This window comes from Treponema sp. OMZ 857, assembly GCF_024181085.1.
Taxonomy (GTDB): domain Bacteria; phylum Spirochaetota; class Spirochaetia; order Treponematales; family Treponemataceae; genus Treponema.
In genome coordinates, this window is record NZ_CP051147.1 from 2,709,404 (window position 1) to 2,765,878 (window position 56,475).

Below are 56,475 nucleotides of genomic sequence, written 5' to 3' on the forward strand. Positions count from 1 at the left end.
CCGCTTGTTCCCGCAGTTCTTTCTCCCACACCGGGTCAAGGGCATCCAGCGCTTCCCGCAACAGTTGTTCATCGCGGAGCAGGATACCTTTTTCGGCAATGTATGACGGACGCGCCTGCGGAATAACCGACGTTTCCAGCGCCTCCGCACGGCGTAAATACCGCCGCGCCTTAAACGGTACCGATTGAAATGCCCGATAATAGAAGCTGTTTTTATACAACCCGTGCGTATTGCCGTCCGTATCCGCTATCGTGTATTCCTTTGCCAATTTCAAATTATGTATACTAAAAGCTGCTCGATAATATCGAATCAAAGCGGAATACTTTGTAAGATTTTTAGACCGGACAAAAAAATCCCTGGCGCTTTCAGGTACCCGCATCTTTTCTGCCGCATATTTTTTTTCATATAACGTCTGATAGAGTCCGTACAACTCAGTATAAAACTGCGCGGTACTCATCCCGAAGTTCGCAATCCACGAATAGTCGGTAACCCGCTCGATTTGTGTAATATAGCGTTCCGCTTGCTCCCAATGCCCCATCCGCAGATAGATTTTTGCAAGATTGATCAGCGGCAGCGGCGTATAATTATCTTTTGTCGATTGCGCATAATAGGCAATCGCACGGTCAAAATTATTTTTCCGCTCTTCAAGCTCTCCGAGAATCAAATATCCTGATGAGCGTGAAAAATAGTCGGAGGCATTGCGGGCGTCTTCTTCAGCTTGATCAAAATGATAGAATTCGGTTTCCAATATCGCCTTGTTGTAGGAATACACCGAGGCCGAGTACAGCGAATCGTTTTGCAGTGCGAGTTCAATGCCTTTCCGGTAATAGAGCGCCGCATTCCGATAGTCGAAAAGTTCGCCGTACAGATTTCCGAGCGCGTTTGCAATACAGCCGTCATCACCGTAGCTGCTGCGGGCATCGAGCATCGCTTTAATCCCCTCATCGGTTCGGTGTGTTTTAAAACAGAGCCATCCGTACGTTGACCATCCGAAAATATCGGTAGGATTATACGAAAGATATTCGTGCAAAAGACCGCGCGCCTCTTCTGCTTTATTCAATGCCGCTGCTGCGCTCGCTGCACCGTACAGGAGTTTGATGTTATACCGGTTGATACGCAGGCCTTCGGTAAAGCGGCGGTATGCCGGTTCGTACAGTCCGTTGCTAAAATACATATCGCCGAGCTTGAGCTGGAAAAGCTCATTCGTCGGGTATTGCGCGATACCTTCTTCGAGCAGCGCAGCAGCGGTATCCCAGTTTTCCGCTTGCACTGCCGCATCCGCTTTTTGCAGCAGCTCATCAGCGTTCGAGGTACTTGATGCAGGGAAAAGGTACAATGGTAATAGAAACAAAAACAACACGAGAATTATTCCATTGTGATAGGTATGCCTGTTGCGATGTTTATCGGTCTGCCGGTATTTTCGGTATTGCGCTTTCATCTGCTGTCCTTCCGACTTCGTTTCCAAGCGTTTTTTCTCTGCTTTTTCTCCGAGCGGTAGAGCTGCTTTGCAATCGCAACATCTTCGCCGGTACAGGAGGGGGCAAATTTTGCTTTTTGAGTGAGTGCGTAAAAAGCATCGCTCGGATGCTTATGGAGCCGTTTCAGCGTGAGAATGATTTTCCGGTTATTTCGTGAACATCTGATAATCAGATACGGATAGGCGCGGAACGCACCGTACAAGAGAATCACAACGAGTGTAGCAATGCAGAACAGTATTCCGCGGTGCATTTTGAAGAACTGCGAAACACGTTGAGCAACGGTTTGGGCTTCTGCTGCCGAAAGCGTTCCGCCATGCCTGATACGGAGCGCTGAGCGGTTTAATAGGATTTCGTCGAGGAGCTGCGTAAATTGATCGCCGCCAGCCTGAAAAGAAAAATCGAGCGATTCACCGTCTGCAAGCTGTTCGGTGGTCGGGTCTATATCCACCCAGCCGAGATAGGGAAAAAAAACTTCTACCCACGCATGAGCCATATTCGCTCGTACCGGATAATAATTGAGGATACCCGATTCAGGCTGTAGAAAAAAACCGGCGGCAAGACGCGCAGGAATGCCGAGGCTGCGGAGCATGAGGCAGTACGCAAAGGCGAAGTACGAGCAATAGCCTTTTTTCGATTCGGTTACAAAATACCGGAGCTGATCGCCATCGGGAGCCTGCCCGGGACGAAGCGAATACCGATACTCGCCCTCGCGGAAATACTCGAGCAAGGCGTAGACCTTATCATAGTAGAGCGCAAAGGGAGCTGTAATCGATTCCGCAATAGGAAAGAGCAGCGCCTTTGTGCCGGAATCTACGGACGTATAAAAACGCAAGGCTTCCGCCGAAAGCCCTTCTGCCGGATTTCCCGACGGAGGCTCCGCCGTAATAAGGTCGAGCGGCACACCGTGCAGCACCTCACTTTCCACCTTGTAAGCGCCTTTAAAGCTCACCGTGTCCCAAACCGTATACGGCGTTACCGACAGCGGATAATCGAGCGCGACAAGGGAATCGGGATCAAGGTTGACGGTAAATATTTCCTGACTGACCCGCTCGCGGCACAGGAAAGACTGATGCGGAAGTTCCGCCGGTTGCTGAGTAATCCGCAGTGGCTGCTCCGGTTCGCCGGGCGCCGACTTTTCGTAAAAACCTTTTTGCGGACTCCACCCGGACAGGTACATACGGCGGAACAAGTGTGAATCATATTCCTGATCAACATGCACCACCATCACCAGATTGGTGTTCATTTTTACCTCATCCTGCAACTGCAGAAACTGAGAAAAATCGAACTCGAAAAGCTTTTGTTCGAGCAGTCCGCCGTTATTGCCGACGGAGCCTTTATTAAATGTCCTGATGAGGAGCGCAAGCAAAACCGCTGTTAACCCGATAAATATGAGTGCAAAGGCTGCGAACCGTCTGCGTTTTAAAAAAGGAATGCAGAGCAAGGCTGTTTGAAGCAGCATGAAAACACCGGCAAAGCCAGCCGCAAAGATCGGATGGGAAAAGGCTGTCAGACGATAGTGCTGCTGCGGAAAAAACAGTAGGGAGAACACGAGAATAGCAACAAGCGGTTCATAGCGCCGCCACCGTTCGGTAGAAATGAACAGCGCCGTTGAGGTAACGCTGATGAAGGCGGTGAGCGCAAGTAAGCCGAATAGCAGCTTGATGCGCAAAAAGAGGGTATCCGCAATAAGCTGCGGTATCAGCGCGAGCAAGCCGAGGACACATGCAGGAATAAGCAGCGCTACGGAAAAGCCGATAATCACTGCCGCTTCCGCACGAATTCTCTTTCTATGCAGAAAGTGAATTACCGCCGTGCAGCAAAGCCCCCATACCGGCAACGCCGCTGCGGGCAGAATACCGGCAAGGTAGCGATGCGGCACCGAAAGGAGCAGCAGGAGTGAACAGATACGAAACACGGCGGCAGGTTTAGAGTAGTTCTGCATGGCAATTTCCTGCGGTAAAGATACGGAGTTCCCGTTCGGCAGCTTCCTGCACCTTTCGATAAAAAGCATCCTGCCGTGCGGAAGCGGCGGAAGAATACAGCAGCCGGTGTATCCCCCTCCGGCTAAGAACACGATGCGCTCGCTCATCGAGCGGCGTATGTTCTTCTGATACCGGCGGCACGGCAACGCAAAAAAATGTTTCGACGCCGCTTATACTTTCTGTATGCGGCGGGCGAAACGGCGCAGCGGCTGCATTTCGAGGGACACCTCCGGTCGGCATATAACAGTATAACAGTCCCCCGCCGTCCGGCACTGCATTAAAGATGTCCGCCGCGTCGGGAAGTGCTTCCGGTGAAGCACGGAGCGCCGGTATGGCTAGCAGATTTTGTATCTGCGCAGCAGCAGCGGACGCTTCTTCCGTTATTTCGTACCGCTGCAAGGACTGCTGCGGATAATCATATAATAGAAGAGAGCATTGGATACCGGCATTGAGCAGCTCTATAATCACGCCGGAAAGGCGGCCAATAAAGGCGTCAAACACGGAGGCTGTCAACGCCCGTTCTTTTTTTTTCATGCACACCGGTTCTTCTATATATATCGTTAAGCGCTTAACCGGCGGCGGTTCAAAAGCACCGAGCTTTATGGAAAGTGTATTGGTGTGTGCATAGAGCTTCCAGTGAATTTTCCGCGGATCGTCGCCGGGAAAATACGGACGGGATTCATAGAGTTCATTTGTGCGCTCTTGTGAGGGAAGGTCGTTTACGGCGCGGGAACGGAGATCGGGAAATATCGTTTTTTGCGGCGGAATCACCGGCTGTACTACAATGTAGGGTACGGACAGACAAGGCGGCTGCGTATATGCCGCGGCAAAAAAACCGGCAAAGTCCCGAATATTGAGATACTGCCGTTTATAAAAGTACCGTCCGCGGGTTAGATTTTCAGGATGATATTTTGTTTGTATTCCCTGCAAGGGAATGGAAAGACATGCGGCCGTCTCTGCGGTAGGATCAGATGATAGTGAAAACTCAATAGTATAAAAGGTTGCCGTTCCGGGAACACAGTGCGGGAAGGTCTTCGCAGATTCTGACTGCACGGTTTTGAAACGGGCGGGAATAACCGTAAAGCCGCCGCCGTCTGAGGCAAGGTCAGGCTCTTCCGATTTCCAACACAGGGCGGTAACCGCTACAGCAGCGGCAGCGAAACCGGCATAGAGCGTGAGTAACCCGCCGCATACAGTGCTTAAAAGCTCTCCGCGGAGCAAGCCGCTTATTAAGAGCAACGCACCCATCACGGTGTATACCGCTCCGTGCCTTGTAACCCGTATCCGCATCATGCCTTATTGTGCCTCAGCCGGTTTAGTCCAATCCGTTTGTTTGTCGGCAGTGCGGATAACCGCTTCGGTAATGCTGCTGATGAGTTCCGAAGCCGTGCCGTCGCCGGTTTTTATCAAACACCGGTGCGCAAGGACGAGGGAACTAAGCGTGCGGATATCTCCGTCCTCAACCCAATTGCGTCCGTTGACAAGCGCAAAGGTGCGGGCGAGGTACAGCAAATGCAAACCGGCGCGTGGCGATGTGCCGAGCTTAAACGCAGGATGGGCACGGGTCTCTTTTCCGATTCGAGCGATTATCTTTTCGAGTACGGGATGCACAAATACCTGCCGCTGTTCTTCCCGCGAAGCCGCGATATCCTGTATGGAAACAACCGGCGTAACCGGCTCCGGTTCTGCAGCGGGAAGGTGTGTTTGTTCATGCAGCAATTCGGTTTCCGCTTCTTCATCGGGGTAGCCGATTGACAGGCATATACTGAACCGGTCTAACTGAGCGGCGGGAAGCGGATAGGTACCTAAACTTTCCACAGGATTTTGCGTAGCCGCCGTAAAAAAATAAGGGCTTAACGGACGGGTTACCGTACCGGCGGTTACCTGCCGCTCGGCCATCGCTTCCAGCAAGGCGGACTGCACCTTCGGCGGGGTGCGGTTCAGCTCATCCGCAAGCAGGATGTCTGCGAACACCGGGCCTTCCATAAATTCAAAGGTATTCAGCCCTGCATTAAAGACTTCTACGCCGGTGATGTCGTAGGGCAAAAGGTCGGGGGTGCATTGGATACGCCTGAACCGCGCCGGCTGCCCGTCTTTTTCGATGAGCGCTGCAAATGTTTTTACCAATGTGGTTTTCCCGACGCCCGGAACATCCTCTAAAAGAACATGCCCGCCGGTCAGATATGCGGTAATAAAAAGACGGAGAACATCCTTCTTCCCTTTAATCGCTTTTTCCAGTGCGGAAAGAAGCCGTTCCGCCGTTTTTTCGGTATTCATAGCGGAGATTATAGCATAGTATGCGGAACACCTCAACTTTATAAAAAGGAGTACCGTCCTAGCCTATTCGTGGTGATGTTCCCCATGATGATTGCATTGAGCGTTCGGATCATCCTGTAATGTGCCTGCTAAAAAAGCTGCGACAGCTTCATCCGGGGAGCCGGTAATTCCCGCCAGCTGATGAATTCCGGCGTTGTCCAGCGCATCAATCGCACCCTGTCCGCGGTTTCCTAAGATGAGGGTTTCAATGCCAAGGCTTTTAAGATAGGTTGCCAAATCGTGATGCCCGAAACCGCCGTTATCGATTACTTCAGTTTTCGTTACTTTTCCGGCTTCAATTGTGTAAACCTTAAAATGCTCTGTTTTTCCAAAATGCTGGAAAATTGAATTCGTTAAAATATCATAAGTCGCTGCGATTTTCATATTGATTGAGTATACCATAATTCATGAGGGCTGTCTAAAGGTTCCTTAAAATTCGACAGCCGTAGCCTTTATCAAAAGGCGAGGATTGGCGAATTGCCACACTTTTGCAATGAAATGAAAAAGTGCAATCAATAGGCGATGTTTGCATTAGCAAACTCGCAGTGTTTTTCAGCCGCGCTATTTTAGCGGATGAAAATAAACGTTGGTATAACGGCTCAATATAATCTAAATCTAAGAGCGGCACTTATTACAAATTATTCATTAGCCACTTTCCAGTCTTTTATCGTTCTCGTCTTTTCATCAAAGGAACTTCCAATGAGCACTATTTTCTTCCCACTCGCCAGTACTTTGCGGCATAGTCTTTCTCTTTTATTTGCGCGATTGCATCTTTCGCCGTACCGTTGCTGCTCAGCTTAAACTCGAAGATGTAAACAGTATCCGCTGTCTGCACTACACAGTCTGCTCTTCCTGTCGCACAATGCACCTCCGTTTGTGCAAACTGTCCCATCAGCGCAAAGACGAGATAAACGGCAGTCTGGTAGTTTTGTTCCCGCAGCTTGCTCAAAAATGTACGTCCTTGTACATTTTTGGACTCTGTATCAGAATTTCAAAAAATACGCTAGATAGCTATCAGTACATACTTTAACAACTTATCAACACATCTCATCATTAAAGCAAATCTCTGACTGTAAGAAAGATTGTAAGAAAAACGAGCAAGCGCAGCAAGACCTTGTTACGGCAGGATTGTAGGCAGCTTGCTTGCTATATCCGAATTACCGGTATCGATCGGTACTTCGGCGGCTAAGTAAGCTATCGAGGTTGCTTACTTCGCCGTTTTACGGCGGAAAGCGCATAGGGCAACCTCGAAATAGCCTTATGCGCTTTTTTTATGCCTTGCAGAGGATTGAGCCTCCGCGCCCGGTGCAAAGTACGGAGCAAGGCTAGGAGCAAGCCGCCTACTCTCCGGTGTGGGTGAGCAAAAATCACGGCTTCCGTGTCGCCGTAAAAAGGCGACCAAAATAGGCTTGTGGAGTGTCCCTGACTTAGGACGGTTGAGGGGTTTTAGGAACCGCCCATCTTTTTACAGCGTACCGAAAACCGGCATCACTCTGTTTCGGCGAGGATGCACAAAGGGAATGGTACTACAGGGAAGGGGTGTTGAGACTGCATCTATATCGGCAACAGTCAAGATTATATCCTAGTCTTGAGTATTGCCTGTATAGAAAATGTTTAGCAGGTAGTGGGTAATCGTTATATCTGTTTACATTTTTTGTAATTCGTTATCTATCGCCTTGAGCTGTTCGCGGATAGCCGCTATGCGCGAATGATTATCCGGTTCTTCTCCGGTAACGAGATATTCAACAGAGACGCCAAGCGCAACCGCTATTTTATAGGATTGTTCCGCATCCGGCAGTCGGTCTTTTTGAATCCATTTACTAAAGGTATCAGCTCTTTCATTTATTTGTTTCGCTATTTTATCTTGTGTAGCATTTTGAGCTTTTAATAATTCTTTTACACGCATCCAAAAATCTAACATATATATAATATAGCAAAAAAAAGGCCGAATGTCATTATATATTTTATATCTTGTTAAAAAATATAAAAAAATCGACAAAAGGCCTAAAAATATATTGACAAAATCGACAAAAAAGCTATAATGTAATCATAGTTAAGGCGAAAAGACCTTGAAAACTTTCCAAATCACAGAGGAGAAGCGAATATGATAGCATTAGAGAAAATGGCGCTTAAGATTGCCAGACAACAAGAAAAAGACGCAAAAAAAGAGAATGAAAAGCGCGAACAGCTTGCAGCAGGTTTTGCCTTCGTTAAGCCGGTTTCAGCAAGTGCAAAAAAGATTATTCAGCAGCTAGAAGCGATGATGATAGACGGCTATGCAAAAATTGACAATGCAAACGACGTTTTTATGCCGGTTGTTGTTGAGCAGGTTGGAGCAAATCAAATATCAATCGCTCACTACTACGAGCAAAACGGCGACTTAATGGCAGATCCTGAAATCGTCTTTTTGAAAAAAGAATATTCATACGGTGTCGAATACTATCCTATCTACGAAAGAATGAGCGGTCTATGTTCAGATGTAGAGCTGGTGATATTCGAGAACCGCAAGCCGAAGATGATTAGCAATCTGCAAAAACAAACGGCGAGCTTTTGTACTACTTGGATGCGTACAATAACAATGCAGCAAGGCATAGGCAAGTAAACAGCAGCGACACCGCCGGAAAATCTCCGGCGGAAATGCAGCAAGCTATAACAGACCTAAAACACAGAGGAGCAAAAAACATGAAATACTTTACCAAAAAAATGACATTAGACGAAGTAAAAGCAGCATACCGGATGGCAGCAATGCGGCTTCATCCGGATAGAGGTGGCAGCACCGCGGCAATGCAGCAGCTGAATAGAGAATTTGAAGTTGCATTTGCGATAGCGCAAAAATTCGAGGAAGCGGATCCGACGTATACCAAGCGGCAGCCTAAAACAGCGGAAAACGCAGGCAGCTACCGGCGGCAATTTTACACCGTGAACGGCTGGCAAGGTGAGCGCTATGATCGCAATCTTACAACCAAAGACATAGCGCAGCTAATCCGTGAATACGTGAAAACTGCGTATCCGACCTACCGTTTTTCGATCACCTCAGACGTAAACAGCATCACAATCGCTTTAACTGAATATCCGGTAGAGCTGACTAACAGCGAACTGATGTTGAAATACTATCACACAAATTATCACCGAAGATGGTCGTATGTTCCGTCAAAAGGCAATATCGAAACCGTCAGCATGACACAATCGGACATTGAAGAATGGATTAGGTGCCAAGTAGAAATGGAATATTGTGAGCAAAAGTTTAGTAAATCCGACACGTGGCTTAATCCGGTTATATACGCAGTCTTGAAAGACGTTCAAGATTTTATGAACTCATATAATTACGATGATACCAACTCAATGGAGGATTATTTTGATAGAAATTTTTACGATTATGTCCAGATTGGAAAAGACGACAAACCTGCTAAGTTTGTAGAACGCACTGCGCGCAGCGGTTCTACAAAAAAAGAAAAAGAAGTCAAACGGCTTACCGCATAACAACAAATCAGACCGCCGGATATACTCCGGCGGAAACATAATTGAGGAGTATGAAGTATGAGAAAAGAAGGTATTGTATGGGTTTTATTAAAAAGCAAACCAGGCAAATGGTATAAAGCTATTTTTTATAAAAACGGCAAAAAGGATACGTTTGCTCGGTATGGCAGAGAAGTTACAGATGATGTGGTTGATTGGCATTTTTTGTCAGAAGCAGAGTTGCAAATGGATAACAATACTAAGCCTTTGTAAATATAAAACACGTTAGCGGCGAATAAGTCGGTAGTAAATTATAAGGAGACATAAACATGACAGCACGGCAAGGCGAATATTACAATCCTGATTTAAGTCTCACGGAAATAGCGGCAATAATACGCGCTGATTTAAAAAAGAAATTTCCTGCATACCGGTTTTCAGTCGACTCAAGAAAGAAACGAGAAATTACTATAAGCCTGCTTGAATATCCGGTAGAGCTTACCAATAAAACGCTTATCGCATCGTATTTTCTTATGATGGAAGATGACTTCTTGTTTTATGATGTTCGTCATGGAACGTTCCGCTATAAACGAGACATTACACCAACAGAAACAGAACGGCTTATTGATGATCTTTATCAGTACGCAGGCCTTTACGTACGCATCACAAAATATGATACGTGGCTTAATCCTGAAATACTCGATGTCCTCATGTCTATTCAAAAACAGCTGGACGCGTATAACCGAAAAGGTGAAGTTTATAGCGATGTACTATTTCACGATTGCATCAATATCGGCGAGGTCAATCCTAGAAGCCGAGATCAATATGCACAATTCGTACCGCGCACACCTACTGGCAGGCGTGTTTCACTTTGGAGGATTAACCAATGATCGCTATTCAAAATGAACAGCTGACAATCGGCTATGAAGCAGGATTGATAGAAACCACTTTATCTAACGGTTGGACTATAAAACAATGTTTTCAATGGTACGTCGATTATGACGGTGTGCAAGTAGAATACGATCCGGATGCGATGGAAGTAATCGGCGCAGAAGATATAGAAGAGTACAGCGCCGAACAACGTGCGGTATTGGCTGAATGCGAATGGGATATAACAGATTTAAAAACAGAAATCTACAGCAGTACATATTATCGTGAAGCAAAACAAGAATTTAAAGCAAGTCTCAATCCACACGCCTATTACGGTGTAAGTGAAAAAGATTTTTATTGATGTATGGGAGGGTGGCAGATGTGCGGAAAACGTCATGTAGAAATGACAAAAAAAGAGCTTGCCGAAGCTCGAAAAAATGCAATACAGAACATGATTTATTTCCGTAATGACAAGCCGCTCTATATCTTTTGGCGGAATGTATACAAATCTTACCACGATACAGCAGATCAATCACAATGAATATTTCAAATAAAAGGAGTGTAAACGCTATGAAGTTATATCTATCAGGTGCAATAAGCGCTAATCCAAATTACAAAAATGATTTTGAAAACGCACGCAAACGACTGAATGATACAGGGTTTGCAGTTGTATCGCCTACCATTTTCTGCAATGAAAGCATGAGCTACGATCAGGCAATACGGAAATGTTTACAGGTATTATCAACCTGCTATGCAGTGGCGGTAATCGAAACACCGTATCAATCTACAGGAAGTCAATTAGAACTTAGTATTGCAAGAGTTCTTTCTATGCAGGTTAAAACGGTTGAAGAATGGATTGAATACACCGAACGGCAAAAGCAAAAACGCGGTTTATGCCGCCGACGGGAGATGAGAGGATGAGCGGCAGTGAAATACTTTTTATCATCTTTGTCTGTCTTGGCGGCGGATATATTCTCGGGCGCGCTCATGCGTTTACAAAAACAGTTTTTAATAATGTTCATACTCAGAATAACAAACAAGAAATCGCTCTTGCCTATATCAAAAATCAAGAGTCGCAAATCGAACAATCAATAAAAAAAATCGATACCGTGCTTGCTGAAATTATTGAACAGATGGAAACAACAAAATAATAGCTATAAGCATAATGCACTTTAAGGAGGAATTAACATGGCAGTTATTGTAGCAGTAATGGGAGAAAGCGGGACGGGTAAATCAACCAGTTTACGCAATTTTCAAAAAGGAGAAGCATCGGTAATCAACGTATCAAAAAAGCCGCTTCCTTTCCGTAATACGTTATCGGTTTTTAAAACGGATAACTATCAAGAAGTTCAGGCGATGATTAAACGAGCACAGGCAAAAAGTGTTGTTATAGATGATGCGCAATATCTGATGGCTTTTGAGTATATGCACCGCGCAAAAGAAAAGGGATATGAAAAATTTACCGACATCGGCGCGAATTTTTTCAACCTTACACAAACAGCAACAGCACTCCCTGATGATAAGATTATTTATTTTCTTTTTCATATTGAACGGACAAAAGACGGGAATGAAAAATGTAAAACGATCGGACAACTGCTCGATGAGAAAATAACGCTTGAAGGGCTTTTTACCATCGTTTTAAAAACAGTCGTTCTATTAGACGGAAACAATCAGCGACAGTTCTGTTTTGCAACGGTCAATAACGGTAGTGATACGGTCAAAACGCCGATGGGAATGTTCGCAGAGCCACTTATTCCGAATGATTTAAAAGTGGTTGATACGGTTATCCGTGAATATTACGGAATGCCGGAGAATGTTTTTATACAGCATTCACATAATGAAGCGCCGCAAGAGAGCCCCCAAGGCAATCGGCAACAGACCGGTATACAGCAAGCACCCCCGCAAAACAGGAAACAGCAGTCGTCTATTTTAAGTTTTGCAAAATCGTATAAGGAGATGTAAGCGAATGAAGAAAAAAGATGTTTTTACTTTCGATGAGCGCTTCCATGTATACCGGCTAAACGGCGAAATCATTCCATCCGTTACAAAAATTATCTGCACTGTTGCAGGGAAAGATTTATCACACATCCCCCCTGAAATTTTAAAGAAGGCAGCGGAGCGCGGTACGGCAATTCATAAAGAAATTGAAACAGGTGTTATTCAATCCGTTGAAGCAAAATGGATTGAACAAAATATCGTCCGTGCATCCTCCAAATTTGAGCAGCAGTTTTATCATACTATTGATGATTTTACGTATGCCGGAACTGCTGATATTGTTGCAAGCGATACGCTTTTTGATATTAAAACACAGAAAGAAGCGGACTTCTTGAGCTGGACGCTCCAGCTTAACCTGTACAATCTCTTTTTCAAAAAGAAGTGTTTAAAGGTTTTGTATACACCGAATACCGGCAATTTTTCTGTTGTCGATATTCCGTTTTTATCAATGGAGCAGATACAAGAAGTCATTAGCACCTATTTACAAGGCGCTCAATTACGGGAGGATTTTATGAACTCAAAGGAAGGCAAAAAAGAACTTGTTGAAGTGCCACCGCTTGAGCTGACGCTTAAGGTTGTTGAACAGAATATCGGCACGCTCAACACCAATGCCGAACAGCTGTTAGAACTGGTAAAGAAACGACTTGCATACTATTCGATAGATCGATACAGCGTAGATAACATCGCTGCTGCAAAAAAGGACAAGGCGGAATTAAATAATGCTGCGAAGCTGCTCAATGCGGAGCGTATCCGTATTGAAAAAGAATTTATGAAGCCGATCGAAACATTCAAAACAACCGTTTTAGAAACAGTTAATCTCATAAATGAATGTTCTGCAAAAATTGACGGAATTGTGAAAGAAGTTGAACAAAAAGAAAAGGACAATAAGAAAGCAATCATTATCGAGTATTTTGAATCGCTTCATTTTTCACTTGTTGATTTTGATATGCTGTTTAGTCCGAAGTGGCTTAATAAAACAACAAAGCTCAAAGACATTCAAGACGAGATACGCGGGCGGATTGAAAAAATACAAGCTGATTTAAGCGTTCTTGATCGCATCGGAGAGGCGGAAGCGAAGCAATATTATTTATCAACGCTGAACCTCGATGCGGCTCTTGCAAAAGCGGATGAAATCAAAGCGAACAGGGAACGGCTTGCTGCTCTTGAAAAAGCTCAGGCAGAACAAAAAGAGCACGCATTGTCCGAAAAAGAGCGGCTCGATATGGAGGCGGCCGGAGAAGAAATCCCCTTGGCATACGATGCTTATTGTCCATCTTCGACATCTTTCTCCGATTCGGCACAGACAGAAACGGAGCCACAAGAAAGAGAAGAAAAGTTACAGGTTACTTTTATGGTAATTGGAACGGCAGATCAGTTAGTTGATCTTGAGGCATATATGAAAAAGGCACAGTTGCGCTATACATTTCAATAGGAGGATAGAAGTATGCTTAATGATTATCAAATAGATGAGAACTATTTTAACAACAATTTCAAAGCAGGTGAATGGGAATGTACTATATCCAAGGTAGAAGAGAAGGTGTCAAAGAAGAGTAATCCGATGATCGCTCTTTCGTTTACAATCGATGAGCAAGGGACGCTGTATTATTACATTGTCGATGATGTAAGTTCCGAAGAAGCATGGAGACGGCGTAATCAAAACTTGACTCGCTTTTTTGACTGTTTTTCAATCCAGCGTGGAGACTTTAATTATAGCTCATGGATTGGGAAACGAGGCATTATCAAAATCGACAAGCGCGCTCCGAATGAGAATGGAGAGCAAAAAGGTTTTGAGGTAAAAGCCTTAATCGTGCCGCAGCAAATACAGCAAAACAATAATAACGGAACTTATCCGCAGCAAAGCAATACAACGACTAATCACCCTACGTACCCAAAACAAGGACAATCGCGCCCACATCCGCAAGGACAAAGAGCGGCAGCGACTAATGGATATCAAAGCTATAATCAAACATCCCCGCAAAACGGTTATCAGCAAAGACCGTCGGCGTATCAAGGAACGGTGCCGCAGGATACACAGCCTGCTACTACCGATCCTGAAAATTTTGACAATATACCATTTTAATTGGTAAGGAAGAAAAAAAAGAATAACTGCCTGCCGTTTTCTCGCGCTTGAAACGACAGGCAGTATCCTTAGCGACTATTTTACACTATGGGAGGGAAAGTGTATACAGCAAGCGCGGTTGCAGAAAAAGCGCGTGTCAATCCTGCCGAAGTGCGCTATTTTGCGCGGAAGTATAACATACCGAAAATCACGGTTGAAAACAAACAAGTCTTTATCTTTGATAAAAAAGACTATCGGCTTTTTCTTCTTTATAAGAATATCGGCAAAAAGAAACAAGAGAATAAAAAACAACTACACTTTTCATTTTATGATAATCAGAAAAGTGTTATACAAAAGCAAAACATCATCAGCAAAAAAGATGTACAGCGTGAAAAAGCGCTGATAAAAAAACTATGCGCACTCTTACAAAAAGCCGGTATAAACGGTGTTGATAAAATAATTCTGCAAACAGCATTAAAAATCGATAAAAAGCAGCTTGAAAATATTTTAAATAAAAACACTTCGCTTCCCATCGCGGAAGATGAAACGATAGATAATAACCTATATTGGGTTGGAGTATAAGGAGAAAACAATGAAATTTGACAAATCGAGAGTGTACACCGCGGTAAATGCAGATGAATTAAAAATCGGCAGTAAAGTTATTTGTGCCGATACGCTAGCCTTATTAAAAGCACGTGTTGAACATTTCGGTGTGAGCTACAACGCATACGAAGTATTACGAGAAATCCTTCCTGATGATGAAGAATATCGATTTTGCGTAGGTTTTGGCGATGAAGTAATGTATGCCTTTGCGTATTTTGTTGAAAGACCTGATGAACATCCCTTTGGTAAATGCTATGGCTGTGGCTATGTATTCAATTCTGAATTGCGCTTTGACTACGATATAAAATATTGTCCGCGGTGCGGGATGGAAATTGACAGCCACTTTCCGACTGATTTTTAATGAAGGAAATATAATATGACATACGAAGAATTTTTGAAAGAGAAAATCGCAATTGCATCATCAAACGGCTTTTTTGTAGCCGAAAATGACATACATCCTATTTTAAAACCTCATCAAAAAGATGCCGTAAAGTGGGCAGTCGCCGGAGGCTGCCGTGCAATATTTGCAAGTTTCGGATTAGGCAAAACAGTTATACAACTTGAGATACTCCGTTTGATTTTAGCAAGAGAAGGCGGCAAGGCGTTGATTGTAACACCTTTGAATATCGTTGACGAATTTTATCACGATGCGCAAACGCTGCTTGATAACCTTCCTGTACGGTATATTAAAACGCAGGAAGATATAGCGGCTGCAAGTGAAGCAATTCTCATTACAAACTATGAACGTGTGCGGGATGGAAATATCAATCTTGATTCGTTCACTGCGTGTAGTTTAGACGAAGCGTCTGTACTGCGTTCTTTCGGCTCTAAAACCTATCAAGAGTTTTTACCGAAATTCAAAAATGTCAAATATAAGTTTGTTGCAACAGCAACGCCTTCTCCGAATAAATATAAAGAGCTTATCCATTACGCGGGCTTTTTAGGTGTGATGGACACGGGACAAGCCCTTACCCGTTTTTTTAAACGGGACAGCACGAAAGCTAATAACTTGACGCTTTACCCGCATAAAGAAAAGGAATTTTGGATATGGGTTTCTACGTGGGCGCTTTTTATTACAAAGCCATCCGATGTTAATCCTTCCTATTCCGATAGCGGATATGATTTACCGGCGTTAAACGTTATCTATCATAAGGTGTCGGTTGATAATGCAACAGCCGGATGTGAAGACGACGGGCAAGTAAAAATGTTTCGAGATGCCGCGCTCGGTTTAAAAGAAGCATCGAAAGAAAAGAGAGACAGTATCAGCGATCGAGTAGCGCAAACACTTCAGATAGTGCAGACCGCCCCTGACGATCATTTTATCCTCTGGCATAATTTAGAAGCAGAGAGGTACGCTCTTCAAAAAGCGTTCCCTGATGCAGGCTTTGTTTATGGTAGTCAAGACCTTGAAAAGAACGTCGAAATTACGAGGGCTTTTAAAAGTGGCAAATTGCAATATCTTGCGACCAAGCCTGATATATCGGCACAAGGCGGCAATATGCAATACCATTGCCACAAATGTATTTTTGTCGGTATTGATTATAAGTTCAATGATTTTATCCAAGCCGTACACCGCATCTATCGGTTTCAACAGTCGTACCCTGTTGAAGTACATATTATCTATACCGAAATCGAACAAGCAGTATTAAAGGCATTAGAGGAAAAATGGGAGCAACATAAGCATCTTGTATTCCAGATGACAGAGATTGTCCGTAAATATGGATTATCTTCAATAACGCTTGCAGAAAAACTTGCCCGTACCATCGGTGTTGAAAGAAAAGTAGTTGAGGGTAAGAATTTCAAAGCAGTCTTAAACGATAATTGTATCGAGCTTCCTACAATGGCAGATAACACGGTTGACCTCGTTGTTACCTCAATTCCGTTCAGCAATCACTATGAGTATACGCCAACCTATAACGATTTCGGACACAATGAGAATAACGAAAAGTTCTTTCAACAGATGGATTTTCTCACTCCGCACCTCTTGCGGGTATTAAAACCCGGACGTCTTGCTTGTGTTCACGTCAAAGATCGTATCTTATTCGGTAATGCAACCGGAGACGGAATGCCAACAGTAGACCCTTTTAGCGATATGACCGTTTTTCATTTCTTAAAGCATGGGTTTCGCTATATGGGGCGCATTATTATCACCACCGATGTAGTACGAGAAAATAATCAAACCTATCGGCTCGGATGGACTGAACAATGCAAAGACGGTTCAAAAATGGGAGTCGGATGTCCTGAATACATTCTGCTTTTCCGAAAGTTGCCGACCGATACGACGAAAGCATACGCAGATACTCCGGTACAAAAGACAAAGGAAGCATATAGCCGCGGCAGGTGGCAAATTGATGCGCACGCATATTGGAGATCGAGCGGAAACCGATTAGTAACACTCGAAGAGTTAAAAGAATGTCCGGTATCCGATATGCAAAAGCTCTACCGGCACTATTCAAAAGAGCATATTTACGACTATAGCGAACATGTCCGGCTCGCAGAAGAACTAGACGAAGCGCAAAAGCTACCGGCTTCATTTTCTGTTATTAGCAACGCTTCTCCAAGTGAGTATGTATGGGATGATGTCAATCGTATGTATACGCTCAATAGTGAGCAGTCTCGAAAAGCGCTCAATATGCACATTTGCCCACTGCAAATAGATGTCGTTGAACGTCTTATTGAGCGGTATTCAAATTCAGGTGAGGTTGTCTACGATCCGTTTGCAGGGCTTTTTACCGTGCCGTATATTGCCGTAAAAAAAGGCCGCTATGGTATTGGGCACGAGTTAAACGAGATTTCATTTAATGATGGCGTTTCGTATTTGAAAGAAGCTGATATTGAAAAGACAGTGCCAACGCTTTTTGATTTTGATAATTTTAAAATTGCAAAATAACGGAGCTTCAATATGGCGGAAAGTTTTATCTTTTATGAAACCTTTGCAAAACAATTAAAACTATTAGACAAAGAATTGCGCTATCGGTTTTATGAAGCGATTATTGAATACGGGCTTTATGGTACAGCGCCTGATTTCACGGGGCTTGAGGCGTGCGCATGGCTTCCAATACAAGAAGCTATCGACAATGCCAAAGCCCGCCGCATAAAAAACACTGAAGACGGGAAAAGGGGCGGGCGACCTGAAATACCGCAAGAAATACAGCAGGCAGTCTGTGAAGATTTACAAGCAGGAATGACGCAAAAAGAAATCGCTGAAAAACATGGAGTATCACAACAAGTTGTATCAAAAATTAAAAAAGAGGTTTATGGTACCACGTACTATAAACCATCATCAAATACCACAAACCTTGATGTAGATGTTGATGTAGATGTTAATGATAATGTTGATGAAATAGTATCCCCGCCGGAAGAACCGGACGGGGATGTAAACCCTTCGCCTGTTAAAAAAACACAAAAAATTCCGGAACAAGCGGAGCGTTTAGCGCACCTACTCTATGACCTCCACCGGCAGTCAGACCCTCATTTTACTACCAATCAAAAGCATATCGAGCAATGGGCGAAAGACATAGAAAAGCTCAGCCGTATTGATAAACGCAGCTATGAAGACATTGAGAAAGTAATCTGCTGGGCAAAAACGGCGGATAATTTCTGGTGCCCAAATATCATATCCGGCTCAAAATTGCGAAAAAAATACCCGCAGGTATTTTTGCAAATGCAGCAGCGGTATATCCGCTCCCCACCTGAAGGAAAAAATAAGCGGTTTGATTACAACGTAACCGGCGCTCAAGAAGAGATGCCATTTTAAGCTCAAGGAGGAATTATGCGCACGTGTGCAATAAAACAATCAAAAGGGTATATGCCTGCCTTTCACGGCAAAGAGGAAACCTTTCACTGCAAAAAGCACGGGAACGTGAAGGTAATGCACCTAGACGGATCGACCAAGCCGCCAGAATGCCCTGAGTGTATGCAAGAGCGGGAAGAACAAAAAAAACGGGAAAAGTTTGAAGAACAGCGAATAAAGTGCCTGCTGAAAATCGGGATTCGAGACAAGTATTTTAACGAAAGCTTCAGCAGCTACAAGCCAGTAAATGAAAAAGCGGCGCAGTATCTTCACGACCTTTATGAACTTGCCAAAAACCCGAGCGATACGTTTGTATTGCTCTATGGGAACGGCGGAACAGGTAAAAGCCATCTTGCAAGTTCGGCGGCGATACTCAACAACGGAATATATACGACATGGGAACTTTTAGACCTAAGACTTCGATCAACGTATAATAGCTATGCAGCAAAGAAAACAGAATATCAGATGACGATGTATTTCTGTACCATTCCGTTTCTTGTTATCGACGAAATCGATAAGGGTAAAAACGAAGATGCAAAGATGCGCTGTTTATCGCTTATTTGCCGTGAGCGGTATGAGCGCAATCGTCCGCTCTGGCTTGCAGGGAACTGTAATTATGAATGGGTAAAAACAATGCTTGACAGCTCGGTAATGGACAGGCTGAAACAAAAGGGAAAATCGTTCAATTTCTTTTGGGAAAGCTACCGGCCGAAATTGCGGGAAGCGGAAGCGATTTAGAGAGGAGGGAGAAAAATAAAATGCTAACTTTTCCACTGAAAAAAGAATGGTATGAAAAAATCAAAAGCGGTGAGAAGACGGTAGAGTATCGGGAAATAAAACCGTATTGGACGCAAAGGATTTCCCTCACTGTTTTAAAATATGGGGAACATCATTGGGATTTTGATAAGAAGCCACATATCTTTGATAATTTTCCTGCCCCCTGTATTTTTCGCTTAGGCTATACAAAAGAAATGCTAAAGGCATGGATTACAAAGATTGAAATTGTAGACGGTAAAGATACGGATTTACATATCGATAAACCGGTGTATGCCATACATCTCACTAATGTTACGGAGGTAAAGTAAAAATGATGAAACAACGATATTGCACAATCTGTGGCAGCCCTATTCCGAAAGGAAAGCAAGAAAGCGGCGAATGGGTATCAGCTGATGGGAAACTGCGTATTCCACTGTACTATTGCAGTTCTGAATGTATGCTTCAACATGTATTTTTACCAACGGCATATCTGCACCAAATAAGAAACAGAATAAAACAATAGGAGAAAAAACAAAATGACAATCGAAGAAATGAAAGCAAAAGGGTTTAAGCGGTATTCGGCGTTTATCAAAAAACTGATCTATACAGAGGAAATTGAAGTATGGGCAAGGAACATTGAAGATGCCTACAAAATATTTAAATGTTCCGCTGATGAAGTCTTTGATTCTTCCTTTGCAGACCGTGAATATACGGAAGTTCAAGGGCTGACTGAATGTAAAGAAAATATTTCAATAAGAGCCGACGGACAAGGGGCGTTTACTAATTGTAATGAAGATTTTTACAAAAGCGAGGAGGAATAAACAATGGAATTTGACAAATCGAGAGTATACACCGCGCTTAATGCGGATGAGTTACCGATTGGGAGTAGGTGTGTTTTTGCTGATACGATACATGACCTACGCAAGAAGGTGGAAAGCGATAGTGTGCAACGACATGTGTATGTGCTTAGAGCAGTCCGCGACGGCTGTGAAAAAGAACGGTTTGAAGAAGATGTTAATACAACATTTCTTTTAGCCTACCTTATCGAACCGCCCGCCGAACCGAAGTACCTGCCTTTCGCAAGCAATAAAAAAGCGATGGAAGTAATTATGAAACACGGTGGGTGGGTAAAACATAAAAATGAACAATATTCTTTTATAACAGCCATAGATATAGGAGAAGAAGATGGGTATGAAATAAAGATAGATGATGATTGGCTTTCGGCAGATGAGCTCTTAAAAAACTATGTCTTTGCCGACGATGAGACGCGGTGCGGAGAATTGGTGGAGGAGTAAATGTGCGATTGCGTTGAAAAAATTATAGAACTTTTACAAGAGAATTGCGGAGATAATGAAGCGAAAATGAATGGGGTTTCGTTTTGTATTGGTAATAATAATCAGATTCAGACATTTATGACTGGAAGTTATAGTTTTCGCAAGAAGACTAAAACAGGTGAGTTTTACAAAAACAAAACAACAGACAGTGTCGTTTTTTCTTTCTGTCCTTTTTGTGGTGAGAAATATAATTTGGGAGACGTAAAAACAACATGACCAATATACACGGTATAACCTTTGATCCTGATATATGGCGGTATAGCCATTGCAAAGCAGAGCAAGGACGAAATTTATATTTTGATACTATAAATGGGCTATGTAAAAAATGCGGATGCCCTACAGTTGATGGAAAGGCTTTTTTTAGCTGTTTTACATCTCCTATCTGGTGTGAGGAATGTGGATTTAGTCCTTGTGATGGAAGTTATTAAATGACCTACTTATCCGTCTGCTCCGGTATTGAAGCGATAAGCGTTGCATGGGAACTTTACAATCGGAAACAGCACGGCAGTCCCTGTCATGCGTTGGATCGGGAAAAGGATTAAAGCATGAACATAAAAACTCAAGAATGTTACACAAAATTTATCAATGAAGTTTCTGAAATTCTTGGTATTGGCAAGCCCGCCGATATTTTAAGACTTTGTACAGCGGCAAGCATATTTGAGTATGAAATTAGAGAGCATGCCTTTATTGCTGGCAGAGAATACGAAAGAGCAAAGCAGGAGGAGATAGCCAATGAAAAAGATATATCACTTTAATTATGATTATGGCGTTGCAGAAGTTACAATTGCTGTCGATACAGATATTCTTACAGAAGAACCCGCCTGCGCCATATTAGATTTCTACGGTTGGTATTACGACAAAGAGACGGATCGTATTGGTGAAGTTGTAAAGAGGTGTGCTATGGAGGTAATAAGGGCTGGAGTGCGGTACGGCAATGACTTAACAGCAATAAAAGAATATGTAAAAGAAAACAATGAATTAGATTTATTAGGAGATAAATCAGGAATCAAGGTTATTGCTTTCGAGCCATTTCAATTTGATGAGGTGCGTTTGGAACTTGAAGAAATAGAAACACTGGAGAAATAAAAAATGTCGTTAAATAAAAATGTAAAAGCACTTTTAGAAACGCTCATAACTGAAAATGATTATTTATCATATTCAGTGAAAAGATGCATAACGAACTGTTTAAATGATGATACGAAAGCATCAAATGCCGATTTCGTTACGGAGATGAAAAAGAAACTTACAGAGCAGTCCGTAAGACTTCCGACAAATATTGAGGGTAAGGTAATCTGTTACTCACCTGAAAACTTTATTACCGAACGGTATTACACCCAACAAAACTGGATTGCCTCTGTTTTACAATCAATTATAAAAATGAAGGCGGTTGCAGAGATGATGGCTTCTATGCGTATTCATTACCGCAATGCAACAATTCTTTATGGAGAAAGCGGCACAGGAAAGACAGAATTCGCTCGCTATGTAGCACATAAGCTTAATCTACCGTTATTTTATCTTAATTTTTCAAACGTCATAGATTCTCTTTTAGGGAATACTGGGAGAAATATTGCAAATATATTTAATTATGTAAAAAAGCATGAGTGTGTCTTTATGCTTGATGAAGTAGATTGTATAGCAGAAAGCCGTTGTTGTGCTAATGGAGCAGAAAAAGAGTTTTCAAGAGTTACCATAACCTTAATGCAGGAATTTGATATGCTGCCAAATAATATTATTTTGATTGCAGCCACTAATCGGATTGATATTATCGATGATGCTGTGCTGAATCGTTTTTCTGTTAAACAAAAAATAGAGCGATTATCATTAGATGATAATAGAGCATTCGCACAATTCTATGTTAAGGCGATACAAGCAGAAAGCTATATTACTGATAGTGATATAGCAGAATGTATTGATAATGACGATTTATCACAAAGACAGATCGTAACAAAAATAATTCAACTTTTGGGAGATAAACTATATCAAAGTTTAGAGGGAAAATGAAATGCCATTAAATAAATCAACCGGAAATATGTACGACTTTATTACGCATACGTGGAACACGGTAAAAGGCGAATGTCCGCACGGATGCAGCTACTGTTATATGAAACGCTGGGGCAAACAGTCTTCGTTGCACTTTGACGAAAAAGAACTAAAAACCGATTTAGGAAAGAATAATTTCATCTTTGTAGGTTCTTCCTGCGACATGTTTACTGAAAACATCCCTTTTGAATGGATCTTTAAAACAGTATTAAAATGTATTGAAGCTGAACATAATCATTATTTTTTTCAAACTAAAAATACTAATTATTTGTTTCGGTTTTGTAAATTCCTTTATAGAAATAATATGATAAAAATTAAGAATTTTTCTCTTTGCACTACCCTAGAAACAAACAGGGGATATAAAGAAATAATGAACAACAGCCCGTCAATAACTGATAGAGTATTAAACTTTGCAAGAATACCAACTGAAAATAAATTTATCACAATCGAACCTATAATGGATTTTGACTTACCTGAATTTATCGAGATGATACAACATTGCAATCCTAGACAAGTCAACATCGGAGCGGATTCAAGTCAGAAGCGTAACAAACTATCGGAGCCGCCGAAAGAAAAAATACTTGAGCTTATCGCAGAACTTGAAAAATTCACAACTGTCGTACAAAAGAAAAACCTTACACGGTTATTAAAATAAAGAGGAGGCTTTCAAATTGAAACTTACCAAAAAAGAGCGGGAAGAAGTTCGCGCGATGTTCGATGGCCGGTGTGCCTATTGTGGAAAGTTGTTAGCTGATAGATTTTGTGTAGACCACATAAAACCGATTTTTAGAGGTTTAGATGAAAAACCTGCGATAGCTGGAGAAGATGTAAAGGACAATCTTTTCCCATCCTGCCAACGGTGCAATTTGCATAAACATACATTAACTCTTGATAAGTTTAGGGAAGCAATTAAACACCAAGTTGAAATTCTAAAGGAGCGGGATTATAACTATAAACTTGCCGCCGATTTTGGGCTGGTAAAAGAGACTGGAAATGACGTGATTTTCTGGTTTGAAAAATATCAAGAAGGAAAGAAAATGTCAGCCTATACGATAAAGGCGGAATGAGAATAACACAATGAAAACAGACGCAAACGTAGAGATTGTCCGCTGGCAGGGAAATGAATTGACAGTCAGGCTGCCCGGCGAAATTGATAAAAAGCAGATGGATTTTTACATCCAGCATCGGCGTGAGCTGTATAAGCGGAACATGAAAGAAAATAAACGTCCCTTTCATTATCCGCTTATTGAACTGTTGTTATCCGACAAGTACAAAAAACGCACAACGGGGAAAAATTCACAAAATACAAAGCTGCACGGTATGATCCGTATCATTGCCAACGATACGGGTAATGATTTTGAAATGGTAAAATATGTAATAAAGCAGAAAGCAATGAATGAGCTCGGCTATCCTGCAATGCGCGGAGACGATGGGGAGCCGGTATGGAATGCGTTATTGAATGAACCGTTTCCACAAAGTGAGGCAGATTGCACAACGGTTGAAGAAAGCCTGTTGATAGAAGCGGCGTATTTAATCGCTGCTGAAAATGGGATTATGCTAACATGATTTGCGTTACGCACCTATAACAGTAACAATAGAAATATGAGGAGGTTTAGACATGAAAACTAAACTTATTTTTATAACCATTTTAGGACTTATTCTGTTTGGTGTACTGTTTATGCAGTATGGACACGGTCCTTCTATTGACTGTATAGGGGCGGCGGCTATATTAGCCGGAGGGGGTGTTGCAGTCTATGACTGCATAAAACGCCAGAACAAAGCGGTATTAATACCTTTGGCAATAAGTATTGTAACATTCATCATAACGGGATTTATACCGTTTCAAGGTTCAATTTTAGTAGCAGCTTTCGGTTTTATTGCATTGGGTTTATACATCTACCTAACAGTTATTTTAAACCGCCGAAAGAGCCAGACTGAAAAACACTAACATAATTTGCTGCCCCGTCGGGTTTCGTCTCCTTTCCCGGCGGGGCGTTTTTTTAAGTGGAGGGTAAACGTATGAATACAGTGTCCCTTTTTGAAAATGAAAAGTCGGCAGCAGAAAAACCAATGACGGTAAAAGAAGTCGCAGCTGTTTTAGGAGTAACGGAACGTACTGTACAGCGGCATTTAAAAGCTATTCGAGAGAGCCTCGACAACGTTGTCGAGGTGAAAAACGGAGTACAGACTTCCATTACCGAAGCGGAAGTAACATTGATTAAGAAAAAAATAGAAACAAGCGGCCGTAATGATATAATCGTGCCGTCAGCATTACCAAAAACCAACCTTGAAAAACAGCTTTTAATCCGTCAAGCAATGCAATTACAGAATGAAATGATTGCGGAACTGGAAGCGGAAAACGAACAGCTGAAAATTAAGAATGCCGAAGCAAAACCAAAAGTGGAGTATTACGATACGCTCATTGAGCGGGGGAACTCTACCAACATCCGCACTACTGCAAAAGAATTGGGCTTTTCTGAAAAGCAGTTTATTAAACAGTTACAGCTTGACCGGTTTTTATATCGTGATAAACACAATCAGTTATGCCCTTACGCTGAATATGTACAGAAAGGCTATTTTGAAATGAAAGAATGGCAGCACGGACAAAAGAGCGGTATACAGACGCTTATCACTGTTGCCGGCAAACAATACTTTCTCGGCAAGTACAAAAAGGTGGCATAAAAGATGAATAAAACAACAGAAAGCAAAACAGAAAAAGGCAAAGGAAAACAAACGATTCGGCGGCAGAAAAGACAGGTCTTATCCATGCTGAACGTTCGGATAGACCGCTTTTAAAAGGTCATATAACACACTTAATAAATCATGGATAAGCAATAATGACAATAAAAGAAACTCGCCTCTATGTGTTTAATCGGGCTGGTTGGAGATGCGCTGTATGCGGCAAAAAAATAGACTGGAACACGGGACAGCTTGCGCATCGAATACCAAAGACAAAGAGCAATATAAAACAATACGGATTATCCGTTATTGACCACCCGTTTAATGTACGGGCAACGTGCTCATTACGCTGTAACGCAGCGGTATTGATTGGTAATAGTTCGATAGAAAAGCAGCAGCTTATCGAAGCGATTAAAAGGGAGATAAAAGAATGAGCAGAACAAAGGGATGTCTAAACAGTATGAAAACCGATACAGTGCGTATTGTCAATCTTTTAAAAACAGCTGTGCCCGATGGTCTTACAAGTGAAAATATTCGAGCAGAGTTGAAAATCAGTACAAAACAATTCCATTTGGCGTTATATATGCTGCGTAATGCGCCTATAGGATACGACAGAGAAATCGACAATAAATACTACTGGGTTGGAAGATAAAAATGTTTCGTAAACCGCACAAATATAATGTTGTAAGCAAAGAACGCCGAACAGCCGACGGCGTCACGTTTGACAGTATGGCAGAGATGAACAGATATCTTGAGCTGAAGCTACTTGAAAAATCCGGTGTAATAGCAGGGCTCGAATTACAGCCGAAATTCTTACTTATTCCAAAAACAGAAAAAGGCGGCAGAGCGGTCTACTACAAAGCTGACTTCAAATATACCAAAGACGGCAAAACGATATACGAAGATGTAAAAGGTGTACAGACCGAAGTATACAAACTCAAGAAAAAGCTACTATTCTACAAATATCCTGATATTTGCTTTTTTGAAAATAAAGTGTGAGAAAAGATTAGAAACACTTGACAATATACGCATAAAATAAGTATAATATTAGTATGAATGAACGAATGCAAGCTATAAAAGAATTGGAAAAAGCTGGATATGTTTTTAAACGGCATGGCGGAAATCACGATATTTATTGCAATGCTGAATTAAAATGCTCTATTCCTTTAAAACGGCACAGTTTCAACAAAAATGACTTGCGGTACATTCAAAAAGAAATTGAACAAGGAGCGAAAAAATGAAATATGCTTATACTGCAATTTTTACAGAAAAAGATGGTACTGTGTATGCGCGTGTTCCTGATCTTAAAGGCTGTATAACGACCGGTAGAGATTTACAAGATGCCATAGAGCAAATCGAAGATGCGATGGCAGCATGGTTATGTGTGGCAGAAGATGAACAATTTGAAATTGCCAAAGCGACACCGCAACAGCAAATAACACACAAAAAAAATGATATACTCTCAATAATCAGAGCTGATACAACTCGATATCGGGCTATGGCTGAAAACAAAGCGATCCGTAAAAATGTAACGCTGCCTGCTTGGCTTGCGGAAGCGGCGGAAAATGCAAACATCAATTTTTCACAAGAATTACAAAGCGCATTAAAACAACGGTTGAAGATAGCATTGTAATTTTATTAAAAGCTGGTATACTGTAGAAGTATAGAAAGGACAATAAACATGCAAGTAAAAGTATTGAGCGTAAAAAATCCTTTTGCCTATTTAATTTTGCAAGGCGGTAAAGATGTAGAAAATAGAACATGGACTACCGATTATCGCGGCAGACTTTATATTCATGCAAGCGGCGATACGTTACCATATCCTGATAGCGATAGTGCGCCTCCTAAAATCTTAGAATGTAATGAAGATGATATATTCCGCTTATATGGCGATTACGTGAATACTCTCGATGATTATATTGATAATCTAAATGATCGGTATGTTGAAGCCGGTGTTCCTACTGGTACAAAAAGTGAAGAAGAATGGTGTGAAAGAATTAAAGAACGCGCTGAACTATGGCTTTTAAAAAGTCAATCAATAATCGGTTATGTTGATTTAGTTGATATTATACAAAACAGCTCCAGTCCGTGGTCTATAGACGGACAGTATCACTGGATATTAAAAAATCCTACGCTTCTTGAAAATCCTATCCGTCAAGTTAAAGGCAGATTAGGATTATGGAATTACAATCTGCCTTAACAACTATCTTTCCTTAAAAGCATATCCTTATCTCATTTTATTTGTGTTACGCACCGTGATTGGTTTACAATAAAAACACTTGAACTTTTTTTAGGAGGTGTTTTTATGCTTTCATATTGCGGTAGACCTGTTATTTGTTTTGATGCTTCCGGCGGAGGCGGTGGTAGTTTTGCGCGAAGAATAGGCGTAGGAACTAAAAATAGTTTTATTCTCAAAACAAAAGACGATAGGGGGCGTGTTCGTTACCGCTAACCTATGAAAAACCTGTATGCGTCAATACAGTACATGGCGGAAAATATCAGCTCCGCCATTGTGCTTTATTCACTTGGAAAAGACTCAACGGTAATGATGGACTTATTCAACAAGTTCATGAAGGGGCGGTATACGCCCGTTTTTTTATATTACTGTGAAAACCTCGAAAGCAAAAATAAAGTCATCCGTTATTACGAGAAGCGGTACAACATTAAGATTGAGCAGTATCCACATTACGAAACAACGTACCTGATTTCACGAGAGGGGAGAAATATAAAGCGGCTAACAATGGCTGATACCTTTGCCGCATTACGGGCGAAATATAACATTGAATACATAGCGTTAGGCTGGGAGGCTTGCGAAAGCTTAGCAAGAGCCTGTATGCTTAAAACCTTTGATAACGGTATCGATTGGAAGTACAAAAAGCTCACACCTCTCCACATCTGGACAAAAAAAGATATAGACAACTACATAAAACAAAATCGCCTCATCCTTGCACCGGAAGTTTATTCCGGTTTTCGCAATATTGACATCTATAAAGGCGAATCTCTCGAATGGCTTAAAAATAACTTTCCTGATGATTATCAAAAATGGGTAACAAAATACCCGATGGCGCAGGCTGATTTTATAAGGTGGCAGGAATATGGAAAATAATAAGTTTGAAGTCTATCAAATACAAACGGTACAACGCAGCAGTATCCACGAAGCTCCGTATAATCCGAGGAAAATATCGAATGAAGCCCGTAAAAAACTCAAAAAGGGCTTAAAAACGTATGGACTGGTTCAGCCGATAGTCGTCAACCGCAAGACAATGAATGTCGTCGGCGGTCATCAAAAACTATCGATAATGGACGAAGAATATAAATACCCGAAAAATGACTATTCTTTGCAAGTATCGATGATACAGGTAGACGAGGAAACGGAAGTAAAAATCAACATCTTCTTGAATAATCCCGCCGCTCAAGGCGAGTGGGATAACGAGTTATTACAAGAAATAAAATTGTCCTATCCCGATATTGATTTTCAGAAAGACTTAGCCTTTGACATGTTGGATATGCAGTATATTTTTGCCGGTTCAAGCCTCTTTGATGATGAAAACGATTCCCTTTTTGACACCAAGACGAAACAGAAAGATATAGTTGATATGGTAGAAGAGGCGAAAAAAGCTGACCGTCTGAAAGCTGCGCGGCAGGCGGAACGGGATATGCGCAAAGCCGATAACCGAAGCGATAACGACTATCAAGCAAAGTACGATGACTACACGCTTACCCTTGTATTTGAAAACAATGCCGCAAAGCAGGATTTTTGCAAGAGGGCACACATCGAAGCAAAAGAAAAGTTTGTAAAATCTTCAATCCTTTATGACGTGGCGGATGGGAAAATCAACATGAGAGGACAACCGTAATGGCTGAAAAATGGGAGCGACAAGAGGGGGAAAGCGCGAAACAATACGAATACTTTAAAACCTTCCTTGACCTTGGTGCCTTGCGGACAATCCCAAAAGTACAAGAAAAGACTAACAAAAGCCTAACATATTTGAACACTTTATCCTCTCGTAACAACTGGATAGCCCGTGCCGACGCTTACGACCGCTATATTGACGAAATTACCCGTAAGGAAAATATCGAAGCGATTAAGAAAAATAACAAAGAAAACATACAGCTTGCGCAAGCGATAAAGTTTGTTGTGGGGAAAAAGGCAAAATTACTCATCGACAAGATAAAAGCTGCCGGAGACGATACGAAAAGTTTAAACGAAGTTATAAACGAAATACCTTGGAACGTCTTACCTCAGCTTGCGAACACAGCGGTTGAAATTGAACGCAAGGCGTATGGCATGAATGAGGAAATCTTAAAAATATCTATAGGGGACAATTCCGGCATTGATGATATTGAAGTGAGTATATCGCTTAAAAAGGCGGCATTACGTGAAAAACTCATGCCGATTGAAGATAATAATAGCCCGAAAAAGGATAACGCATGAGAGCCGAACCGATAACCACACCAACACCAGTAAAAACCGGCTGGAAGTGTATTGATGACAGGACGCTCACTGCTGATATGCTCAGGCGCGACAAGGAAGCGCAAGAAGCGTTTATCAATGCGCTTACCCCCGCAGAGCTTGACGCGCTGCCGTTCGATTGGGGTTTTTGGGCGCGCGATGATCAGCTGCCGCCCAGAGACTGGATAACCGGAGAAAAATACATCTGGTGTTTACGCTGCGGGCGCGGCTGGGGTAAAACACGGACAGCAGGGCAAGCGATCATCGAAGCGGTGAGAACGGGCAAGTACAAACATCTTTCGTTATGCGGAGCGACAGCCGAAGAGGTGCGCGATATTATGATTAACGGAGAGTCAGGGCTTGCCCGCTATTGCCCGCCTGATCTCGGTATGGTGTATAAGCCGTCGATAAAAAAGGTCTTTTTCAGTAACGGTGCGGTGATCAGTATTTTCTACGGTTCAGAGCCGGAGAAATCCAGAGGGGCGCAGTCGGATTGGCTCTGGTGCGATGAAATACATAAATGGCAATATCCGGAAGAAGCCTTTGATAACCTTCTTCTTGGCTTACGCTTAGGGAGCAATCCCTTATGTGTGGTAACGAGTACCCCGAAACCGACAGCATTTACCAAGCGGCTGGAAGGACTGACAAACAGCGACGGGAAACCCTGCGTACATGTAACCGTTGGCAGCACCTACGAGAATAAGTCAAACCTTTCTCCAGCATTTATCAGCACGATTGTTTCAAAGTATGAAGGTACCCGTTTAGGGCAGCAGGAATTGTATGCGCAAATCCTTGACGATAATCCCAATGCACTATTCAAAAAAGACTGGATAGAAAACAACAAGGTTGACATTTTACCGCTTGTTGCAAACCGTTATCGTATTATCGTGAGCGTCGATCCTGCGGCAAGCCATTCGGCAGACTCAAACCATACCGGCATTATCACGGTATTAGAGGGAGCCTCGCCCGAACGGCTTATCAGCGCCGCTGCTATTCAGCACAAAACTGAAAGCCACTACTACGTGTTAGCGGATGCGTCGCTTATCGGAACACCCCATCAATGGGGCTTAACGGTAAAAGCTATGGCAGAAATGCAGAAAGCAGATACGGTTGTCATCGAAGACAATCAAGGCGGCGACATGGTAGAAAGCACGCTCATCAATGCAGGGGTAACGCAGCGTATTCAGCGTGTGCGGGCAGTGCATTCAAAACTGGCGCGGGCGCTTAACTCATCTACCCTTTGCGAACAGGGCCGCATTCACTTCTACCGGAACCCGCTTTCCTATAACGCGGAACACGGAACGGATCCGCTGGATATGTTAGAAGATGAATTATGTAACTGGCAGCCGGGCGACGACAGCCCCGACCGCATGGACGCATTCGTTCACGCAATCAATTATTTAAAACCCGATTTAAAAGACTTAGCGCAGGAAGATAAAGCAAAAAGAGCATTGCTTAATGTTCTGGGAGGCGGAGTATAACATGAAACTTGCAGATTTTTTTATGCGGAACCGAGGCATCTCCGGTTTATTCTTAGATAGCGGCATTACAAAGCGGGATGCAGCTGAAGCATTTAGCAGTGTAAAAACGGACTATGTGCTATCCCGCTCCCTGTATTCGTCAGCGCCATCGCATCAGAGCGGCTATCTTGACTATGCGCTCGGGAACTACTGTACCAAGCTCTATATCGATACCTTTTGCTGGTTTATCGGACTACCCGATATTCAAGCGGAAAGCGATACGTTTTCAAAATCGATACAAGCGTTTTTAACGAGAAATAAGACGCTGTTATTCAATGTTTACAAGCAAACAATGGTAGACGGTAAACACTACGTATGGATAAGACTAGAGCAGACTGCAACGGGACGAAGTGAAATCCGCATAAAGCAGATACCGCTTGAGCTTGTTGTTGAAGATGATTGTATCAAAGACCTTACAGGCGGCTATACGCGCTTCGTAACTGAAACAGTAGAAAAATGGAAAGAGAGAGGCGTAGACCGTAAAGCGGTTATCCGCATCACCCTTGAAGCGGGTAAGGAAACAATCGACATTGACGGCGATCTGCCTGCGGGCTATCAGCAGAAACAAACGGTCAACCGTACCGCCTTCCCGTTTGTGCCGGTATTTTGCCTTTATAACAACAAGCAAACATTCTTAAAAGACGGCATCCCTGAAATTGCTCCGGCGGTTCCGTTTATCCGCCGGTATGACGCGACCTTGCGGAAAGTTGGACGGCATATCGACAATATTCTTGAGCCACGCTTATTGGTAAAGGTGAAAAACGTTGCGCAATTTCTCAAATACTCATTTGGGCTCACGGATGAGAAAATCGGACATATCGCAGAAGGGAAAGAAACTGTTGATATGACGCAATTTAAGGCGGCTATTATGGACGGTGAAGATGCGGCAAGCGATATACGGTATGTCGGACAAGCCAATAATGTAGAAAGTGCCGTTTCGCTTCTAAAACTCTTACACTGGATTATCGTTGAGCTTACAATGCCTGAATACCTGTATGGTACAGCGATGCAGTCAACCAATGCAAGCGTTGCCGAGCAGTCTCCGGTATGGGCAAAGAAGGTGGAGGGGCGGCAAGGTGAATATAACGAGTTTTACTATTGGCTTATCGATGTGTTCAAAGCAGCCCGCATTGCACTTGCAGGACGTGATGAATTTGCTGGGGACGGAGGAGCCGATAATCCGATCGTTCGCTGGCAGGAGCTGACGGCAAAAGATGATGTTGCAATGATGAATGCACTCGCCATCTTTGTCGGCGCAATGGATAAAGCCATGACAATGGGTTTAGTCTCTCCCAAAAGTGCCTTTAATACCCTTAAAACCTTTATGGCAATCCCCGCAGACTATGAAACGGAAAAGGACGCCGCTAGTGAATGGCTCAAGCTCAAAATCCGGCTTGAAGCCTTACAGGATAGGATCCGCAGCGGAGACATAGAAGCCGAAGCTGCGATCGAAGACCTGTTTAAGAGTGCGTAAATGGATTTTGACTTATCGGGATTGCCGGAAGAGCTGCAAGGCTTTATCCGCACTGCATTACAAGGCAGGCGTAAGGCATTACTGACCGCCGAAGCGGAGATAAAAGCTGCGTTACAAGAAAGCATTAACCGCATACGGGAGCGGATCGGTAAGAGGGGCATTTTTACCGGCATTACGCAAGAACTGGCAGGGCAAATAGCAGAGGAAAAAGTCTTTTTTGCTTCCGAGCTTGAGCGTATTACGCAGGAAGGATTAACCCGCGCAGCGTATGCGGGGCTTTTTGTCGGAGAGCAGACAAAGCAGTACTACAAAGCAAAAGGCTTACTCAAATTTCGCCTGATTGAAAAAGACGCGCTCCGTGAAGCAGAGATAATCGCAGAAAGCACTCTGCGCAAACAGCGGATATTCAAGAATAAAGAATTTGTCCTTTCCGATCGGATATGGGATGTGTCCGATAACAACTATGACAAGATACAAGAAATTATTTCAAGCGGTATCAATACCGACTGTGTAGACGTTTCAAAAGCGCTTCAACAGTATGTTACAGAAGGCTCAAAAACATTTGCAGAAAAATACCCGAATATGTATGAACGCATGGGCGGGCGGGTTCCGAAGAACTTAAACTATGAAGCCTTACGGCTTATCCGTAATGAATTATCCGAGGTGTATTGGCAGGCAACGATAGAAGGATTCAAAGGAAACCCTGCTGTGAGGGCGGTAAAATGGCTTTTATCGAATAACCGGCTGCCGGGCTATCACGATATTTGCGATACGATGGCGTATTCTAATAATCACGGACTGGGCGCGGGGATATATCCCGTCGATGCTGCTCCTGAAAAGCCGCATATCTGCTGTCTTTGCACCTTAGCTCCGGTTATCGCAAAAGATATAGAGCGCGGCGATATTGCCAATAAGCTGCCTGAAAATTGGGAAGCAATCAAAACGCGGCTGCAAAATACCTCCGCATTTACTAATCTGGAAGAATTAACCGAAGCACAGAAAGAGAAACTGAAAGCGCAGCGGCACGCGGCATATATCGTAAGGCTTGAAAAGAAACTTGAAACGCTCCATAATGAACCTGCCAAATACCGAAAAGCATACGCTACTTGCTATGGTACTACCGTCAATAAGCATAAACAAAACCGGCATATTTTCGGATCTAAAACACTTAAAAAAGATGGCAGCTACTTCAAAAACGATATTGAAACCTTGCAAACGATTATCGATGAAAAGGCTGGAAAAGGCGTAATATCACTGACGAAAAGGAACCTTACAGAAATTATACAAGATGATAGACTGAAAGGATTTGATATTGACCCAAAAACCGATGAAGCAAGGGAAACCTGCAAAGTGAAAATCCATTACAGCAAAACTGGTATTCATCTTGTCCCGTATACATCAAGGGAAAAGGAGAAAAAATGATATTTTATCCTAAAACGGAATTAGAACTCTACGATATATGCGAGAAAGCGCATACTATTAAAGTTATTTTCCATGATAAGACTGTTATAGAAGGAACCGTATACGGTTTTACATCAGCGGTCAACAACGAACCTGAAATAGCGGAGATAGATATAGAACTTGAAAACGGGCATCTAACCGGCGCGTTTCAAGACGAAATAGAAAGCATCGAGGTTGTAGAGGGATAAGGGGAGAGCGATATAATAAAGTTTTCGGTTTAATTACCGAATATAGAATGAGAGTAATAGTACCCAAAGGAGCAGACAATGGCAAAGGTTATAGCGCTTTTCAATCACAAGGGCGGAGTGAGTAAAACAACGACATCTTTTCACTTAGGATGGGCATTAGCCGAAAAGCAAAAAAAAGTGTTATTGATTGATGCAGATCCTCAAAGCAATTTAACTTCTCTCGCGTTATCTATTCCTGACGAAGATGCTTTTGAACGGCTATATAACCGCAAGGATAGTAATGACATTTATTCCCTTGTGAAGCCGCTCATGCAATCGGCGCGTATAGAAATCAGCAAAAACGACAGCATAGCCAATATTATAACGACAAAATGCAATAATTTATATATTCTCCCCGGACATTTACAGATTGAAGAATTTTCTAGCCAGTTGACACTTGCGCTGTCAATGGGTATTTCTTCTGATTTTTCTGTGTTTAGAAACTTTCCCGGTTATCTCACCTATGCTTTTCGTAAAATCGCCGAATTTAACAAGATCGATTATATCATTATCGATATGGCCCCGAGTTTAAGCGCTCTTAATCAAGTATTGGTTATGGGCGCTGATTATCTTATTGCTCCCTGTAGTCCTGATTTTTTCTCTGAATTGGCAATTAAAAACCTTGCAAAAATCCTTCCTGAATGGCAAAAAAAATGCAGCGCTTACCCCTATGATATGTTGTCTTTACCGTGCAAGCCGAAGTTTTTAGGAATTATTCAGCAGAATTATCGACCGAGAAAGACAAAACAATCGGACAATAAAAATACACCGACACAATCATTTCAAAAATGGGTTGAACGGGTTGGACAGACGGCGCGGAATGTTCTTGTACCAACATTGGAACCGCTTGGGATGTCGATTACACGAGATCAATTTTCTCAAAATATACAAGAACAGGTACCGTTTAATCTTTCTTTAATACCTGATTTCAATTCTTTAATAGCGACAAGTCAGCTTTCAAATAAGCCGGTATTTAATTTAAAAGAAGATGACATAAAAGCGTATTCAAATATTTACGGAGCAGCAATGGGAACGACAAAAGAAAGTATTGAAAAATTCCGAAACTTGTTTAGTACGCTTGCCGATGATTTAGAATGCCTCATGCAGATTGTGTGAGCTTTTTAATATCGCCTATCCATCCCGCCAAGAGCCTTCCAGAAAAACAGCGCAGTCAAACTCGTAATCATCTTTTTCAAAAAGAATGCCGGCATCTCCGAGTGTCTCTTGTATGCGCATACAACGCCTTAAAATATTGCAGCGTTCACGGTACCCGTGTATTTCTTCCTCGTCAAAAACTATATCAATGTCTTGCTGGGAAGTGCAGGTATTGAGTTCTTTAAGAATCCGGTTATCGGCTTCACTTAATGGCTTTTTTACCAATCCTAACTTTTCATAGAAGGGAGTAAGCCGCCAATAGCCATTGATAAAATGACAGAGAGTAAATTCATACAACTGCTCATCTGTCGGAGGCGTTGAGGGGCTAAAAAAATAAGACGGCGCATACATCGCATAGGTCAAGTACCGCTGCTTTTCTTGTATATCAGTAATGCCGAAGTGAATAAACACAACGGCTATTTGTTCTGTGCTTTTGCATTCCCGTAATGCGCCGATGATGTGCTTGTCAAAACTCATTTATGTTATTCCTTAATAATATTTGGGAAAGATATGCCCTTACATCAAAAATAAGGAACTTTGATTTTTAAGGGTAAGGGCATACCGTTTATACGTTGTAGTTCAAACTTCCTTATTGCAACATAAAACCGTATAGCAGCTGTCAAGTATTCCTTTACAACTGCTATTTTTTTATCAACCTTTAGGGAGGATGGAAAAGGCTGAACTTGTATTTTAAAAAATATTTCATGCCTGTTATTACTCCGATGATTATCAGAGCCGCAGAAAGGATTATAACGGTAATTGTCAGCCGGTGGATCGTGTCTTTTTTTTCGTTAATTAGGGCTTGCTTTTTTGCTATTGTTTCGGCCGCCTCTTGCTCGGATTTGTTGTAGGATGTCCGCAAATTCTTCAAGGTAGCCTGCTCCGTCTGTAATTGATTGCGTAAGTCGTTCGCTGTATTTTCGACCTTCTGCAATTTCTCGGTTAAGCTCTTCGCTTTGCTCTCTTGTGCCCTCAAGCGCTCCGTTAAGTCGCTCGCTTGTAACAGCAGATTCTGTCTGCTTATCTTCAAGTTCTCCGATATGCTCTCTAACCTGATAAGCTCTGCTTCCGTTATCACGTATTCCGACTCTTGTGCAGCAGCTGGAAAGAGTAAACAGCACAAAACAGATAAGGCAAACAATAAAAACATTCTTTTCATTCATTCTTACCTCGTTTTTTGTTGCTTGACAGCTCCCTTAAAAAATAACCATTGAGGAAAATGCAAGACGGCATCAGTATGGAACGAATACCTCTTGTGTGTCCGGTTATCTATCCAATAGAAGTGCGGACAAAATACTTTATAATTTTTATGATTTTCAAAAGCCGATACACATTTAATTGTTACTTTTCGCCCGTATTTTATTTTTGCCTTTACCGCTTCTATCAAGCAGTTTGAAAAGTATTTTTTTCCTGTTTCATTCATTTACTACTCCTATTTTTATTTATTGTCTTTTCCTCAAAAAACCTAACACCCGTGCATAGCTCCATGAACCAACATGCGCTCCATCTTGTTTAAACCCATCCTGTTCAAAGACGGCGATCTCTTCCGAACTTGCATCAAGGACGATCGCGACGTGTCCGTATTTGTTGCTTTTCATTGGAGCGAAGATGACCACATCACCCGCTTCCGGAAACATACCGACTTTATAGGGAACACGTTTAAAATATTTTTGCTCAAGCGGCATCATTTCATATTTCGTAAAAAGCTCAGCCGCTCCAACTACTCCGCCGGTATGCGGGATTGCTAATACATCCTTGCAGTACTGCCGGAACACATCAACGCATTGCGCTCCGTAATGTCCGTCGTAGTCAATTTTCTTTCCGCTGTATTTTTCTACAAATTGCTCCAGTGTCATGTATACCCCCTTGTCTTTACAACTCTATACCTAACGCTTTCAAGTACCCGATATTCTTTTTAATGGGATAATCAATACAGATTTCTTTGTACTCCGGTAACAGGAATGCTGATTGTTCAGCCTTGTACATTGCGATTTTTTCTTTGATGCGCCGAGCGATAATCCGTATCATTTCATCAGCCCAATCGTTGACGATGCGTTCTATCTGTGGGGCGATTTCTTTCCATGAAGGATACTGTTCCGTGCCACACGGTACGGCGGGAAGTTTATGTAAAAAGGCTTTATAGTCTTGTTCGATAAAATAGAGAATGTCGGCGATATAGCCTTTACGCTCCGTTGCCGTCAGCCGCTCACGCATACAGTTATAGTCTACGCGCTCCTGCAGCACGTCTTTGACCAACTCAACACAGGAGAGCATCGGCATTTCACATTTTACGAAGGGTAAAAAGACTTCTTTAATGGTGCCGTTAATGCGGCGGATCACCCGCCGCTCGTCTGCCTTTGTTCTTTCGTCTATTTCTCCAGATTGACGGAATAACTTCTTGCGGTATTCTTCATCGTGCAGCCGGTCTTTTTCTTTTTTCTCTATATCCGTTTTGAATAGCTCCAATTTATCATCAACATTCTTTTCAATATCTCCAACGATAAGTTTTTTATCCCCGGCTCCTAGCTGTATGCCTTTTTTAAGGAGCTTGTTCAGTAACAGAAAAATAAGGACGGCAATAAACACGATTGCCGCAATGCCGAGAACTAACACACTGGTAGGTAATTTCTCTATAGCCATAAAACGCTGCCTTGTTGAATAATTTTGTAACACCAGCATAGAAGAAAAACAGTGCGTAACGCAAATCGGCGGAGATAAAAACAATTTTCTTGAAATATTTTTCTTTTTTCTGCATTAAAAATTTGTGTTACGCACCCCCGATTATTTACAATGCGGATTGTAAGGTTTTGTTTTTACGACTTTATAGAACACGGCAAAAGTAAACCGATAGGGGCAACGGCATGGGTAAGCAAAAAAATACAAAAACAGATATACAAAAACCGCTTTTTCCTGACGGCGGTTCTCCGATCAGCTGCATTCATGCAGTAGGTGAAATACTTTCGGAAGCGGAAGCAAAGACGATGAGAGAGCGCATTCCGCTGAATCCTTTGGCAACGCCTGAAATGATCGCGGAATTGAAAGGAGAAGATGATCCGCTCGATTGTATTTTTGCTGTAGATTATCGCACAAGTAAAAGCGGCGTTGAGTATCTTGACTCTGCGTATGAGCATATTGTCGAGACGATTTTAACAAGTACGGTTTTTGTCCCGTCCTGTTACGGGCATCAATCGCAGGAAGCTTTCCTTTTTGAAGGACGAGACCTATACGGTTCGGTTATCGGGGCTTTGCTCGATAAAACGGCCGGCAAAATCTACCACCGCATAATACCTGATAAGGGAGACCACGCCGAAAAAATAAGACGCTGGCTTAAAAATAAGCAGATTAATGCGGTGTCGATTTGGGGCGTCCCGACGTATGCGGATGGGAGTAAAAGGGTTGTACTTGATTATGCGCTCCGCTCGATTGACTTTGTGCCGCCGCTTAGCGAAGGGCAACATAATGAAAGCGCAATCGGGCAGATGGCGGGTATGAGCTTTAATGAGCAGGAAAGAAAAATCCGTGATGCCTTGCGAGAGCAATATGCAGATTATGTTTTTACGGAAGATTTTTATGATGATTATGTCATCGGAGAATATAAAAATCAGCTGTATAAAATTCCGTACAGCATACAAAACGATACGGTTATATTCGGGGCGGCTCAAAAGGTGCGCCGCGTTGTTGAATATAAACTTCAGGAGGTAGAAATGGAACTGACAAGTATAGCAAATGATGAGCTTACGGCAGAAATCGCACGGAGAGCAAAGAACGGGCTTTTGTCTGCTCAAGCTGTTGCAGGGGAAATGGGGGTAAAACTGGAAGATGCTCAAAAGATGAAAGACTTGGAAGCGGCTTCCAGTGAACTTGCTGAACTCAAACAAGCTGCCGGAGAAATGGCGCTTACCGATGCGATTACTTTTGCCAAAAAAGCGAAGGAAGAAGAAAAGGCGGAGGCGGCAAAAAAAGCATTTGGCGAAATGGTCAATGCAGTCAAGGCTGAAAAGGGCTTAACCAAAGACGGTAAGCCCACCGGTGAAATGGCTGCAATGGTCGATAAATTCTGTCATTTTGAAACCGGTATGAGTAAAGAGCAGGTTGCAGGGGAAATGGATCGCGTGATGAATGACGCGGACATTCAAAAGCTCGTACAAGGGAAAACCGCAACCGCTCCGGTTGGTCAGATGACCGGTGCGGACGCAAAAAGCGAGCCGGAAGTGTACGAAATCTAAACGAGGGGGCGTGATATGACTGGAGAGCACAGACTTTTATCAGTTAATAAAACGGTTGCAATCGCAGATGTAACAATTCCTGCGGGAGGAGCGCAGACGCTCGATAATCACGGTATTGTCTTTGTCGGCGACCGCGCGGGGGTTGTGCTGCAAAAAGAAGCGGGCAATCAAGTAACGGTGTCTTTTGACACGCAGCGGGAATGGACAACGGAAAGCTATGATAGCGCCAATTTGCCGAAAATCGGCGAAAAGGTGTATCTCGGCGCTTCGGACGGCAAGCTTACAAAAACCGCATCAGGTAATAAGCTCGTCGGCTACTACTGGGGAACGATTGGGGGCGCGGCGCTTTTTTCGCTTCACGCATAAAAGCAGACCGTACATAACGATGAGGAGAAAGAAACAATGGAATTTGTATCACATGAAACAATCCGTATGAAAAATGCTACGGAGAAAAAACAGATGTCGCTGCAATACCGTGCGCCAAATGTGCCTGCCGGCGAGATGGCAATAAAGGATACCGGCTCCGGTACGCGCTCTGAAATCTTTACACGGGAAATGCTTACACGGGTAGTCGGCTTACCGTCAGGGGAAATGATGAGCATAGAGGATTTGCATAAGTTTGCAAAGCAAGCGGTGCTTGACGTATCGCTCGGTATGGCGGAGCATCCCGCCCTTTATTCCTTCATTTACGAAGAGATTAAAAATGCCGATTTTCCCCGCACAATCAAAGTGATGGAGCTTATCGGAATGCGCGCTGCATTCGGTGTTACCAACGATGGGGAAAGTGTGCCGATGGCTGATTTCAAATTCGGTAAGCTCGAAACGGTTGATTTTAAGACATTTGCAGCCGGTTATTCCATCTCACGCGGCTGGGTAAACTTCAATGAATTTTGGAAATTGCCGCAAGCGTCAAAAGCACTCGGTATTGCGCATAATGCCATTCTTGACCATCTGCACCTGTCGCCGATTATTACGCATTCGTATACCGGAGATGCCGTTACCAATAAGGTAACAACCGGCAGTACCGACCTTGAGAATGTGTGGCTTACACTGCGGAAAGGGCTTAAAGATGCCCTCAAGCGTACCAATGCAAGCGGCTATCGGATTCGTCCGACTATAGCCCTTTGTAACTCTGCAACGGCGATGGATGTAGAGGCGGCAATCAAAGGCTTATTGCAAAAAGGTACACAGCTGGGGCAGCTTGCGCAGATTCAGAGCGTTTTAAGTTATGACGGCTGGACGGGTGAAGTCGGCGGAATTAAATACGAGTTTAAAGCTCCGGCTGATAACGAAGTGTATTTAATCGTTCCGAAGCAGTCGTTTAAGGCACTTGTAAAAGAAGATTTAACACACCTTGAACAGCGGGGTAACATTCTCACTCTTTCTGAATTGGATGTTGTTGAAACCTTTACCCGTTGCGCGGTTGCCGGTGTTGCAGATGCCGTGCATAAGGTAAAGCTCGCATAAGGCTTTTAAAGAGAGAGATACACGGTTTGTTTCGTCTCTCTCTTTAATGACAGATCGAGGAGATGATATGGGAAGTGAAAACATTACCTTACGCATAATGAAAACCGCTAACGGCTGGTATGTTGAACATGAGGCGGGCGATGTAACGAACAGTTATGCCGTTGAAAGCGAAGCATGGGAAGAGCTCAATCCTGCGCTTGCGGGAACTTTTGAAACGCCGTTTAAAGCGCCGGAAGAAAACGAAAACAGCGCTGAAAAGCCGAAGGTGGGCGAATTAAAAGCAAAGATCAAAACGCTTGAAGCGGCGGAAAAAGAGTTACACGACTTGAAAGAAGCGGCAGGCGGTATTGATATTTTGCAGGCGATTGAAAGCGCAAAGAAAGCGCAATCGCAAACAAATCCGCAAACCTAGAAGGGAGATAGCAGCGCATGATCATCACCGAAGCATTGATACAAAGAATCCGCACCCTGCTTAACGAAGCAATACCGGACGGAGGCAGCGAAGCGGACATGCATTTTTCTACCATCGACTTAACAATCACATTACAAGCGGCAGAAAGTGAAAATCATGCGCTCTACCTTTTATGGACGCAAAAGGCAGGGATTATTCAAAAAGATGCAGGAGAGATAAAAAGTATTAGTGCAGGCGGAGAAAGTGTTGAAAAATACACTGCTGCCGATTATGTGGGACTCTGCCTTAAAACTGCGCAAGGGTATAAAGAGGCATGGGAGGCGGAGCGGAAAAACGCCGGTGCTTCATTTTTAATCTGCTGTAAAAAAGATGATGATGAGGCAGCGCTATGGTAAATGTTGTCAAACAATTACGGAAAGACACGGAAAGTATTATCGATGTGAACCCGTCTCTTCTTTCATTTATTCGCCGTGAAAGAGAGAAAAATGAATACGGCAATGTAAGGGAAGTAGAAAAGCGAACGGAAATACAGCGGGTTCGGATTGCAGAAATCTCACACAGCGAAACCGACCGACTTTTGCAAGAAGGATTGTTAAAAACGCATATCGTCAATATCACCGCATTCCACGATGCGGATATTCAGGCAGGCGACTTATTCGATTTTCAAGGCAGCCGGTATGAAGTCGTTTTTATCCGGAAGATCACCATTGGCGGGTATGCGCCGGAGAACGCCTACAAGATGTCAGGTAGAGCAAAAGAAATACGAGAGGCAACTCAATGAGAGGGATGGATGCGGTTTTTGAGCGGTTAGAAAGTATCACCAAAGAAATGCTGAAGGATTGCGAAACGGTTGCCTGCGAAACCGCTGCCAGTATGGAGCGGTATGCGAAAGGACACCGCGTATGGACTGATAGAACAGGCGATGCCCGCAAGGGATTACGCGGCATTGCATCCCGCTCTTCACAGGCAATATCGGCAGGGATTTATCAGGATATGTACGGTAAAACCGGTAAAGGATATGGCTACTACCTTGAAAACGGAGAGCGGAAATTAGCAGGCGGTGTAACGTTCGGAGAAAAGTACGGAATATTAAAGCCAACACGGAACGCCCATGCCGGTATGTTTTTCGATGGTATCGAAAAAGCATGTGGGCAAGCGCTCAAACGGCAATAAGGAAAGGAAACGATGCGAAGCGCCTTATATGCGGAACTGGTAAAACTTTATCCGGTATATTACATCGGTAATGTAGGAAAAACGGCGAAAAAGCCGTTTCTTATTCTGCAATTTGAACACGGCATTAAAACGCGGCTTGGAAGCTGGGATATGGTTACCGTGAGTGTCTATGCACCGGCAGGAGATTTTGAACTGCTTGATACCGCTTGTGAAAAAGTTATCACCGCATTGAACGGGAAGCATCTAAAACGAATCAGCAGCGACGGTGTTTTTTTGGTGCAATATGTTGATTGCTCAAGCGACATGATAGAGGATTCACTTGGCGCAATTTCAAAACAGCTCAATTTTAAAATCCCCGTTTTCGGCGGAGATTTTATGTAGATAAAATGGAGGTTAAAAGACTTATGGAAAAGAAAAACGAATACGGGTATTCAATCGGACAGATGCAGGCAGCGCGTCTGAATGCTGACAAAAGCTGGCCGTCTCCTAACGATTGGGAAGATACCAATCCTCAAACCGGTGAAGTGAGAAAGCACCGGGGAGGACTCGTTGGTAAAATAGGTCCGTTCAACATTGACGGCTGGACGGGGGACGATTTAAAGCTGACGGTTCTGTACGGTACCAAAACGGAAACCTTTACCTTTGCCTCGACTGCTGCGGATAAAAAAGTCGTTTCCGTTGCAGACATGGTAAAAGACTTCAACACTGCCTTTGCTTCGCTCAAGCCGAAAGGGATAAAGCTCAAGGCAGCTAAAACAGCTGTCGGAGCCGATTACGATGCGGAGTATCTTAAAATCACGACAGAAAATGCGGGAGACTTACCGTTTTTTGCCCCGATTGGATTTCAAGGAAAGCTCGCCGAATTACTCGGCATTGTCGGCTATGTTTCGACAAAAGAAGCGAAGAGCTTCAAAGACGATTTTGACAAGGAAAGCGGCAAAAGTGTTGATGCGACAAGCGGACACGGAATCCGCTGTACAATAAAAGAAGCGGATAAAATAAAGGGCGTCAATATTACCGCTTCTTTTGCAAGCCTGCCGAATAAGTTCTTTGCCCTCGTTACCGGCAATACGTATAACGAGGAAATGGGAGAACTGTATATCGACAATGCCGGAAACCCGCCGCCTGTTACCTTCCGCTACTTCGTAGAACAGTACGAAAAGGGGCAAAACACAAAAGGCAGTTATGCTCGCGTCAAAGTAGTCATCTTCCCTTCCTGCCAAACGACACCGACAGGAAGCGAAGCAAGCGAAAATGCTTTTGGAGCTGTCGAACTGCAAGGCAGCGGCGGAGAAAACAAGCGCAGTAATTTACCCTTGAAATTCATCAAAGAAATTTCGCTTGCCGACTACACGCAGTACGTACAAAGCTAAGAAGATTCTTCGCCCGTCTAAGAAATACCGGCGGGCGGAGCTTCATCGTCAATCAAGAGGAGATATCTATGTTTGAAAAACTACAATCTTTTTTCAAAGGGAAAAACAGACGACAGGCAATTAATGCGGAGATTGCAAAAATTGAAAACGAATCTCCAAAAAACGAAGCGGAACGGCTTGCAATGGCTACCTGCGAATGGGTAGAGCTTTTATGGAATGGGACTAAGCAAAAGTTTCTTATTCACAAAACGAATTTTCAAGAACTTTTAACCTGCGGGAGCTTCCCCAATATTTTATACAAATTTGTCAATGGCATTACCGAAGCGGTCGGGGCAAAAGAAGCAGTATCGGAAATTGACCTTAAAAAGATGAAAGAGGAAGAAGATGAATTCCTCGTTGAACTTGCAAAAAAAAGTATGGTAACTCCAACCTATCAGGAATGTTACGACGCTATTTTGAAAATACGCGGTATCAGTGAGAGTACCCTTAACGACGTTATCCCTAAAGATTTCTTAAATGATCTTTTTCTTTTCTACCTTACAGATTGGGAGCAAGCCGTAAAAAAAAATTTGGACGCGTTCAATTTGCCCGCTTCGGCAGGCTCGCAAAATACTACAGATGCAAGCCAAGTAGCTACATCAGAGGCTTAAACGATTTTGAAGCCTTTTTATTTGATGAAGCCTGCCTCGTTGCTGTTGAAGGAGAAAATCAGCAGCGGGAAGAAAAAGAGAAAGCGCAGAAAGTGAAAGAAAAAAGAGAAAAACAATTTCAAAAAGATATGGCGGAGACCTTTGCAGAGGATGATACATAAAACGGGTTAGGTAAATGGGACAGAGTTTAGGCGAACTATATGCGGAATTAGCATTAAAAACAGATAAACTTCAAAAAGGGATTAGTGAATCCAATCGATCGCTTGCAAAACTTGAGCAGGATATTGACAATGCAGTTGACAGCATCAATGCGAAGCTCGCTGCTATCGGTGCCGCTCTTTCTGCCAGTGTAACGCTCCCTTTAACCTTGCTCGGGAAAGCGGCACTCGATACCTTTACGAACTTTGAACAGTCCATGCAGAATACTTTTTCTGTCATGGGGGCAACAGCTTCTGAAATGGAAGCCTTGCGAAAGAAAGCGGAAGAAATGGGAGCGAGTACCCGCTTTAGTGCAAGTCAAGCCGCCGATGCCCTTTATAGTTTAGGTTCAGCAGGTCAATCAGCTACGCAAGCAATGAACAGCCTCGACGGTGTGTTACAGCTCGCAGGAGCTACTGGAAGCGATTTAGCCTTTACCTCAAGCACGATTGCTTCAACTCTTTCGCAGTTTAATCTACAAGCAGAAAAGTCAGGGCACATCGCCGACGTGTTTTCATTGGCTATCAGTAAAAGCCAAGCGAATATGACAAAGCTCTCGTACTCAATGAAGTATGTCGGGCCTGTCGCTGCCGGTTTGGGGGTAAGTCTTGAAACCTCAACCGCTGCGCTTATGCGGCTTTACAATACCGGTTTCGGTGGGGAGCAGGCAGGAACCATCTTGCGATCCGGTTTACAAAAGTTAGCCAGCGGTACGGATGATGTCAAAAAGAAACTCCAAGAATTAGGAGTAAGTTACGATGAAGTAAACCCGAAAACAAATAACCTTGCCGACATAATCGAGCGGCTGAAAAATGCAAATATCGATGTAGCAAAATCAAGCGAGTTATTCGGCGAAGCGGCGGCTGCCGGCATGCAAGCGCTGATCGAAGGCGGCGGGGATGCCATCCGAACAATGGACGGCTTATTGCAAGCATCCGACGGGGCAGCAAAAAAGATGCAGGATATTCAAAATGCTTCTTTTGCCAATACGAAGGCAGAGCTTTCAAGCGCCTTTGAAGCCATTCAAATTACCCTCACCTCAAATATTATCCCGGCGGTTGATACGTTTGCAAAAGGCATTACCCGCGTTTTGCAGTTTGTTAATGAATTGCCTGTCGGAGTTCAAACAGCAGGAACCGCTCTTGCCGGATTAGCCGCAGCAGCCGGCCCTTTACTCCTTGTTGCAATCGGCATTAAAAAGATAAAAAGTGAGATGGTGCAGCTGAACCTTGTCATGTCGGCTAACCCGATTATAGCATGGGGTGCTGCCGTTGCCGCCGCTGGTGCTATTGCCCTCGGCATTATTGCGCAAGTGAAAAAAGCGCATGAAGATTATATCCACGGTGCAAAACGAAGCGTAGAAGAAGTTAAAAAGCTGAAAGAGGATGCCTTAAAGCAAGGGAATGAAGGACGTAAGATACAGTCTCTTTTTGACGAATATAATACTCTGAAAGATAAGACTCAAAAAACGGCCGATGAGCAGGCGCGGTATAACAATCTTTTGAAGGAATTACAGGAGATCGTGCCCGGCGCGGTCGAGGGCTTAGATGAGCAAGGGCGAGCGGTTGCTATAAATGAAGAAAAAATAACTCAAGCGGTACGAAGTAGGTTAGAACGTGAAAAAGTGCTCAACGATATGGCGCTTACGCAAGCCCGAATACGAAAACAACAAGCAGAGATTGTCGCTAAAACGTATGAAGGTGAAGAAAAGAGCGCATTTGCCGCACTTAATAAAAAGCAAGATTATGTTGCAAAACTGGATCAGTTTTATACAAAAGTTATAGCATTTGACCGGAATTTAAAGGAAAACAATAAAAAAGAAGTAGAAAGATTACGAGCGGAAATACTCCGCGATGCACAAACAAATAATTTTAATACGGCTTTTGCCGTATTCCGGCATGGAGATGACGGGGCATTAGAGCACACAAAAAACTACTTATTAAAACAAAATGATTTATTAACAAAAGAACGGGAAGCATACAAAAAAATCGTCGATATTAAGAATGAGCAAGCCGCCGCAATTCAGGAACTGAATGATTTAACAGAAAAAGGGAAGCAGCTTAATCAAGCACTTGATAATTTAAATAATCCGACAGAAACGAAGCCCCAGCAAAAGAAGCACGATGAAGAGCTTGCCCGTCTCGCTAAAGAATGGGAAGCGGAAAAGAAAATCATTGATGAGAAAAATCGCTATGCGCAAAAGATGGGAGAAAGTTTTAGTATCCCCACAGAGCGGATAAAATTTTTACAAGCAAAATTAAAAGAACTTATTGCCATAAAACCGGAAGATATTGACAAGATTTTTACCCTCGACTCCAAAGGCTTACAAGAATATTTCGATGCGATAGCCCAAGAACAGGCAAAGCTGGAAAAAGGCAAGGGAACGAAAAAAGCAAGTAACAAGGAAAAAGATACTTCTTACCAAGCGCAAATAGCAGAATTGGACAAATTCTATCAAGAAAAACTCGCAAGAGCAAAGGAGTACGGACAATCCAGCCTCGCCGTTGAAAAGGAGTATCAAGAAAAGCGGCTTGCACTCATCGAACAATTCATTAAAGAAGAAGATAAGAAAAAAGGCGCGGGCAAAGGGATAACCGTCGAAACAAAACTTGCGACAAAAGATGAGAAAGGATCCGGCGTAACGCTCGGCGATGAGCTTACGAAAACAAAGCTGATGAATGATGCGTTTGGGCGGTATCAGATCAAACAAAAAGAATTACAAGAAGAACTCAAAAAAACGCAAGAGGAAATTCAAAAAACAAAAGCGCTTTTAGAAGGAGAAAAAGGCGCTGTTTCTTCAGAAGAAGCAACACAAGCAAAGCAGTATTTAAAAGACTTGCAGGAAGAAGCGAATAAGTTAGAAATAGCATTAGGGCAATCAAAGTATTCGTTAAGTCAAATCGACGAGAAACTGAAAAACCTTGACACTGTTGGTAAATCTGATTTTCATCTTAGCCTTATCAATATTGAAGCAGAGCGAAAAAAAGCGCATGAAGTGTTGGCCCAGGCACGGCAGAATGGGGAGATACACAGCGATGAAGAATTGACTCGTTACAAGACACTTGCGGATAAAAAAGCGGCTATTGCAAAAACATCGTTAGTAATAGGGATTGTAAATGGTGTTTTAGGGATTGCCGATACCCTAAGCAGTATTGTTGCAGGAGCAATTGAACAAGGTGGTATAGACGGCGTAAATGCATTAAAAAGCGCAGGAGGTATTGTCTCTCAAATTGGCAGCCTTATTCCGGGCATCGGTGGCATGGTAACAGGGCTAATCGGTTCTGCCATCGGTATGGCAAGTTCGGTTGTTGGAATTTTTCAAAAGAGAGCGCAAAAAATAACACAACAGGCTCGTGAAGACGCAAAAAAATTTAATGATGAAATAAAAAGACAGCAGGAAGAAAATATCCGCAATGCTGTTACACTTACCGGAGAAGTCGTAAAAAATATCGCAAAATTACAGGCAGGGAAAAAGCTCAATAGTAATATTATTTTTGATAGTCAGGCATTAGAAATAGAAAAAAAACGTATCGATGGGGTTTTAGAAAAGGTAAAAGATTTAAAAACAGAGGCGACATATACGTATCAGCAAAAGCGAACACGGAAAATTGATAAATGGTATGATCCTCTTGATTGGTTCCATGAAGAAGAAACCTATTATACGACAGAAACTGCGCAGCTTACGGTCGCCGAAGTAATGGAAAAATATAATGCTGCAATGCGGGCTGGCGATTATGAGATGGCAAAAAAGTGGAGAGATTTTGCACAAAGGGCAATCGAAAAAGGGTTAAAAGATGCCGGTGTTTCCAGCACAAATATTGATCCGCTTTCAAACTATATCGGCAATCTTGATTCAGCATTGGCAGGATATGTAAAAACCCGCAACATGAAAGATTTAAAAAAAGCTTTACAAGAACAGCTATATGAAGCACTCGTTAATAAAGCGGTCAAAAACACCATTTCGCAAAGAATAGCGCAAGTCTTTGATAAGGTTGGAACAGGAGAAATCACCTATGAAGAAGGGTTAAAAAAAATAGAGGATATCGGCAAAGAAGCGGGAAAAATCTTTGACGATATGAATAAACATTTCGGACTTTCTGCTGAAGCTGCAAAAAAAGAATGGGAAGCTGTCGGCTCAGCAATTGTTTCTTCTCTTACCAATGCTCTTGGAGATGCTGCTTATAATGCTGACTGGGCAAGTTTTAAAAAATCATTTGCTTCGGAAATGAAAAAGGCGATTATTCAAGCAGCTATTGAAAATGCTGGTATCAAACAAAAGGTCGATGCGATTATTCAAGATATTATGAAAGACGGCAAAATTACCGGAGACGAAGTAACCGGTACGATTGATAAGCTGAAAAATCTCTATGATAATTTAGAAGGGAATATGGCCGAACTTTCAAAAATTACAAAAGCATTGGAAGGGGGCGTAGAGCTTAAATCAAAAGCATCAGGCTCAATTATTCAGCAGCTTTCAGGCGCCGATAGGGACGTGTTACTTGAAGCGATCCGCGAAGGCTTTAAAACAATCAACCAAGTTATCGATCTAAAAGAAACGGCTATTCAGCATCTTACCGCTACCCAAATTATTATCAATTCAGTTACGTATACCTCCTATTATAGCACCATTAACATAACAGCAACCGAACAAACGGATTTACGAGCTGTTTTAACGGAGATTGTACAGCAGGCATTGGCAGGATAGAAAAACTATGAGAATATTTGACGAAAAAAAAGAGTTAGACATTCCAAAATGGATCACCGTAAGCGACAGCTCATTACATACCGTATTACAAACGGTGTCGGTAAACGACCGGCATGGCCTTGCAGCAGCAGGAACGACGATATATCAAGCGCGCACCTTTTCGTGTTCAGGAACGATTTTCGCAGCGGCGGCCGCGGAAGTAGAACAAGAACGCTCCCGCCTTGCTGAAGCTCTTACCGGTAAAACCCTTACCGTCTATCGGGATGATGATGATGAAATACACTACCGCTGCGTACTGATGGGAGACATCAGGACAAGCTACTATAGCGGTGTAGAGATTAGCAGGGCATTCGGTATCAGCTTTACACTCAAAGCGCTTGATCCGTTCGGCTATGGGAAAATCCACACCATCACCGCGCCATCCGGAGCGCAAAACTTTACCGTATCAGTGGATGGTAATTATCCAACCTTACCACGTGTTACAATACACAATATTCCGTATGTAGAAGGGGTATTATTGGAATGCGAGGGATCCATTCTTGAAGTCAACAAAAGGATTGCGCTTGGAGCAGGTGAATCGCTCTTATTTGAAAACGGCTGCTTGTACAAAAGCGGACACGATATTTCTATTCGGCTTACAAAAAGGGCGGTTATCAATCCGCTTATTTTGCAGGCAGGAAGCAATACGATGATAAGTCATATTCCGCAGGCGGCGATAACACTCAATTTTCAAGGGAGATATAGATAATGGTTTTATGGTATGATAAAGATGGCGCACTGATTGGGAAAGATTATGAATGCAGTTGGAGCTTCTCTCAAAAACGGAATAAAGAAGGAACAGGAAAGCTCGAGCTTTTAACCTATCCGCACGGTGCGAAGTATGTAGAGCTGTATAAGGGAGATGAAAAAATACAAACCGCCGTTATTGTTGACCATACACGGGACGGCGCAAAAGTAAATACCTCGATCCGTACACTGGAAACGCTTTTTAAAAACTATCGCCTGCCCGATAACTGGAACGGCTGGCATAAAAAGCCGCTCAGTTTTATTCTCGCCGATGCCGTCTATGGCTTTGACTATATCCGTAAATCGAACCTTACAGACTTTACCGATTATATTGAAAAGGTCAATATCGATCTCAACAAAATAAAAGACGGAGATATTCACCTTGCACTCCATAAGGTAGGAGAAAGCATTCAGTATCACGAAATGGGGTATATTACCTTTGCCTTTGATTGCGGAGAAGCAGTCAGCCAGCGGTATGTCAGGTGGATGGAAACAACCGGCGAAAAAGTCTATATCGGCATTCAATCAGTTTCTTCCGACACGCCTATTGTATCTGCTACCGATGTGGATTTTTCCAATGCACCCGTACTCACCATAAACCGCAGTATCGAACACGATAGCGAGATTTCAGGCGTTCCGATTGCAAGCGATAAGCGCTATGTCGCAGTCCGCTTTATCCTTAAATATATCAATGCGGACTGGATACAAGATTTTGCAACGCATAAAGTTTACAATGAAAACAATGTCCTTGTTGACCGCACCGTTCGCGGCTTTACGCCGGTTATCAGGGCATTTGAAATTATCACCCGTAAAAAAACAGCGTTTACCGTCCGCTCAAGCCCTGTCGATATGGGAGAACTGGTAGAAGGAGTCGAGTTTAAATCAGGCGGTACTATCTGGGATGCGCTGCAAAAAATACGGGAGCGATACCCGTTTGATACAATGTGCTCTTTTGAAGATGGCAAGCTCTTTTTTGATTTTGCCCGCTCACTGGTGAAAGATAAAAAAATGCAGGCGGCCTATATTCTCCGTGCAAATGATGCTTCCCATAATGAATTAAATAATACATCCATCAAAGCGCTCAAGCAGGATGTTTTAAAAGTGAATGTCTTACATTGTTACGGGGAAGGAGAAAAGCAGCAACAGCTCTATGTCCGCCTTCCAGAAACAGGAACCTATGACGGCGGGGCGGCGGTGGAAGAAGTTTTTACCGATACCTCCATAAAGACAAAAGACGAGTTACAAAAGAAGGGGCTCAAGCAACTTTTAGAAAAGCGCAAAGAAGCAGCCCCTGTCTTTGAGGTTGAGACGCTCATCCCGATAAGACTGTTTGATGCAGTCTCTCTCGTTCACCCTGAAACCAATGATATTTACGAAACGGTTGTAGAAGAAGAACATATCAGCTACAAAGGTTCGGCATTAACGCAAAAATTCGGGCTTGGCGGTTTTCTTTTTAATCCTATTGATGCGCTCATTAAAAAGGATAAGCAGCCGGCCATTCGTGAATACGCGCTCCAACCGTTTGGGCTTACCGCTTATGGAAAATCAAAATCAATTATTCTTGTATGGAAGGGTGAGGAGGCGAGCTATAGCATAAAATGGAAGAAAAAGACAGATACTGAATACAATATCCGGCATGTGCAAGGCTTTACCACGGAATTTGAAGCAGTTGAGCCGAATGCGCCGTATCTTTTCAGTATTGCTGGGGTAAACGGAAGGGCTGTCTCTGATTACACCGCAGAAATTGAAGCGCATACCGTGCCGGATAATACACTCTTTACGTGGATTAAGTTTGCCTATGATGCTTCAGGGAATGGCATCAGTGATCATCCTTCAGACAATCGGCACTGGATGGGTATTGCTCACAATAAACTAACCGCCGAAGAAAGCGATAATCCTGCTGAGTATACGTGGATCAACCTTGAAGGGAAACAGGGGATTGCCGGAGAACCCGGTAAAGACGGTAAGCCCCGTTTTACCTGGGTAAAATACGCCAATGATGCCAAAGGAACCGGCATGAGCGATAAGCCCGACGGCAAGGACTATATCGGTTTTGCCTTCAATAAAGAAACGGAACAAGAAAGCGATAATCCAGCCGATTATTATTGGCAGAAAGTAAAGGGGGAGCAAGGCATCCCCGGTATTCCCGGCAAAGACGGTTCTACAAAATTACTTCCATCGCTTGAAACCACCGGCGACTATGAAAATCAGATTGGCACCTTTCAAGGAAGATTATACCGCTGGACGGGCGGCAAATGGGAACTACTAAACGCCGTAATGCCGCTTAATCCGGTGGCGCATTATGATATGGCGGATGTGCAATCACAAGATAGCATTTTTTTTGAGTTATCAAAACCTATTATTGAAAAAAGAACGCCAGAAATAATAGGCGGAAGGGCATTACCGGTAAGACATAAAAAAGGAACCTATTACCGGATTCACAGTGATGTAAGCTATAGCGGGAATGCGATGCCAGTCGTTATTGTGTATCGTGCTGATTGGGAAGAAGGAACAATCATTCTATGGGCGCCTTTGATAGGTGTACAAGATTTTACCGTATTTGTACCACAGCATCCTTTAGGTTTTGGTATTGGCGTATGGATGCACGGATGGGGTGGGTATGAGGTACAACCGGATGATAGTGTTACAGTTCATAAATTTATGGTAACAGAAATAAAAGAAAAGATACTTATCGATAGTTCCGGCAATGGTAATCACTCTACAGCAGTTGGCGGTGTTGAAAAAGCTAAAGACGGTAAAATCGGAACCGCGCTTGATTTTAATAAAGGCTGTGTTACCCATCAGTTGCATACGACAATCTTTCAACACGGCTACCTAGAAAGTACCGGTAAATATGATGCAAAGATTCTTTGTAATTTATCTGCGTATAAGGGTAAAACAATTAAAATAACTGTTTCTGGTTACCGGAAAGGTGAAGGAGGCTTTCCAGAATTATATATATATAGTAGTGGCTGGGAATTTGGATGGAGTTCAGGAGGAAAGCTCGACGGCACGACTGAAAAGACAATGACAGATACTATCACACTTCCTACTGCATATAATACAATCTGGTGTACTTTGTATCATATTCCCGGCAATAAAATGAATAATACCATCGTGATGACGCACTGTACCATCGAACTCGTGGAAAATAAAAGCATAAGTTGTATCGGCGTTGGAAAACAATGGACACATTCGCGCTGGATAAAAATGAATGGGGATGCTCAAGATAAAACGGTAAACCCAAGATTATGGTATTATGGGATGATTGATTATTGCTATACGGATATTGCTGCAAATAAAGAAATAATGAACAATATCAATATAGTAACTTATAAAACAAATTCAGAAGCAATTGGAATATCCATCTTAAAAGAGAAAATTGCTGACGATAAATGGCATAATCTCATAGTTTGTAATGACGTTCAGTCAACGTATGCACGAAAGATTGTTTATTTGGATGGAAAACTGATTAAGGACACCACCGTCAACGGTGATTTTACCGGACTTGTGAATAATGTAAATTATGATATGAGTGCCGGTAATGATTATGTTAAAGGCTCCCTTGCCACTCTTCTTTTCTTTGACCGGCTTTTAACCGAGCAGGAAGCCCTCTACCTCTGCTTAAACCCGCAGTATCCGGTAAAGAATTACACGCTTACCGATTGGGCGATTGACCCGGCCAATCCTGATAGCAATATTAAAAACCTTACTCCCAAATATCTCGGCGTTACCGAAACGGTACCGACTACCCGAACGGTGGTTATTACCAAAGGCGAAAGGCTGGGGGCACAGGATGCCAATCCCGGCGACTGGGTATTGATGGCTAAAACAGTCGGCGGCTGGAAAGTCGGGGTGTGTTACCGCTGGACGGGGAGTATGTGGATTAACCTTGAGCCGGAATATAACTACACCGAACAGTATCAAGCAGCGCTGTATCATATTTGCGAGATAGAAGAGCTGATGAAGAATACCGGGCATTTCGGGGCGTTGTTTGCAAAGGTACTTGTAGCACAAAAGGCATTGATTGACGAACTCGTAGCGGAAGAAGCGTTTATCACAAAACTTTCAGGCGATATAGCTTTTTTAAAAGAGCTTACAACACAAAAAGTCTTTGTAGAAAATCTTATTGCCAATAATAGTTTTATTAAAAAGCTAGCAACTCAAGATGCATTTTTAGAAAATCTTGTCGCTAAAAAATTTAAAATAGATAGTGACGAACAAAATCCTAACGATTTTGAGGTTGCAATTAATAATGAGATAGGTATTTCAGCAAAAAACAATGGACACGAAATCTTTAGAATAAAGAAATCTGGAGAGGCGTTTCTTAATGATGCAGAACTAAAAAACGTTACCGTGACAGGAAAGATCACCCCAAACAAAGGCTTGTTAAACACATGGTATTGGGGTAAAATGGTAAACACTAATCAATACGAGTGGTTCAATGTTTTTAAAGATAGAATAGATATAGGTGAGCGGTTAAATATCTTTGGCGGGGGATGTTTTTATAATGATATGAAAGGAGGCTGGCAGCATGCTATAGTCGTTTTTATTGAGCGATTGAGTGAGGATAAATTTGAATTAAACGGTTATCCTATAAATAATCAATGGGGATATTTGACACGGGCGACCTTTCAGAAGAATTCTAATAAAGCGTTTGCCTCATCGTTCTATATAGGATGGTAACAGAGGATTTGTGAAAAAGAAAATATTATTATTCATATTTATTTATATAGTTACATCTTGTCAGCAGCCGTTTTTTATTTCAAATGAAATCGGTTCTAAGGTCGTTTTATATGCTTATAAATATGCCAATGCAAATACTAAATATGTATGGGGAAGAAGAGAGCCTTTGCACACAGGGGTGATAAGCATTGATTGTTCTGGATTTGTTGTGCAGTGTTACCGATACGCAGTTGCAGATAGTGTAAAGTATGATTTGTTATTTTGCGATGCAAATGTTCGAGATCTATTTAAGTATTATTCGGTATTCACTGACACGCTTTCAGAAGGTGATATAATTTTTATGGGCGAAGAAGATAATAATGATATACCTACTCACATAGGCATTTATATTAAAACCATCGACAATAATATTTATTTTATTGATGCTACACAAAAAAAAGATGAACATGGTAATATTACAATAAATGGTGTTTCTGAAAGGTTTTATAGTAAATATGATAAACGATTTAAACGTTTTGCAAAAATGAAATTAAAAAAGAAATAGCCTAGAGCAAGCAAAAAACCTACTGGTTATTTAATTAGAAATAATTATATTATCAGCTGATATGTTAATACGTATTTCATGTGTTGTTGTAGGTTTTGATGATTCTGTACTTTTCAAAAAATACAAACCGGCAATTCCTTGAATAGAGTATGTAAAGCTATCTTTGGTTAGATTTTCAACAGGTTGTAAAACAATATCATCAGATTTAATTTTTCTGAAAAAGTAACATTCAGAACTCCCTTTGGGAATAGAAACTTTATCAGTTATTTTTTTTGTATCCTTATCTGCAAGAATGTTTTTGCCATTGTCAAGCAGTATTATGTCTATAGGCAGCAAGTTATGTATATTATATTTTGTAGGCTCCAAATTAGTAATAACGTATTTTGACTCTGATATTTTCTTCAGTACATTATAATTCTTGCTTGTTAGCCGTACGTTATCTCCATCGTAGAAAAAAGCAACAGTTCTTTTTTCTGTCGGTCGTAAAGTAAAAGTATCGCCATTGGTATTGGGAGCTTTTTTATGCTGGAACAATAAGAAGTCTGCCGGATAATCACTATTATTCTCAATAACACAATCAAATGTCGGCGGAGGGCAAGCCGTACAG

At 42.6% G+C, this 56,475-nt stretch carries 68 protein-coding genes and 1 pseudogene (2 of these 69 only partly in view); 56 read left to right on the top strand and 13 right to left on the bottom strand.

The window, feature by feature from the left end; all coding sequences use genetic code 11:
* From E4N66_RS12310 to E4N66_RS12340, 7 genes and pseudogenes are all read right to left on the bottom strand, one after another.
* Nucleotides 1-1,465: the 5' portion of a tetratricopeptide repeat protein gene (locus E4N66_RS12310; RefSeq protein ID WP_253728256.1), read on the bottom strand. 401 nt of this gene lie to the left of the window's left edge; 1,465 of the gene's 1,866 nt are visible here — the first part of the coding sequence; its start codon is at nt 1,463-1,465; its stop codon lies beyond the left edge, outside the window.
* On the bottom strand, nt 1,435-3,489 hold the full coding sequence (locus E4N66_RS13170) for a transglutaminase TgpA family protein (RefSeq protein ID WP_371922468.1): 2,055 nt from the start codon (nt 3,487-3,489) through the stop codon (nt 1,435-1,437). The genes E4N66_RS12310 and E4N66_RS13170 overlap by 31 nt, the downstream gene beginning before the upstream one ends.
* The gene (locus E4N66_RS12320) at nt 3,404-4,753 is read right to left on the bottom strand and encodes a DUF58 domain-containing protein (protein WP_253728258.1); all 1,350 of its coding nucleotides are present in this window, start codon (nt 4,751-4,753) and stop codon (nt 3,404-3,406) included. Before E4N66_RS12320 ends, E4N66_RS13170 begins: the two co-directional genes overlap by 86 nt.
* Nucleotides 4,754-4,756: 3 nt before the next feature.
* On the bottom strand, nt 4,757-5,737 hold the full coding sequence (locus tag E4N66_RS12325; RefSeq protein WP_253728260.1) for an AAA family ATPase: 981 nt from the start codon (nt 5,735-5,737) through the stop codon (nt 4,757-4,759).
* A gap of 63 nt (nt 5,738-5,800) precedes the next feature.
* Complete coding sequence (locus E4N66_RS12330) at nt 5,801-6,178, bottom strand: NifB/NifX family molybdenum-iron cluster-binding protein (RefSeq protein WP_253728261.1); 378 nt, start codon at nt 6,176-6,178, stop codon at nt 5,801-5,803.
* 236 nt (nt 6,179-6,414) lie between these two features.
* A pseudogene (locus E4N66_RS12335) lies at nt 6,415-6,719 on the bottom strand (PD-(D/E)XK nuclease domain-containing protein); the annotation flags it as partial.
* A gap of 702 nt (nt 6,720-7,421) precedes the next feature.
* Nucleotides 7,422-7,697 (bottom strand): helix-turn-helix domain-containing protein, encoded by a 276-nt coding sequence (locus E4N66_RS12340; protein WP_253728262.1) that lies wholly within the window; start codon nt 7,695-7,697, stop codon nt 7,422-7,424.
* A 183-nt stretch (nt 7,698-7,880) separates the two neighbouring features.
* Here E4N66_RS12340 and E4N66_RS12345 point away from each other — a divergent pair, with 183 nt between their 5' ends.
* From E4N66_RS12345 to E4N66_RS12550, 42 genes are all read left to right on the top strand, one after another.
* The gene (locus E4N66_RS12345) at nt 7,881-8,378 is read left to right on the top strand and encodes a DUF6908 domain-containing protein (RefSeq protein WP_253728263.1); all 498 of its coding nucleotides are present in this window, start codon (nt 7,881-7,883) and stop codon (nt 8,376-8,378) included.
* A gap of 80 nt (nt 8,379-8,458) precedes the next feature.
* Entirely contained in the window at nt 8,459-9,256 is a 798-nt protein-coding gene (locus tag E4N66_RS12350) for an LPD29 domain-containing protein (protein WP_253728265.1), read from the top strand.
* A 57-nt stretch (nt 9,257-9,313) separates the two neighbouring features.
* Nucleotides 9,314-9,505: a hypothetical protein gene (locus E4N66_RS12355; RefSeq protein WP_253728267.1), complete on the top strand. Its 192-nt coding sequence runs from the start codon at nt 9,314-9,316 to the stop codon at nt 9,503-9,505.
* A 56-nt stretch (nt 9,506-9,561) separates the two neighbouring features.
* Nucleotides 9,562-10,119: an LPD29 domain-containing protein gene (locus tag E4N66_RS12360; protein WP_253728268.1), complete on the top strand. Its 558-nt coding sequence runs from the start codon at nt 9,562-9,564 to the stop codon at nt 10,117-10,119.
* The gene (locus E4N66_RS12365) at nt 10,116-10,460 is read left to right on the top strand and encodes a hypothetical protein (RefSeq protein WP_253728269.1); all 345 of its coding nucleotides are present in this window, start codon (nt 10,116-10,118) and stop codon (nt 10,458-10,460) included. The genes E4N66_RS12360 and E4N66_RS12365 overlap by 4 nt, the downstream gene beginning before the upstream one ends.
* Nucleotides 10,461-10,669: 209 nt before the next feature.
* Nucleotides 10,670-11,020 carry a DUF4406 domain-containing protein gene (locus E4N66_RS12370; protein WP_253728270.1) on the top strand — a complete coding sequence of 117 codons (351 nt, stop codon included), beginning with the start codon at nt 10,670-10,672 and terminating at the stop codon, nt 11,018-11,020.
* Entirely contained in the window at nt 11,017-11,250 is a 234-nt protein-coding gene (locus E4N66_RS12375) for a hypothetical protein (protein WP_253728272.1), read from the top strand. Before E4N66_RS12370 ends, E4N66_RS12375 begins: the two co-directional genes overlap by 4 nt.
* A 37-nt stretch (nt 11,251-11,287) precedes the next feature.
* Nucleotides 11,288-12,061, top strand: a complete 774-nt coding sequence (locus E4N66_RS12380) for a DEAD/DEAH box helicase family protein (protein ID WP_253728274.1) — start codon at nt 11,288-11,290, stop codon at nt 12,059-12,061.
* 4 nt (nt 12,062-12,065) lie between these two features.
* On the top strand, nt 12,066-13,526 hold the full coding sequence (locus E4N66_RS12385) for a DUF1351 domain-containing protein (RefSeq protein WP_253728275.1): 1,461 nt from the start codon (nt 12,066-12,068) through the stop codon (nt 13,524-13,526).
* Between the two features lie 12 nt (nt 13,527-13,538).
* On the top strand, nt 13,539-14,174 hold the full coding sequence (locus E4N66_RS12390; RefSeq protein ID WP_253728276.1) for a hypothetical protein: 636 nt from the start codon (nt 13,539-13,541) through the stop codon (nt 14,172-14,174).
* 99 nt (nt 14,175-14,273) lie between these two features.
* Nucleotides 14,274-14,735: a hypothetical protein gene (locus E4N66_RS12395; protein WP_253728277.1), complete on the top strand. Its 462-nt coding sequence runs from the start codon at nt 14,274-14,276 to the stop codon at nt 14,733-14,735.
* Between the two features lie 10 nt (nt 14,736-14,745).
* A complete protein-coding gene (locus E4N66_RS12400; RefSeq protein ID WP_253728279.1) occupies nt 14,746-15,117 on the top strand; it encodes a hypothetical protein in 372 nt (123 codons plus the stop codon).
* 15 nt (nt 15,118-15,132) lie between these two features.
* On the top strand, nt 15,133-17,646 hold the full coding sequence (locus tag E4N66_RS12405; RefSeq protein ID WP_253728280.1) for a DNA methyltransferase: 2,514 nt from the start codon (nt 15,133-15,135) through the stop codon (nt 17,644-17,646).
* 12 nt (nt 17,647-17,658) lie between these two features.
* Complete coding sequence (locus tag E4N66_RS12410; protein WP_253728281.1) at nt 17,659-18,513, top strand: DUF6291 domain-containing protein; 855 nt, start codon at nt 17,659-17,661, stop codon at nt 18,511-18,513.
* Nucleotides 18,514-18,528: 15 nt separating this feature from the next.
* A complete protein-coding gene (locus E4N66_RS12415; protein WP_253728283.1) occupies nt 18,529-19,287 on the top strand; it encodes a P-loop NTPase family protein in 759 nt (252 codons plus the stop codon).
* Between the two features lie 20 nt (nt 19,288-19,307).
* Nucleotides 19,308-19,634: a hypothetical protein gene (locus E4N66_RS12420; protein WP_253728285.1), complete on the top strand. Its 327-nt coding sequence runs from the start codon at nt 19,308-19,310 to the stop codon at nt 19,632-19,634.
* Nucleotides 19,635-19,636: 2 nt separating this feature from the next.
* A complete protein-coding gene (locus E4N66_RS12425; RefSeq protein WP_162664471.1) occupies nt 19,637-19,828 on the top strand; it encodes a hypothetical protein in 192 nt (63 codons plus the stop codon).
* Nucleotides 19,829-19,841: 13 nt separating this feature from the next.
* Nucleotides 19,842-20,126 (top strand): hypothetical protein, encoded by a 285-nt coding sequence (locus tag E4N66_RS12430; RefSeq protein WP_253728286.1) that lies wholly within the window; start codon nt 19,842-19,844, stop codon nt 20,124-20,126.
* A gap of 3 nt (nt 20,127-20,129) precedes the next feature.
* Entirely contained in the window at nt 20,130-20,600 is a 471-nt protein-coding gene (locus tag E4N66_RS12435; RefSeq protein WP_253728287.1) for a hypothetical protein, read from the top strand.
* Nucleotides 20,601-20,855 carry a hypothetical protein gene (locus E4N66_RS12440; RefSeq protein ID WP_253728288.1) on the top strand — a complete coding sequence of 85 codons (255 nt, stop codon included), beginning with the start codon at nt 20,601-20,603 and terminating at the stop codon, nt 20,853-20,855.
* A gap of 329 nt (nt 20,856-21,184) precedes the next feature.
* Nucleotides 21,185-21,394, top strand: a complete 210-nt coding sequence (locus E4N66_RS12445; RefSeq protein ID WP_253728290.1) for a hypothetical protein — start codon at nt 21,185-21,187, stop codon at nt 21,392-21,394.
* Entirely contained in the window at nt 21,372-21,725 is a 354-nt protein-coding gene (locus tag E4N66_RS12450) for a hypothetical protein (RefSeq protein WP_253728292.1), read from the top strand. Before E4N66_RS12445 ends, E4N66_RS12450 begins: the two co-directional genes overlap by 23 nt.
* A 3-nt stretch (nt 21,726-21,728) precedes the next feature.
* Nucleotides 21,729-22,640, top strand: coding sequence for an ATP-binding protein (locus E4N66_RS12455; protein ID WP_253728293.1), 912 nt, complete (start codon nt 21,729-21,731; stop codon nt 22,638-22,640).
* Between the two features lie 28 nt (nt 22,641-22,668).
* Nucleotides 22,669-23,334, top strand: a complete 666-nt coding sequence (locus E4N66_RS12460) for a DUF5131 family protein (RefSeq protein WP_253729456.1) — start codon at nt 22,669-22,671, stop codon at nt 23,332-23,334.
* Nucleotides 23,335-23,350: 16 nt separating this feature from the next.
* The gene (locus E4N66_RS12465) at nt 23,351-23,746 is read left to right on the top strand and encodes an HNH endonuclease (protein ID WP_253728295.1); all 396 of its coding nucleotides are present in this window, start codon (nt 23,351-23,353) and stop codon (nt 23,744-23,746) included.
* A 10-nt stretch (nt 23,747-23,756) separates the two neighbouring features.
* Nucleotides 23,757-24,245 carry a hypothetical protein gene (locus tag E4N66_RS12470; protein WP_253728296.1) on the top strand — a complete coding sequence of 163 codons (489 nt, stop codon included), beginning with the start codon at nt 23,757-23,759 and terminating at the stop codon, nt 24,243-24,245.
* Nucleotides 24,246-24,297: 52 nt separating this feature from the next.
* Nucleotides 24,298-24,627, top strand: a complete 330-nt coding sequence (locus E4N66_RS12475; protein WP_253728298.1) for a hypothetical protein — start codon at nt 24,298-24,300, stop codon at nt 24,625-24,627.
* A gap of 71 nt (nt 24,628-24,698) precedes the next feature.
* Nucleotides 24,699-25,361 (top strand): phage antirepressor KilAC domain-containing protein, encoded by a 663-nt coding sequence (locus E4N66_RS12480; protein WP_253728299.1) that lies wholly within the window; start codon nt 24,699-24,701, stop codon nt 25,359-25,361.
* A 155-nt stretch (nt 25,362-25,516) separates the two neighbouring features.
* Complete coding sequence (locus tag E4N66_RS12485) at nt 25,517-25,792, top strand: HNH endonuclease (protein ID WP_162663103.1); 276 nt, start codon at nt 25,517-25,519, stop codon at nt 25,790-25,792.
* 26 nt (nt 25,793-25,818) lie between these two features.
* The gene (locus tag E4N66_RS12490; RefSeq protein WP_253728300.1) at nt 25,819-26,010 is read left to right on the top strand and encodes a hypothetical protein; all 192 of its coding nucleotides are present in this window, start codon (nt 25,819-25,821) and stop codon (nt 26,008-26,010) included.
* A 2-nt stretch (nt 26,011-26,012) separates the two neighbouring features.
* Nucleotides 26,013-26,357, top strand: coding sequence for a DUF1064 domain-containing protein (locus tag E4N66_RS12495; protein WP_253728301.1), 345 nt, complete (start codon nt 26,013-26,015; stop codon nt 26,355-26,357).
* Nucleotides 26,358-26,410: 53 nt separating this feature from the next.
* Entirely contained in the window at nt 26,411-26,599 is a 189-nt protein-coding gene (locus E4N66_RS12500; protein ID WP_162663109.1) for a type II toxin-antitoxin system HicA family toxin, read from the top strand.
* Nucleotides 26,596-26,991 (top strand): type II toxin-antitoxin system HicB family antitoxin, encoded by a 396-nt coding sequence (locus E4N66_RS12505; RefSeq protein WP_253728303.1) that lies wholly within the window; start codon nt 26,596-26,598, stop codon nt 26,989-26,991. Before E4N66_RS12500 ends, E4N66_RS12505 begins: the two co-directional genes overlap by 4 nt.
* A gap of 48 nt (nt 26,992-27,039) precedes the next feature.
* On the top strand, nt 27,040-27,558 hold the full coding sequence (locus E4N66_RS12510) for an ASCH domain-containing protein (protein ID WP_253728304.1): 519 nt from the start codon (nt 27,040-27,042) through the stop codon (nt 27,556-27,558).
* A gap of 255 nt (nt 27,559-27,813) precedes the next feature.
* Nucleotides 27,814-28,464: a phosphoadenosine phosphosulfate reductase domain-containing protein gene (locus E4N66_RS12515; RefSeq protein ID WP_253728305.1), complete on the top strand. Its 651-nt coding sequence runs from the start codon at nt 27,814-27,816 to the stop codon at nt 28,462-28,464.
* Nucleotides 28,454-29,215: a ParB N-terminal domain-containing protein gene (locus E4N66_RS12520; protein ID WP_253728306.1), complete on the top strand. Its 762-nt coding sequence runs from the start codon at nt 28,454-28,456 to the stop codon at nt 29,213-29,215. Before E4N66_RS12515 ends, E4N66_RS12520 begins: the two co-directional genes overlap by 11 nt.
* Nucleotides 29,215-29,793 carry a hypothetical protein gene (locus E4N66_RS12525; protein ID WP_253728307.1) on the top strand — a complete coding sequence of 193 codons (579 nt, stop codon included), beginning with the start codon at nt 29,215-29,217 and terminating at the stop codon, nt 29,791-29,793. Before E4N66_RS12520 ends, E4N66_RS12525 begins: the two co-directional genes overlap by 1 nt.
* A complete protein-coding gene (locus tag E4N66_RS12530) occupies nt 29,790-31,292 on the top strand; it encodes a terminase large subunit domain-containing protein (RefSeq protein ID WP_253728309.1) in 1,503 nt (500 codons plus the stop codon). Before E4N66_RS12525 ends, E4N66_RS12530 begins: the two co-directional genes overlap by 4 nt.
* 1 nt (nt 31,293) lies before the next feature.
* Nucleotides 31,294-32,805 carry a hypothetical protein gene (locus E4N66_RS12535; RefSeq protein WP_253728310.1) on the top strand — a complete coding sequence of 504 codons (1,512 nt, stop codon included), beginning with the start codon at nt 31,294-31,296 and terminating at the stop codon, nt 32,803-32,805.
* Nucleotides 32,806-34,227: a polymorphic toxin type 50 domain-containing protein gene (locus E4N66_RS12540; protein WP_253728311.1), complete on the top strand. Its 1,422-nt coding sequence runs from the start codon at nt 32,806-32,808 to the stop codon at nt 34,225-34,227.
* Nucleotides 34,224-34,454: a hypothetical protein gene (locus tag E4N66_RS12545; protein WP_253728312.1), complete on the top strand. Its 231-nt coding sequence runs from the start codon at nt 34,224-34,226 to the stop codon at nt 34,452-34,454. Before E4N66_RS12540 ends, E4N66_RS12545 begins: the two co-directional genes overlap by 4 nt.
* Before the next feature lie 78 nt (nt 34,455-34,532).
* Complete coding sequence (locus E4N66_RS12550; protein ID WP_253728313.1) at nt 34,533-35,609, top strand: ParA family protein; 1,077 nt, start codon at nt 34,533-34,535, stop codon at nt 35,607-35,609.
* A 15-nt stretch (nt 35,610-35,624) separates the two neighbouring features.
* On the opposite strand, the gene E4N66_RS12555 is transcribed toward E4N66_RS12550, so the two are convergent.
* From E4N66_RS12555 to E4N66_RS12575, 5 genes are all read right to left on the bottom strand, one after another.
* Nucleotides 35,625-36,125, bottom strand: a complete 501-nt coding sequence (locus tag E4N66_RS12555) for a hypothetical protein (RefSeq protein ID WP_253728314.1) — start codon at nt 36,123-36,125, stop codon at nt 35,625-35,627.
* Nucleotides 36,126-36,439: 314 nt separating this feature from the next.
* Entirely contained in the window at nt 36,440-36,811 is a 372-nt protein-coding gene (locus tag E4N66_RS12560) for a hypothetical protein (RefSeq protein ID WP_253728315.1), read from the bottom strand.
* A gap of 2 nt (nt 36,812-36,813) precedes the next feature.
* Entirely contained in the window at nt 36,814-37,071 is a 258-nt protein-coding gene (locus E4N66_RS12565) for a hypothetical protein (RefSeq protein WP_253728317.1), read from the bottom strand.
* A gap of 19 nt (nt 37,072-37,090) precedes the next feature.
* On the bottom strand, nt 37,091-37,504 hold the full coding sequence (locus tag E4N66_RS12570; protein WP_253728319.1) for a CHAP domain-containing protein: 414 nt from the start codon (nt 37,502-37,504) through the stop codon (nt 37,091-37,093).
* Nucleotides 37,505-37,520: 16 nt separating this feature from the next.
* The gene (locus tag E4N66_RS12575; protein WP_253728320.1) at nt 37,521-38,288 is read right to left on the bottom strand and encodes a hypothetical protein; all 768 of its coding nucleotides are present in this window, start codon (nt 38,286-38,288) and stop codon (nt 37,521-37,523) included.
* A gap of 221 nt (nt 38,289-38,509) precedes the next feature.
* On the opposite strand from E4N66_RS12575, the gene E4N66_RS12580 reads away from it, so the two are divergent.
* From E4N66_RS12580 to E4N66_RS12645, 14 genes are all read left to right on the top strand, one after another.
* The gene (locus tag E4N66_RS12580) at nt 38,510-39,874 is read left to right on the top strand and encodes a hypothetical protein (RefSeq protein ID WP_253728321.1); all 1,365 of its coding nucleotides are present in this window, start codon (nt 38,510-38,512) and stop codon (nt 39,872-39,874) included.
* Nucleotides 39,875-39,889: 15 nt separating this feature from the next.
* Entirely contained in the window at nt 39,890-40,240 is a 351-nt protein-coding gene (locus E4N66_RS12585) for a DUF2190 family protein (RefSeq protein WP_253728322.1), read from the top strand.
* A 36-nt stretch (nt 40,241-40,276) separates the two neighbouring features.
* The gene (locus E4N66_RS12590) at nt 40,277-41,341 is read left to right on the top strand and encodes a hypothetical protein (protein WP_253728323.1); all 1,065 of its coding nucleotides are present in this window, start codon (nt 40,277-40,279) and stop codon (nt 41,339-41,341) included.
* 67 nt (nt 41,342-41,408) lie between these two features.
* Complete coding sequence (locus E4N66_RS12595) at nt 41,409-41,753, top strand: hypothetical protein (protein WP_253728325.1); 345 nt, start codon at nt 41,409-41,411, stop codon at nt 41,751-41,753.
* Nucleotides 41,754-41,770: 17 nt separating this feature from the next.
* The gene (locus E4N66_RS12600; RefSeq protein ID WP_253728327.1) at nt 41,771-42,148 is read left to right on the top strand and encodes a hypothetical protein; all 378 of its coding nucleotides are present in this window, start codon (nt 41,771-41,773) and stop codon (nt 42,146-42,148) included.
* Nucleotides 42,142-42,534, top strand: coding sequence for a head-tail adaptor protein (locus E4N66_RS12605; protein ID WP_253728328.1), 393 nt, complete (start codon nt 42,142-42,144; stop codon nt 42,532-42,534). Before E4N66_RS12600 ends, E4N66_RS12605 begins: the two co-directional genes overlap by 7 nt.
* On the top strand, nt 42,531-42,926 hold the full coding sequence (locus tag E4N66_RS12610; protein WP_253728330.1) for a hypothetical protein: 396 nt from the start codon (nt 42,531-42,533) through the stop codon (nt 42,924-42,926). The genes E4N66_RS12605 and E4N66_RS12610 overlap by 4 nt, the downstream gene beginning before the upstream one ends.
* A gap of 12 nt (nt 42,927-42,938) precedes the next feature.
* Nucleotides 42,939-43,307, top strand: a complete 369-nt coding sequence (locus E4N66_RS12615) for a hypothetical protein (RefSeq protein ID WP_253728332.1) — start codon at nt 42,939-42,941, stop codon at nt 43,305-43,307.
* A gap of 23 nt (nt 43,308-43,330) precedes the next feature.
* Nucleotides 43,331-44,299, top strand: a complete 969-nt coding sequence (locus E4N66_RS12620) for a hypothetical protein (RefSeq protein WP_253728334.1) — start codon at nt 43,331-43,333, stop codon at nt 44,297-44,299.
* Between the two features lie 68 nt (nt 44,300-44,367).
* Nucleotides 44,368-44,949 (top strand): hypothetical protein, encoded by a 582-nt coding sequence (locus E4N66_RS12625; protein ID WP_253728336.1) that lies wholly within the window; start codon nt 44,368-44,370, stop codon nt 44,947-44,949.
* A gap of 175 nt (nt 44,950-45,124) precedes the next feature.
* Complete coding sequence (locus tag E4N66_RS12630) at nt 45,125-49,852, top strand: phage tail tape measure protein (protein ID WP_253728338.1); 4,728 nt, start codon at nt 45,125-45,127, stop codon at nt 49,850-49,852.
* Nucleotides 49,853-49,859: 7 nt separating this feature from the next.
* A complete protein-coding gene (locus E4N66_RS12635) occupies nt 49,860-50,600 on the top strand; it encodes a phage tail family protein (protein ID WP_253728339.1) in 741 nt (246 codons plus the stop codon).
* The gene (locus E4N66_RS12640) at nt 50,600-55,324 is read left to right on the top strand and encodes a LamG domain-containing protein (protein ID WP_253728340.1); all 4,725 of its coding nucleotides are present in this window, start codon (nt 50,600-50,602) and stop codon (nt 55,322-55,324) included. The genes E4N66_RS12635 and E4N66_RS12640 overlap by 1 nt, the downstream gene beginning before the upstream one ends.
* A gap of 10 nt (nt 55,325-55,334) precedes the next feature.
* Entirely contained in the window at nt 55,335-55,868 is a 534-nt protein-coding gene (locus E4N66_RS12645; protein WP_253728342.1) for an NlpC/P60 family protein, read from the top strand.
* 30 nt (nt 55,869-55,898) lie between these two features.
* Here the strand turns inward: E4N66_RS12645 and E4N66_RS12650 are convergent, their stop codons facing one another.
* Nucleotides 55,899-56,475, bottom strand: the 3' portion of a protein-coding gene (locus tag E4N66_RS12650) for a hypothetical protein (protein WP_253728343.1). The gene runs 47 nt beyond the window's last position; 577 of the gene's 624 nt are visible here — the last part of the coding sequence; the start codon falls outside the window, past its right edge; it ends in the stop codon at nt 55,899-55,901.

Bases quoted from the DNA above. Each gene is read 5' to 3' on its own strand.
- E4N66_RS12480 (WP_253728299.1), top strand. From the start codon at position 24,699: ATGAATACAGTGTCCCTTTTTGAAAATGAAAAGTCGGCAGCAGAAAAA.
- E4N66_RS12455 (WP_253728293.1), top strand. From the start codon at position 21,729: ATGTCGTTAAATAAAAATGTAAAAGCACTTTTAGAAACGCTCATAACT.
- E4N66_RS12340 (WP_253728262.1), bottom strand. From the start codon at position 7,697: ATGTTAGATTTTTGGATGCGTGTAAAAGAATTATTAAAAGCTCAAAAT.
- E4N66_RS12535 (WP_253728310.1), top strand. From the start codon at position 31,294: ATGAAACTTGCAGATTTTTTTATGCGGAACCGAGGCATCTCCGGTTTA.
- E4N66_RS12555 (WP_253728314.1), bottom strand. From the start codon at position 36,125: ATGAGTTTTGACAAGCACATCATCGGCGCATTACGGGAATGCAAAAGC.
- E4N66_RS12520 (WP_253728306.1), top strand. From the start codon at position 28,454: ATGGAAAATAATAAGTTTGAAGTCTATCAAATACAAACGGTACAACGC.
- E4N66_RS12415 (WP_253728283.1), top strand. From the start codon at position 18,529: ATGCGCACGTGTGCAATAAAACAATCAAAAGGGTATATGCCTGCCTTT.
- E4N66_RS12565 (WP_253728317.1), bottom strand. From the start codon at position 37,071: ATGAATGAAACAGGAAAAAAATACTTTTCAAACTGCTTGATAGAAGCG.
- E4N66_RS12525 (WP_253728307.1), top strand. From the start codon at position 29,215: ATGGCTGAAAAATGGGAGCGACAAGAGGGGGAAAGCGCGAAACAATAC.
- E4N66_RS12410 (WP_253728281.1), top strand. From the start codon at position 17,659: ATGGCGGAAAGTTTTATCTTTTATGAAACCTTTGCAAAACAATTAAAA.
- E4N66_RS12440 (WP_253728288.1), top strand. From the start codon at position 20,601: ATGTGCGATTGCGTTGAAAAAATTATAGAACTTTTACAAGAGAATTGC.
- E4N66_RS12445 (WP_253728290.1), top strand. From the start codon at position 21,185: ATGAACATAAAAACTCAAGAATGTTACACAAAATTTATCAATGAAGTT.
- E4N66_RS12640 (WP_253728340.1), top strand. From the start codon at position 50,600: ATGGTTTTATGGTATGATAAAGATGGCGCACTGATTGGGAAAGATTAT.
- E4N66_RS12490 (WP_253728300.1), top strand. From the start codon at position 25,819: ATGAAAACCGATACAGTGCGTATTGTCAATCTTTTAAAAACAGCTGTG.
- E4N66_RS12585 (WP_253728322.1), top strand. From the start codon at position 39,890: ATGACTGGAGAGCACAGACTTTTATCAGTTAATAAAACGGTTGCAATC.
- E4N66_RS12365 (WP_253728269.1), top strand. From the start codon at position 10,116: ATGATCGCTATTCAAAATGAACAGCTGACAATCGGCTATGAAGCAGGA.
- E4N66_RS12590 (WP_253728323.1), top strand. From the start codon at position 40,277: ATGGAATTTGTATCACATGAAACAATCCGTATGAAAAATGCTACGGAG.
- E4N66_RS12600 (WP_253728327.1), top strand. From the start codon at position 41,771: ATGATCATCACCGAAGCATTGATACAAAGAATCCGCACCCTGCTTAAC.
- E4N66_RS12545 (WP_253728312.1), top strand. From the start codon at position 34,224: ATGATATTTTATCCTAAAACGGAATTAGAACTCTACGATATATGCGAG.
- E4N66_RS12390 (WP_253728276.1), top strand. From the start codon at position 13,539: ATGCTTAATGATTATCAAATAGATGAGAACTATTTTAACAACAATTTC.
- E4N66_RS12630 (WP_253728338.1), top strand. From the start codon at position 45,125: ATGGGACAGAGTTTAGGCGAACTATATGCGGAATTAGCATTAAAAACA.
- E4N66_RS12350 (WP_253728265.1), top strand. From the start codon at position 8,459: ATGAAATACTTTACCAAAAAAATGACATTAGACGAAGTAAAAGCAGCA.
- E4N66_RS12515 (WP_253728305.1), top strand. From the start codon at position 27,814: ATGAAAAACCTGTATGCGTCAATACAGTACATGGCGGAAAATATCAGC.
- E4N66_RS12605 (WP_253728328.1), top strand. From the start codon at position 42,142: ATGGTAAATGTTGTCAAACAATTACGGAAAGACACGGAAAGTATTATC.
- E4N66_RS12610 (WP_253728330.1), top strand. From the start codon at position 42,531: ATGAGAGGGATGGATGCGGTTTTTGAGCGGTTAGAAAGTATCACCAAA.
- E4N66_RS12400 (WP_253728279.1), top strand. From the start codon at position 14,746: ATGAAATTTGACAAATCGAGAGTGTACACCGCGGTAAATGCAGATGAA.
- E4N66_RS12325 (WP_253728260.1), bottom strand. From the start codon at position 5,737: ATGAATACCGAAAAAACGGCGGAACGGCTTCTTTCCGCACTGGAAAAA.
- E4N66_RS12430 (WP_253728286.1), top strand. From the start codon at position 19,842: ATGACAATCGAAGAAATGAAAGCAAAAGGGTTTAAGCGGTATTCGGCG.
- E4N66_RS12375 (WP_253728272.1), top strand. From the start codon at position 11,017: ATGAGCGGCAGTGAAATACTTTTTATCATCTTTGTCTGTCTTGGCGGC.
- E4N66_RS12380 (WP_253728274.1), top strand. From the start codon at position 11,288: ATGGCAGTTATTGTAGCAGTAATGGGAGAAAGCGGGACGGGTAAATCA.
- E4N66_RS12560 (WP_253728315.1), bottom strand. From the start codon at position 36,811: ATGAATGAAAAGAATGTTTTTATTGTTTGCCTTATCTGTTTTGTGCTG.
- E4N66_RS12355 (WP_253728267.1), top strand. From the start codon at position 9,314: ATGAGAAAAGAAGGTATTGTATGGGTTTTATTAAAAAGCAAACCAGGC.
- E4N66_RS12575 (WP_253728320.1), bottom strand. From the start codon at position 38,288: ATGGCTATAGAGAAATTACCTACCAGTGTGTTAGTTCTCGGCATTGCG.
- E4N66_RS12345 (WP_253728263.1), top strand. From the start codon at position 7,881: ATGATAGCATTAGAGAAAATGGCGCTTAAGATTGCCAGACAACAAGAA.
- E4N66_RS12580 (WP_253728321.1), top strand. From the start codon at position 38,510: ATGGGTAAGCAAAAAAATACAAAAACAGATATACAAAAACCGCTTTTT.
- E4N66_RS12615 (WP_253728332.1), top strand. From the start codon at position 42,939: ATGCGAAGCGCCTTATATGCGGAACTGGTAAAACTTTATCCGGTATAT.
- E4N66_RS12485 (WP_162663103.1), top strand. From the start codon at position 25,517: ATGACAATAAAAGAAACTCGCCTCTATGTGTTTAATCGGGCTGGTTGG.
- E4N66_RS12635 (WP_253728339.1), top strand. From the start codon at position 49,860: ATGAGAATATTTGACGAAAAAAAAGAGTTAGACATTCCAAAATGGATC.
- E4N66_RS12540 (WP_253728311.1), top strand. From the start codon at position 32,806: ATGGATTTTGACTTATCGGGATTGCCGGAAGAGCTGCAAGGCTTTATC.
- E4N66_RS12450 (WP_253728292.1), top strand. From the start codon at position 21,372: ATGAAAAAGATATATCACTTTAATTATGATTATGGCGTTGCAGAAGTT.
- E4N66_RS12510 (WP_253728304.1), top strand. From the start codon at position 27,040: ATGCAAGTAAAAGTATTGAGCGTAAAAAATCCTTTTGCCTATTTAATT.
- E4N66_RS12385 (WP_253728275.1), top strand. From the start codon at position 12,066: ATGAAGAAAAAAGATGTTTTTACTTTCGATGAGCGCTTCCATGTATAC.
- E4N66_RS12505 (WP_253728303.1), top strand. From the start codon at position 26,596: ATGAAATATGCTTATACTGCAATTTTTACAGAAAAAGATGGTACTGTG.
- E4N66_RS12620 (WP_253728334.1), top strand. From the start codon at position 43,331: ATGGAAAAGAAAAACGAATACGGGTATTCAATCGGACAGATGCAGGCA.
- E4N66_RS12460 (WP_253729456.1), top strand. From the start codon at position 22,669: ATGTACGACTTTATTACGCATACGTGGAACACGGTAAAAGGCGAATGT.
- E4N66_RS12470 (WP_253728296.1), top strand. From the start codon at position 23,757: ATGAAAACAGACGCAAACGTAGAGATTGTCCGCTGGCAGGGAAATGAA.
- E4N66_RS12420 (WP_253728285.1), top strand. From the start codon at position 19,308: ATGCTAACTTTTCCACTGAAAAAAGAATGGTATGAAAAAATCAAAAGC.
- E4N66_RS12495 (WP_253728301.1), top strand. From the start codon at position 26,013: ATGTTTCGTAAACCGCACAAATATAATGTTGTAAGCAAAGAACGCCGA.
- E4N66_RS12425 (WP_162664471.1), top strand. From the start codon at position 19,637: ATGATGAAACAACGATATTGCACAATCTGTGGCAGCCCTATTCCGAAA.
- E4N66_RS12500 (WP_162663109.1), top strand. From the start codon at position 26,411: ATGAATGAACGAATGCAAGCTATAAAAGAATTGGAAAAAGCTGGATAT.
- E4N66_RS13170 (WP_371922468.1), bottom strand. From the start codon at position 3,489: ATGCTTTTTATCGAAAGGTGCAGGAAGCTGCCGAACGGGAACTCCGTA.
- E4N66_RS12435 (WP_253728287.1), top strand. From the start codon at position 20,130: ATGGAATTTGACAAATCGAGAGTATACACCGCGCTTAATGCGGATGAG.
- E4N66_RS12370 (WP_253728270.1), top strand. From the start codon at position 10,670: ATGAAGTTATATCTATCAGGTGCAATAAGCGCTAATCCAAATTACAAA.
- E4N66_RS12595 (WP_253728325.1), top strand. From the start codon at position 41,409: ATGGGAAGTGAAAACATTACCTTACGCATAATGAAAACCGCTAACGGC.
- E4N66_RS12330 (WP_253728261.1), bottom strand. From the start codon at position 6,178: ATGGTATACTCAATCAATATGAAAATCGCAGCGACTTATGATATTTTA.
- E4N66_RS12625 (WP_253728336.1), top strand. From the start codon at position 44,368: ATGTTTGAAAAACTACAATCTTTTTTCAAAGGGAAAAACAGACGACAG.
- E4N66_RS12320 (WP_253728258.1), bottom strand. From the start codon at position 4,753: ATGATGCGGATACGGGTTACAAGGCACGGAGCGGTATACACCGTGATG.
- E4N66_RS12475 (WP_253728298.1), top strand. From the start codon at position 24,298: ATGAAAACTAAACTTATTTTTATAACCATTTTAGGACTTATTCTGTTT.
- E4N66_RS12530 (WP_253728309.1), top strand. From the start codon at position 29,790: ATGAGAGCCGAACCGATAACCACACCAACACCAGTAAAAACCGGCTGG.
- E4N66_RS12360 (WP_253728268.1), top strand. From the start codon at position 9,562: ATGACAGCACGGCAAGGCGAATATTACAATCCTGATTTAAGTCTCACG.
- E4N66_RS12405 (WP_253728280.1), top strand. From the start codon at position 15,133: ATGACATACGAAGAATTTTTGAAAGAGAAAATCGCAATTGCATCATCA.
- E4N66_RS12570 (WP_253728319.1), bottom strand. From the start codon at position 37,504: ATGACACTGGAGCAATTTGTAGAAAAATACAGCGGAAAGAAAATTGAC.
- E4N66_RS12550 (WP_253728313.1), top strand. From the start codon at position 34,533: ATGGCAAAGGTTATAGCGCTTTTCAATCACAAGGGCGGAGTGAGTAAA.